53 protein-coding genes and 7 pseudogenes (1 of these 60 running past the window's edge) are annotated in these 57,671 nt (G+C 31.0%); 4 read left to right on the top strand and 56 right to left on the bottom strand.

Annotation, left to right across the window (positions count from 1 at the left end):
• The 22 genes from LJD34_RS02925 to LJD34_RS02825 all read right to left on the bottom strand — a co-directional run.
• Positions 1-783, bottom strand: partial view of an MATE family efflux transporter gene (locus tag LJD34_RS02925; protein ID WP_227359138.1) — the 5' portion only. It extends 564 nt beyond the left edge of the window; 783 of the gene's 1,347 nt are visible here — the first part of the coding sequence; the start codon lies at positions 781-783; its stop codon lies beyond the left edge, outside the window.
• A complete protein-coding gene (locus tag LJD34_RS02920; protein ID WP_107029368.1) occupies positions 783-1,226 on the bottom strand; it encodes a MarR family winged helix-turn-helix transcriptional regulator in 444 nt (147 codons plus the stop codon). The genes LJD34_RS02925 and LJD34_RS02920 overlap by 1 nt, the downstream gene beginning before the upstream one ends.
• Before the next feature lie 558 nt (positions 1,227-1,784).
• Positions 1,785-2,027 carry a DUF3781 domain-containing protein gene (locus LJD34_RS02915; protein WP_107029367.1) on the bottom strand — a complete coding sequence of 81 codons (243 nt, stop codon included), beginning with the start codon at positions 2,025-2,027 and terminating at the stop codon, positions 1,785-1,787.
• Positions 2,028-2,169: 142 nt separating this feature from the next.
• Entirely contained in the window at positions 2,170-3,315 is a 1,146-nt protein-coding gene (locus LJD34_RS02910) for an ABC transporter permease (protein WP_227359137.1), read from the bottom strand.
• Positions 3,302-4,483, bottom strand: coding sequence for an ABC transporter permease (locus LJD34_RS02905; protein WP_117864515.1), 1,182 nt, complete (start codon positions 4,481-4,483; stop codon positions 3,302-3,304). The genes LJD34_RS02910 and LJD34_RS02905 overlap by 14 nt, the downstream gene beginning before the upstream one ends.
• Positions 4,483-5,244: an ABC transporter ATP-binding protein gene (locus LJD34_RS02900; protein WP_227359153.1), complete on the bottom strand. Its 762-nt coding sequence runs from the start codon at positions 5,242-5,244 to the stop codon at positions 4,483-4,485. The genes LJD34_RS02905 and LJD34_RS02900 overlap by 1 nt, the downstream gene beginning before the upstream one ends.
• Positions 5,244-5,864 carry a TetR/AcrR family transcriptional regulator gene (locus LJD34_RS02895; protein WP_117864513.1) on the bottom strand — a complete coding sequence of 207 codons (621 nt, stop codon included), beginning with the start codon at positions 5,862-5,864 and terminating at the stop codon, positions 5,244-5,246. Before LJD34_RS02895 ends, LJD34_RS02900 begins: the two co-directional genes overlap by 1 nt.
• 100 nt (positions 5,865-5,964) lie before the next feature.
• On the bottom strand, positions 5,965-6,696 hold the full coding sequence (locus LJD34_RS02890; RefSeq protein WP_227359136.1) for an ABC transporter ATP-binding protein: 732 nt from the start codon (positions 6,694-6,696) through the stop codon (positions 5,965-5,967).
• A gap of 13 nt (positions 6,697-6,709) precedes the next feature.
• Positions 6,710-7,441: an ABC transporter ATP-binding protein gene (locus LJD34_RS02885; protein ID WP_022001589.1), complete on the bottom strand. Its 732-nt coding sequence runs from the start codon at positions 7,439-7,441 to the stop codon at positions 6,710-6,712.
• Positions 7,438-8,955, bottom strand: coding sequence for an ABC transporter substrate-binding protein (locus LJD34_RS02880; RefSeq protein ID WP_107029362.1), 1,518 nt, complete (start codon positions 8,953-8,955; stop codon positions 7,438-7,440). Before LJD34_RS02880 ends, LJD34_RS02885 begins: the two co-directional genes overlap by 4 nt.
• Positions 8,952-9,764 (bottom strand): ABC transporter permease, encoded by an 813-nt coding sequence (locus LJD34_RS02875; RefSeq protein WP_022001587.1) that lies wholly within the window; start codon positions 9,762-9,764, stop codon positions 8,952-8,954. Before LJD34_RS02875 ends, LJD34_RS02880 begins: the two co-directional genes overlap by 4 nt.
• On the bottom strand, positions 9,742-10,680 hold the full coding sequence (locus LJD34_RS02870) for an ABC transporter permease (protein WP_022001586.1): 939 nt from the start codon (positions 10,678-10,680) through the stop codon (positions 9,742-9,744). Before LJD34_RS02870 ends, LJD34_RS02875 begins: the two co-directional genes overlap by 23 nt.
• Positions 10,680-11,387, bottom strand: a complete 708-nt coding sequence (locus tag LJD34_RS02865) for a class I SAM-dependent methyltransferase (RefSeq protein WP_146137616.1) — start codon at positions 11,385-11,387, stop codon at positions 10,680-10,682. The genes LJD34_RS02870 and LJD34_RS02865 overlap by 1 nt, the downstream gene beginning before the upstream one ends.
• 10 nt (positions 11,388-11,397) lie before the next feature.
• Positions 11,398-11,796 (bottom strand): nickel insertion protein, encoded by a 399-nt coding sequence (larC, locus tag LJD34_RS16720; RefSeq protein WP_022001584.1) that lies wholly within the window; start codon positions 11,794-11,796, stop codon positions 11,398-11,400.
• Between the two features lie 2 nt (positions 11,797-11,798).
• Positions 11,799-12,593, bottom strand: coding sequence for a LarC family nickel insertion protein (locus LJD34_RS16715; protein WP_256186556.1), 795 nt, complete (start codon positions 12,591-12,593; stop codon positions 11,799-11,801).
• Positions 12,593-13,333 carry a nickel pincer cofactor biosynthesis protein LarB gene (gene larB / locus LJD34_RS02855; RefSeq protein WP_107029360.1) on the bottom strand — a complete coding sequence of 247 codons (741 nt, stop codon included), beginning with the start codon at positions 13,331-13,333 and terminating at the stop codon, positions 12,593-12,595. Before larB ends, LJD34_RS16715 begins: the two co-directional genes overlap by 1 nt.
• Positions 13,302-14,105: an ATP-dependent sacrificial sulfur transferase LarE gene (gene larE / locus LJD34_RS02850; RefSeq protein ID WP_200765278.1), complete on the bottom strand. Its 804-nt coding sequence runs from the start codon at positions 14,103-14,105 to the stop codon at positions 13,302-13,304. The genes larB and larE overlap by 32 nt, the downstream gene beginning before the upstream one ends.
• A gap of 152 nt (positions 14,106-14,257) precedes the next feature.
• Positions 14,258-14,665 (bottom strand): DUF3842 family protein, encoded by a 408-nt coding sequence (locus tag LJD34_RS02845; protein ID WP_022001580.1) that lies wholly within the window; start codon positions 14,663-14,665, stop codon positions 14,258-14,260.
• Positions 14,666-14,953: 288 nt separating this feature from the next.
• Positions 14,954-15,109 carry a hypothetical protein gene (locus LJD34_RS02840; protein ID WP_155522446.1) on the bottom strand — a complete coding sequence of 52 codons (156 nt, stop codon included), beginning with the start codon at positions 15,107-15,109 and terminating at the stop codon, positions 14,954-14,956.
• Between the two features lie 48 nt (positions 15,110-15,157).
• Positions 15,158-15,295: a hypothetical protein gene (locus tag LJD34_RS02835; protein ID WP_155522445.1), complete on the bottom strand. Its 138-nt coding sequence runs from the start codon at positions 15,293-15,295 to the stop codon at positions 15,158-15,160.
• 272 nt (positions 15,296-15,567) lie between these two features.
• The gene (locus LJD34_RS02830) at positions 15,568-16,692 is read right to left on the bottom strand and encodes an aldo/keto reductase (RefSeq protein ID WP_107029358.1); all 1,125 of its coding nucleotides are present in this window, start codon (positions 16,690-16,692) and stop codon (positions 15,568-15,570) included.
• A gap of 139 nt (positions 16,693-16,831) precedes the next feature.
• The gene (locus LJD34_RS02825; RefSeq protein ID WP_227359134.1) at positions 16,832-17,701 is read right to left on the bottom strand and encodes a DUF362 domain-containing protein; all 870 of its coding nucleotides are present in this window, start codon (positions 17,699-17,701) and stop codon (positions 16,832-16,834) included.
• 172 nt (positions 17,702-17,873) lie between these two features.
• On the opposite strand from LJD34_RS02825, the gene LJD34_RS02820 reads away from it, so the two are divergent.
• Positions 17,874-18,542, top strand: coding sequence for an aldo/keto reductase (locus tag LJD34_RS02820; RefSeq protein WP_227359133.1), 669 nt, complete (start codon positions 17,874-17,876; stop codon positions 18,540-18,542).
• Positions 18,543-18,747: 205 nt separating this feature from the next.
• On the opposite strand, the gene LJD34_RS02815 is transcribed toward LJD34_RS02820, so the two are convergent.
• The 8 genes and pseudogenes from LJD34_RS02815 to LJD34_RS02780 all read right to left on the bottom strand — a co-directional run bounded on the left by LJD34_RS02815 (position 18,748) and on the right by LJD34_RS02780 (position 22,282).
• On the bottom strand, positions 18,748-18,945 hold the full coding sequence (locus LJD34_RS02815) for a DUF6019 family protein (protein ID WP_004613229.1): 198 nt from the start codon (positions 18,943-18,945) through the stop codon (positions 18,748-18,750).
• Between the two features lie 48 nt (positions 18,946-18,993).
• Positions 18,994-19,215 (bottom strand): annotated as a pseudogene (locus tag LJD34_RS02810) (GNAT family N-acetyltransferase); the annotation flags it as partial.
• 83 nt (positions 19,216-19,298) lie between these two features.
• Positions 19,299-19,793, bottom strand: coding sequence for an HD domain-containing protein (locus tag LJD34_RS02805; protein WP_008981870.1), 495 nt, complete (start codon positions 19,791-19,793; stop codon positions 19,299-19,301).
• Between the two features lie 37 nt (positions 19,794-19,830).
• Positions 19,831-20,136: pseudogene (locus tag LJD34_RS02800) on the bottom strand (class I SAM-dependent methyltransferase); the annotation flags it as partial.
• 37 nt (positions 20,137-20,173) lie between these two features.
• Positions 20,174-20,683 (bottom strand): GNAT family N-acetyltransferase, encoded by a 510-nt coding sequence (locus LJD34_RS02795; protein WP_117825645.1) that lies wholly within the window; start codon positions 20,681-20,683, stop codon positions 20,174-20,176.
• 59 nt (positions 20,684-20,742) lie between these two features.
• Complete coding sequence (locus LJD34_RS02790; protein WP_118347225.1) at positions 20,743-21,438, bottom strand: class I SAM-dependent methyltransferase; 696 nt, start codon at positions 21,436-21,438, stop codon at positions 20,743-20,745.
• 234 nt (positions 21,439-21,672) lie between these two features.
• Positions 21,673-22,092 (bottom strand): annotated as a pseudogene (locus tag LJD34_RS16710) (GNAT family N-acetyltransferase); the annotation flags it as partial.
• A 46-nt stretch (positions 22,093-22,138) separates the two neighbouring features.
• Positions 22,139-22,282, bottom strand: coding sequence for a hypothetical protein (locus tag LJD34_RS02780; RefSeq protein WP_162297484.1), 144 nt, complete (start codon positions 22,280-22,282; stop codon positions 22,139-22,141).
• 192 nt (positions 22,283-22,474) lie between these two features.
• Here LJD34_RS02780 and LJD34_RS02775 point away from each other — a divergent pair, with 192 nt between their 5' ends.
• Positions 22,475-22,939, top strand: a complete 465-nt coding sequence (locus LJD34_RS02775) for an ImmA/IrrE family metallo-endopeptidase (protein ID WP_227359132.1) — start codon at positions 22,475-22,477, stop codon at positions 22,937-22,939.
• Positions 22,940-23,116: 177 nt separating this feature from the next.
• Here the strand turns inward: LJD34_RS02775 and LJD34_RS02770 are convergent, their stop codons facing one another.
• The 8 genes and pseudogenes from LJD34_RS02770 to LJD34_RS02735 all read right to left on the bottom strand — a co-directional run.
• The gene (locus LJD34_RS02770; RefSeq protein ID WP_117825648.1) at positions 23,117-23,689 is read right to left on the bottom strand and encodes a CDP-alcohol phosphatidyltransferase family protein; all 573 of its coding nucleotides are present in this window, start codon (positions 23,687-23,689) and stop codon (positions 23,117-23,119) included.
• Positions 23,679-24,742, bottom strand: a pseudogene (locus tag LJD34_RS02765) (FUSC family protein). The gene LJD34_RS02770 and the pseudogene LJD34_RS02765 overlap by 11 nt, the downstream one beginning before the upstream one ends.
• A gap of 32 nt (positions 24,743-24,774) precedes the next feature.
• Positions 24,775-25,818, bottom strand: coding sequence for a sensor histidine kinase (locus LJD34_RS02760; RefSeq protein ID WP_117867657.1), 1,044 nt, complete (start codon positions 25,816-25,818; stop codon positions 24,775-24,777).
• A complete protein-coding gene (locus tag LJD34_RS02755; RefSeq protein WP_118748638.1) occupies positions 25,818-26,528 on the bottom strand; it encodes a response regulator transcription factor in 711 nt (236 codons plus the stop codon). The genes LJD34_RS02760 and LJD34_RS02755 overlap by 1 nt, the downstream gene beginning before the upstream one ends.
• A pseudogene (locus LJD34_RS02750) lies at positions 26,507-27,940 on the bottom strand (phospholipase D-like domain-containing protein). Before LJD34_RS02750 ends, LJD34_RS02755 begins: the two are co-directional and overlap by 22 nt.
• A 178-nt stretch (positions 27,941-28,118) precedes the next feature.
• Positions 28,119-28,316 (bottom strand): annotated as a pseudogene (locus LJD34_RS02745) (phospholipase D-like domain-containing protein); the annotation flags it as partial.
• Complete coding sequence (locus LJD34_RS16705; protein ID WP_227359152.1) at positions 28,283-28,519, bottom strand: ParB N-terminal domain-containing protein; 237 nt, start codon at positions 28,517-28,519, stop codon at positions 28,283-28,285. The gene LJD34_RS16705 and the pseudogene LJD34_RS02745, both read right to left, overlap by 34 nt.
• A 409-nt stretch (positions 28,520-28,928) precedes the next feature.
• Positions 28,929-29,123: pseudogene (locus tag LJD34_RS02735) on the bottom strand (transposase domain-containing protein); the annotation flags it as partial.
• Between LJD34_RS02735 and LJD34_RS02730 the strand changes: the two are divergent.
• Complete coding sequence (locus LJD34_RS02730) at positions 29,101-29,334, top strand: transposase domain-containing protein (protein WP_318273002.1); 234 nt, start codon at positions 29,101-29,103, stop codon at positions 29,332-29,334. The pseudogene LJD34_RS02735 and the gene LJD34_RS02730 overlap by 23 nt on opposite strands.
• A gap of 86 nt (positions 29,335-29,420) precedes the next feature.
• Here the strand turns inward: LJD34_RS02730 and LJD34_RS02725 are convergent, their stop codons facing one another.
• The 15 genes from LJD34_RS02725 to LJD34_RS02655 all read right to left on the bottom strand — a co-directional run bounded on the left by LJD34_RS02725 (position 29,421) and on the right by LJD34_RS02655 (position 54,277).
• Positions 29,421-30,149 carry a hypothetical protein gene (locus LJD34_RS02725; protein WP_117867658.1) on the bottom strand — a complete coding sequence of 243 codons (729 nt, stop codon included), beginning with the start codon at positions 30,147-30,149 and terminating at the stop codon, positions 29,421-29,423.
• Between the two features lies 1 nt (position 30,150).
• Entirely contained in the window at positions 30,151-30,981 is an 831-nt protein-coding gene (locus LJD34_RS02720) for a class C sortase (RefSeq protein ID WP_227359131.1), read from the bottom strand.
• Positions 30,982-31,020: 39 nt separating this feature from the next.
• Positions 31,021-32,466, bottom strand: a complete 1,446-nt coding sequence (locus tag LJD34_RS02715; RefSeq protein WP_107029349.1) for a SpaH/EbpB family LPXTG-anchored major pilin — start codon at positions 32,464-32,466, stop codon at positions 31,021-31,023.
• Positions 32,467-32,478: 12 nt separating this feature from the next.
• Positions 32,479-40,209, bottom strand: a complete 7,731-nt coding sequence (locus LJD34_RS02710; RefSeq protein WP_227359130.1) for a Cna B-type domain-containing protein — start codon at positions 40,207-40,209, stop codon at positions 32,479-32,481.
• Between the two features lie 303 nt (positions 40,210-40,512).
• Positions 40,513-41,916: an Rrf2 family transcriptional regulator gene (locus LJD34_RS02705; RefSeq protein ID WP_227359129.1), complete on the bottom strand. Its 1,404-nt coding sequence runs from the start codon at positions 41,914-41,916 to the stop codon at positions 40,513-40,515.
• 35 nt (positions 41,917-41,951) lie between these two features.
• Positions 41,952-44,705, bottom strand: coding sequence for a hypothetical protein (locus LJD34_RS02700; RefSeq protein WP_227359128.1), 2,754 nt, complete (start codon positions 44,703-44,705; stop codon positions 41,952-41,954).
• Positions 44,705-45,367 (bottom strand): FctA domain-containing protein, encoded by a 663-nt coding sequence (locus LJD34_RS02695; protein ID WP_107029345.1) that lies wholly within the window; start codon positions 45,365-45,367, stop codon positions 44,705-44,707. The genes LJD34_RS02700 and LJD34_RS02695 overlap by 1 nt, the downstream gene beginning before the upstream one ends.
• A gap of 13 nt (positions 45,368-45,380) precedes the next feature.
• Positions 45,381-46,253 (bottom strand): class B sortase, encoded by an 873-nt coding sequence (gene srtB, locus LJD34_RS02690; protein WP_227359127.1) that lies wholly within the window; start codon positions 46,251-46,253, stop codon positions 45,381-45,383.
• A gap of 76 nt (positions 46,254-46,329) precedes the next feature.
• Positions 46,330-47,493: a DUF5979 domain-containing protein gene (locus LJD34_RS02685; RefSeq protein ID WP_227359126.1), complete on the bottom strand. Its 1,164-nt coding sequence runs from the start codon at positions 47,491-47,493 to the stop codon at positions 46,330-46,332.
• A gap of 46 nt (positions 47,494-47,539) precedes the next feature.
• A complete protein-coding gene (gene lepB / locus LJD34_RS02680) occupies positions 47,540-48,088 on the bottom strand; it encodes a signal peptidase I (protein ID WP_117480898.1) in 549 nt (182 codons plus the stop codon).
• A gap of 175 nt (positions 48,089-48,263) precedes the next feature.
• On the bottom strand, positions 48,264-49,910 hold the full coding sequence (locus tag LJD34_RS02675) for a helix-turn-helix domain-containing protein (protein WP_227359125.1): 1,647 nt from the start codon (positions 49,908-49,910) through the stop codon (positions 48,264-48,266).
• Between the two features lie 440 nt (positions 49,911-50,350).
• Entirely contained in the window at positions 50,351-51,118 is a 768-nt protein-coding gene (locus LJD34_RS02670; RefSeq protein ID WP_227359124.1) for a substrate-binding domain-containing protein, read from the bottom strand.
• A gap of 12 nt (positions 51,119-51,130) precedes the next feature.
• Entirely contained in the window at positions 51,131-51,364 is a 234-nt protein-coding gene (locus LJD34_RS02665; protein ID WP_117574450.1) for a LacI family DNA-binding transcriptional regulator, read from the bottom strand.
• Positions 51,365-51,436: 72 nt separating this feature from the next.
• On the bottom strand, positions 51,437-52,984 hold the full coding sequence (guaA, locus tag LJD34_RS02660; RefSeq protein WP_227359123.1) for a glutamine-hydrolyzing GMP synthase: 1,548 nt from the start codon (positions 52,982-52,984) through the stop codon (positions 51,437-51,439).
• 15 nt (positions 52,985-52,999) lie between these two features.
• A complete protein-coding gene (locus tag LJD34_RS02655; RefSeq protein ID WP_139939252.1) occupies positions 53,000-54,277 on the bottom strand; it encodes an adenylosuccinate synthase in 1,278 nt (425 codons plus the stop codon).
• Between the two features lie 110 nt (positions 54,278-54,387).
• Between LJD34_RS02655 and LJD34_RS02650 the strand changes: the two genes are divergently transcribed.
• Positions 54,388-55,269: a LysR family transcriptional regulator gene (locus LJD34_RS02650; protein ID WP_227359122.1), complete on the top strand. Its 882-nt coding sequence runs from the start codon at positions 54,388-54,390 to the stop codon at positions 55,267-55,269.
• On the opposite strand, the gene LJD34_RS02645 is transcribed toward LJD34_RS02650, so the two are convergent.
• The 3 genes from LJD34_RS02645 to LJD34_RS02635 are packed head-to-tail and all read right to left on the bottom strand — an operon-like array spanning position 55,232 to position 57,547.
• Positions 55,232-56,272: a molybdopterin-binding protein gene (locus LJD34_RS02645; RefSeq protein ID WP_200765268.1), complete on the bottom strand. Its 1,041-nt coding sequence runs from the start codon at positions 56,270-56,272 to the stop codon at positions 55,232-55,234. The two genes, LJD34_RS02650 and LJD34_RS02645, sit on opposite strands and share 38 nt — an antisense overlap.
• A 39-nt stretch (positions 56,273-56,311) precedes the next feature.
• Entirely contained in the window at positions 56,312-56,770 is a 459-nt protein-coding gene (locus tag LJD34_RS02640) for a COG2426 family protein (protein WP_022001761.1), read from the bottom strand.
• Between the two features lie 60 nt (positions 56,771-56,830).
• Positions 56,831-57,547, bottom strand: a complete 717-nt coding sequence (locus LJD34_RS02635) for a GntR family transcriptional regulator (protein ID WP_022001760.1) — start codon at positions 57,545-57,547, stop codon at positions 56,831-56,833.
• Positions 57,548-57,671: the final 124 nt, after the last annotated feature.

Genomic DNA, 57,671 nt, shown 5'->3' with positions numbered 1-57,671 from the left:
AGCACATAAAGCTAAAAATGAAATTTGTGTTAAACATTCTTGAAGCACTAATGGTAATCCAATTTTTAAAGCTTGAACACAATGTGGATTGATTTTAAAATCATGCTTTGTAATTTTAAATGGTAATTTTCTTTTAAATAATAACATTAAAGCAAACACAACACTGATTGCTTGGGCAAAGACAGTGGCCATGGCGGCTCCTGCTGCATCTAAGTGTAATCCTGCAACAAGAACTAAATCACCAATAATATTAATAACACAGGCAACTGCCACAAATAAAAGAGGTGATTTACTATCGCCTAAACCTCTAAAGATTGCTGATAATAGATTATAAGCAACAATAAAGAAAATACCTGCCCCACAAATTCTTACATAAGTAGCAGTTAAACCAAGTGCTTCTTTAGGTGCTTGCATTAAAGTTGAAATTGGTGATGCTAACGTAATCATAACTACAAATATAATTGCAGAAATAATTGCAAAAACTACCGTTGCTCCTCCTATTAAAGCACCAATCGAATTCATTTTCTTTTCACCAATATATCTTGCAATTAAAACTGTAATTCCCATCGCAAATTGTGTTACCACAAATGTTATCAAGTTTAAAACTTGACTTCCTGTAGAAACTGCTGAAAGTCCTGCTGTTGTTCCAAACCTTCCAACAACAAGTAAATCAACCGCTCCATAAGCCGCTTGTAAAATAAGCGCACCTAAAACAGGAATCATAAACAACGTTAATTTTTTTAAAATACTTCCCTGTGTAAAATCCGATTTAGAGTGATCCATTATTTTTCTCTCCCTTCACACATAATTTCATAAAACTTTTCAATAGTTTGAATCATACAATCTGCTTCATCATTAGAAACATGATTCAAACACAAGGCTAATTTTTGAAAATAATCTTTATTGTATTTTTCAAAAATCATTTTTCCTTCTTTTGTAACGGTCACATAAGTGACACGTCCATCATGTTTAGCTGTTTCTTTTTTTAAATATCCTTTTTCTTCCATTGCATTAATTGTACGTGTAACTCCCGGACGAGGAAGATTTAAAACTTCACTCACATCTGAAACCTTCACTTTTTGATTTTTTTCTTCAAGTTCGATAATCGTTTCTAAATAACGTACATAGGATGGTAAAACTCCTTCAGGAAGTTTAGGCAACATATCTAAAATCCTTTTAGCCATGTAACAGCTATCTAACATTTCTTTTACTTTTTCGCTTTTCATTAATTTCTCCTATTAATTACCAATGTTAATTATCATTGGTAATTATATAATTATAAAAAAGATTGTCAAGAAAAAAGATACTAACAAATTGTCAATATCTTTTAATCGTTACGCTCTATAGAAAACCCAAATAACAACACTTTTTAATCTTCATCTAAAATAGAAGTATTAGTAGCTAGACCATCAATAAAATCCATGTGTTCTGCACGAAATTCTTCATATAAAATTTCACAAATTACTTTTAACTTTCCTTCCTTATAAACATCTTCTAAAGCTTTACAAGCAATTTTATTTCCTTCTAGATAACAATCATCGCTTTGATTGACTTTCTCCTAAGGTTAAGCTCTATGAATAATCATCCTATCTAAATAACCCAGTCCCGTTGTTTCAATGGTTTGGACAATACTTTCTTTGGTTACTTGACATGTTTACGGATATCTTTGCCTATACCTTTTTCATTACCATATGATTGTCCTATATCAAAATGATGATAACCTAACTTTATATTTTAATTTCAATGTGAATAAAATGTGCATAATGTGCACAACTTGTGAAAATCTATTTTATTATATGTGCCGTAATAATGGTATAGCTTGTTGCATTAATTGTTATTTTTATAGCACCATTTTCAATATACCAGTTTTTCCCTTTACGATATATCAAACTCTTTTTATCTAAAACTTTATTCTTACAAAATTCTACAACATCTTCTTCAATTCCTAAATTTCTTTTAATTCTTGATATACCTAAATATGTTGTGTGAATTTTGTAAATATTTATTAACAATTCATTCTTTTCCATTTTTATTACTTGTCCTTTTTAAAATAGTATCCTATTGCTTCCCATTAACATTCCTAAACTTAAATAACGATCTTTTGATATTTGTTTCTTTGTATTCATCAAAATAACAATGACAACAATTAATAGAAATTCTTTCATACACTCACCCAATCTTTTGTTTTCTTTTACTAATCATTAAGGTAATCAAAACAAAGCTTAAGGTAAATCCTAAAACAATAATACCATTAATAATTATTGGTTGTAATGTTTCTAATTTAAAATATTCTAATGTTTTAATAAGTTCATTATTTTGTACAAAATAATACGTTGGTAAAATATGAGCAATCTTTAAAACATAACTTGGCATAAATGACATTGGCACAAAGCATCCACAAAGAAACGATGTTCCTAAAGCAACAACATTGACAATACCTCCAATAGCTTGCTTATTATGGGTAATAGTTCCAATTAAGAATCCTACGGCCAAACTACATATTGAAAAAACAAATGAATTTAAAATATAAGCAATCCCATTCCCACTTAACATAATTTCTTTAAATAAGATAAAACTAATAATCATATAGGCTAACCATACAATAAAAGAAGCAAGACCTAAAGAAGCAAAAACAATCCAATTATATTTACGATATGAAAAACTGCTCATAATTGTTCTTTTACGTACACCCTCTTGATTTAAACTTGCAAGAATCATTGTCATACAATAAACTCCCCCAGCAAGTAAGGCATAGTTTAAGAAATTAAAATAAACATTTACTTGATTCAATTTAGAACTATCTAAGGATGTGTTGAGTTTTACTTTTGTTTTTTGGTTAATCACTTGTTTGACTTTTTGATTTAAAGCTTTACCTTGATAATGTTCTTTATAAAGATTGACTGTCTTTATATATTTTTCAATTAACATTTGGGTAAAAGATGCATTTTCATTACCATTTGATTTATATTCAATCGTTGGATTTTTATCATTTACAAGATCATCACCAAAGTTTTCAGGAATATACACAACATAACTTATATCACGATAAAACAATGCATCGTCTACTTTTTCTTGATCATTGATGTCAATATCTTTTAATGACGCTTGTTCTTTTAAATACGAAACAAATCCTTTGGTTATTTCATTGTTTTGATCCTTATTTACAATCAAAATATCTGGTTTTGTTGCCTCATAATGATTCATATTACCAGAAGTTGTATTAAATAATGTAATTGCAAGTAAGATCACTGTATAAAGAATTAAGTTTCCTTTTAATTTATTTAAGATTTTAAAAACGGTACTAAATATAATCATATTGTTCCCTCCTTAAAGCCCTAAAAGAAATAAATAAACATACAATAATAAATACTCCTAAACAACAAATATCTCTGATATATCGATTAAATGTATTGTAATAATATAAAGCATAAAAACCATCGGTAATCAAATTATTAGGATTGATAAGATTAACAATAGGTATATTTTTATCAATAACATATTTTAAAGTAACACCCATCATCCCAGATAGAACCGAGAAAAACATAGAAATCGCAATATTAATTCCTGTTTTTGCTTGTTCAGAAACTCTAAAAACAGAAGCAATAAATATTCCCATCGAAATACCTGCTAAATCACCAACTAAAGAAAGAATGATTATATAAAGCCATTGACTACCAAATTCAACATTTAAACCAAATTTTAAAAAGATTAAAAGAATTGCTAAACCAACAAGGCTTACTAAATAAGAACCAAGTGCTGAAGATAAGACAAGTATTCCTTTTTTATTTGGTGAAACAGAAACTCTTTTCCCTTTAGCGGACATATTCGCCAATTGATTATTAATAGCTGTTAAACCTAACATCCCACCATACATACAAGCCATGGCAATTAAGGTATAATATTCAATTTGCATATAACTTAAATGACTACTTGATGTGTCTTTTAAAGATACTTCTTGGTTATTGAGCTTTTGAAGAATATCATGTACAATTTGTTGAACATTAAAATTATAGTTTCCTTGTTGTATTTCATCTTCAATTTGTTTCTTTGTTAAATCTTCTATCATCCTCTTATTTTGTTTAATTTCATCCATAACAAATTGCAAGATTGTTTGTTCCATACCATTTTCTTTAATCACAATTTGTGGTTCTTGTTTATTAAAGAGAACATATCCTTCTATTTCATTATCTTCTAAAAGCTGATTCGCTTCTTTTTTATTTACATAATGAATATGAAATAACTGATCCTTATTTTTTTTATCAGAAAGCTCTTTAAAGGTTTCTTGATAAATTGTTTGGTTTTGATATTCCTTATTGTCAATAACTGCAATATCAAAAACTTGTAAAGCTTCGTCTTTTTCAATATTTTCAAAAGCCATGTGAAAGAAAATACCTAAAATAATAGGAAAAGCAAACATCCAAAAAATAAGAACTTTATTTTTAAAAAGTATTTTAACTGTATACTTTAGATTATGAATAAACATCAATCCCTCAATTCCTTTCCTGTTAATTTTAGAAAAACGTCATTAAGAGTTGGACCTACACGTTCAATCTTTTCCTCAATATTTGCTTCTTTCTTTAATTCATCATTTGTTCCTTGAGCAATGATCTTTCCTTTATCTAAAATAATAATACGATCACAAAGTATTTCTACTTCTTCCATATAATGTGTTGTATAAACAATTGTAGCCCCTTGATCTCTTAATTTTTTTATACCATCTAAAATATGATTACGACTTTGTGGATCAACTGCAACAGTTGGTTCATCTAAAAAGATCAGTTTAGGCTTATGGGCAATCCCACAGGCAATGTTTAATCTTCGAAGTAAACCTCCGGAAAGTTGTTTAGGTAAGAACTTTTTAAAATCATTTAATCCTACTAAGCTAATTGCATCATCAACATATTGTTTTCTTTGTTTTTTATCTCGAATATATAAACCACAAAAATAATTGATATTATCATAAACATTCAATTCATCAAAAACAGCTACTTCTTGAAAAATAACTCCTATCTTTGCTTTTAAATCATAAGAATCAGGTTTCATCTCTTTACCAAAAACCTTAATAAATCCTTCTTGATATTTAAGTAATGATAAAATAGAGTTAATAGTTGTACTTTTTCCACAACCATTAGGTCCTAATAATCCTAAAATTTCTCCTTGATAAACATTAAAGGATAAATCATCAATTGCTTTTAAATTTTTATACTCTTTTGTAAGATGTGAAACCTCTATTACTTTTTCCATCATTCTTTTCCTTCCTTATTCTTTTTTGCAAGTTGTACCAAAATTTCTTCTTTTACATTTCCTTTTTTTACTTCATAAAGAAGCATTGAAACATATTGATCCTTCAACAAATCTATAATTTCTTCATCATTAAATTCAACGGTCTGATTGGCTGCTAAACTAGCAATCCCATTGACATATAACCACATTCTTAAATGGAATTGTTTGGCATCTTCATTTGACATACCCGTTTGTTTAGAGATTGTTTCAAGGATTGTCTTTGCTGATCCTGTTAAATCAATAAAATCAAATGCTCCTTCATTTATTTTTCGGTTAAACATAATTTTAAATAATTCATGCTCTTCCTTAGCAAAACGAATATAATTGATTCCAATATCCTTGTATTCTAATTGACCTGTTTCACTTTTTAAAACTTCTCGATCAAAAATCTTTACAATTTCATCTATCACATCTTTTTTTAAAACATCCATATTCTCATAAATATAAAAAAGTGGTTGTGTTGAACAGCCCAATTTCTTTGCAATCTTTCTGGCATTTAAAGCATTGAGTCCTTCATGGCTAATAATCGAAATACTTGCTTTTAAAATATCTTCTTTTTGTGTTTTTCTTTTTGCTGGCATAAAAGCCTCCTTTCTATAACTAACGTTATATATAACTCTTGTTATAATTATAACAATATCTTCTTGTCATTGTAAAGAAAAAAGGATATTTCAAAATATCCTAACCACTTAAATAAGCTGCTTTTAATAAGTTTTGTACAACTTCATTTTCACTTTTATATAATTGTTGTATTGTTCCTTTTTCTATGATTTTTCCATCATTTTTTAAAACAAGAACCTGATGGCAAAACTCATGAACCAATGAGAGATCATGACTAACGAAAAGAATAGCCATATGATATTTATAAACACATTGTTTTAATAATTCGATAATATCTCTTTGAATCACTTGATCGAGACTGCTGGTAATTTCATCACAAATAAGTAATTGGGGTTGTATAATCAATGCTCTAGCAATTGATATTCTTTGTAACTGTCCTCCACTTAATTCATGAGGATATTTTCCCAAACAAGTCTCATCCATACCTACTTGTTCTAATATCTTTTTAATAGCAGTCATCGCTTCTTTTTTATTTAAATGATAAAAATAATGATAAGGTTCATAAAGAAACTGTTTGATTTTTATTCGTGGCGAAAAGCTTTCAATTGGATTTTGAAGAATAAGTTGTATATCTTTACGACTCTTTTTAAAATCAACTGTTTTTCCTTGATATAATAAAGAACCTGAAGAAGGTTTTTCAATACCTGAAACAAGTCTTGCAAGGGTACTTTTTCCACATCCACTAACACCAATAATACCAACAACTTCACCTTCATCAATGCTAAAATCAAGATGATTTAAAACAGTCTTATCGTATTTTTTTGTAAGATCTTTAGCTTCAAATAAACGCATTATTCTTTTCCTTTCATAATAGTGACTTTGTATAGGGATGCTTAGGAGCATTAAAAAGAGTCTCTACATTTCCTTTTTCTACAATCATTCCATCTTTAATAACAACTATTTGATCTGCAATATAACGTGCTACTTGAATATTATGTGTTACAAACACAAAAGTTGTTTGTTTTTTTAAATTTAAAAGATAATCTAAAATTTGTTTTTGAATAACGACATCTAAACTGCTTGTCGGTTCATCAGCCAAAACAAGTGAAGGTTGTAAACATAATACTAAAGCAATCATCACTCTTTGAGCCATTCCTCCTGATAATTCAAAAGGATACTTGTTTAAAATAGTTTTTTCTAGCCCCATTTGTTTTAAATAATGAATAGCTATTTCTCTTGACTGTTTTTTAGAATATTTAAAATGAGTATGTAAACTTTCATAGAAATGTTCTTCAATATTTTGATAATCATCAAAATAAGTTAAAGGATTTTGAAAAATCATGCCTATTTTTTTCCCTCTATAACAATCTAAATCCTTTTCTAATAAATTATCTTCTTCAAATAAAATTTTACCCTCTATAATTTTTGCATCATCACTTAACAATCCCATTGTTGCTTTAAGTAATGTTGATTTCCCACTACCACTTTGACCGACAATAACTGTAATTTGATTTTTAGGAATCATTAAATCTATATGATGTAAAATTTCTTGTTCATTATAAGTCAATGTTAAATTTTGATAATTTAATATACTCATTTAAGATCAATATCCTTTGTAATCATATAATAATCAACCGGATGGCAAATAGCTCCTTTGACCTTAGAAGAAGTTACCGTATTTAAAGGAACATAAGAAACATAAATATTGGCAGCATCATCTAAAATCATTTCACTTGCTTGAATAGCAAGTTGTTGTCTTTGTTTTAAATCATAAGTTGTGGAAAATTGTTGAATCAAATTATCAAGATTTGAGTTTTTATAACGTCCTGTATTACTTGAACCCGTTGATAAATAACGTTGTTGAATAAAGATTTCTGGATCACCTGTAGGTGCACTTGAATCATTAGCCGAACATAAATCAAAAGTTCCTGCTGCTTTAATATCATTCACATTTTCAACTTGATTAAGTTTAATTTTAATACCAATCTTTTTTGCTTCACTTTGCATAGATTGCGCAATAATATTTGCATCTGCTGAACCATGATCCGCGCTTTCATAATAATTTAAAATGATTTCTTGTCCATCTTTTTCTCTGATACCATCATTATTCGTATCAACATAGCCCGCTTCATCTAAAAGACGATTGGCTTCTTTTAAATTAAGACTATAGCCATTAGAAACATCTCCATAAGGTAATGCACTTGAATAAAGACCAGTTGCTTCTTTTCCCCCAATCAATTTAACAATACTTTTACGATTTACACTATAAGATAAAGCTTTTCTAATCGTTAAATCACTTAAAAATGTTGTTTCATTATTCATATAAATAACATTTGTACGTGGCCCTAAAACTTCTAAAACCTGATAATCTTTATTATTTCTAAATAATTTTAAACTTGAATAATCAATCGTATTAGCAAGATCAACTTCACCCGATTGTAACGCTAAAACACGTGCATCAGAATCTGCCACTTGACTAAAATGAACATGATCAAGTTTTGCTTTACCATCGTAATATTTTTTATTTTTGCTTGTATCGATTGTTTTTTCTGAAACAAAATCATCCACCACAAAAGGGCCGGTACAAATTGGATGACTCGCAATATCTTCTTCACTTTGACTTGCATCATAAATAGTAAAGAGTGGTTCACAAAGATTATTTAAGATTGCCCCACTTGATTTATTTAAATAAAGATAAATATCTTGCCCCTTTGCTTCAACATGATTTAAATCAAAATAATCAATCGCTCTTGTATTTTTTTCAAAAGCTCTTTCTAAACATGATTTGACATTTTCTCCTGTTACTTTTTTACCATTTGAAAAAGTAATAGAATCTTTTAAAGTCAATTTCCAAGTTGTATCATCAATTTGTTCATAGGATTTTGCAAGATATGGTTCCACTTCATATTTTTCATTAAGTTTTAACAATGTTTCTCCTACCCCAATACGACTTAAAACCCAACCATCATAATTATTTGTAGGATCTAAAGATGTTGAAATCCAAAACATAGCAGCATTAAGTGTTTTACTTGATTCATTTTTGTTTGAATTAGAACATCCACATAAAGTTGTTAACATAAATAAACAAAGTAATAATTTTATTTTCTTCATAACTTCTCCTCATAATGTTTAGGATCTAAATAATCCCTTATATCTTCTGATAATAAATTAAAAATAAGCACACAAATAAATAAAACAAGTCCTGGAAAAAACATCATCCAAGGAGCCACTTGCATAAATTGTTTACTTTCATAAAGCATCGCTCCCCATTCAGGTTGTGGTGGCTGACTAGCAAGTCCTAAAAAGCTTAAACCTGCAAGTGAAATCATCATATTTCCAATATCTAAAAAAGCTGTTACAAGTATTTGTGATAAAATATTAGGTAACAGATAACGAATGATTCTTTGAAGTGGTGGGACACCCGACATTTTAGATATCACTAAATAATTCTTTTTCTTTTCTTGTTTGACAAGAGCAAGAGTCAATCTTGCATATTTTGTCCACCAAATAAGTGCTAAAGCAAATACTGTATTAAAGAGACCTGCCCCGACGATTCCTACTATTGCAATGGCAAAAATCGTATCAGGAAAAGCAAGTAATCCATTAATTATATTATTAAAAAAAGATTCAACTTTATCATTAGACAAGCCTGCAATTAAGCCAACAATCATTCCAATAAAAACAATTAAAAACAACATCAAAAAAGTCAAACCAAAAGAAGTTTTTGCACCACAAAGAATACGACTAAAAACATCTCTTCCTAATTTATCTGTACCAAAAATATGTAAGAAACTTGGTGGTTGTAAAGAGAAATCATAATTAACTTTTAAAGGATCATAAGGCGCTAAAAAAGAACCAAATAGAGCAATAAGTAATAATAAAACAGCAAGACCAATCTCAATTTTTAACTTTCTTTTCATTGAAACGCCTCCTTAATCGTGGATTTAATACTTGTTGAAAAATATCAACAAATAGATTAACAAAAACATAGATCAATGCCATATAAATTGCATAAGCTTGAATAATTGGATAATCACGATAACGAATAGCTTCTACAACCATGTTACCTAAACCTTGATATGAAAAAATCGTTTCAATAATTGCCGTTCCACCAAGTAAATGTCCAATAGAAAGACCTAATAAAGAAGAAAGTGTCGTAAAAACATGAGGTAAAACATGCTTTAATAAAATTTCTGATTGTTTCATTCCTCTTGCTTTGAGTCCAATAATATAATCTTGATTTAATTGTTCTAAAATAGCATTTTGAATCATTCTTGTATAAGAACAAATCAGCGGAAAACTTAAACAACAAACAGGTAAAACAAGACCTTTTAAACTACTTCCACTAATAACAGGAAACAATTGAATCTTTACTGAAAAAAGCAGAATTAAAAGAAGCGCTAACCAAAAATTAGGTAAAGATAAACCTAAAAAAGAGATATTTTTTAAAATAGAATTAATCAAACTATGACGATGAGTAGCACTATAAATTCCTAAAGGAATCGAAAAAGCTAAAACAACAACAAATGAAAACATCGCTAATTTTAAAGTATTTGGTAACTTTGATAACATTTGTTGATTCACATCTTGTCCATAATGATAAGAATAACCTAAATCACCATGAACAAAATCATTCAACCAGTCAACATAGCGAACAACAATATTTTTATCGAGACCCATTTCATGTCGTGTTTCATTTAAAACTTCCTCGCTAGGTGTAATTCCTTTAGATAAATAATACATTTCAGCACTATCACTTGGTGCCAAATTTGTCATAATAAAGGTAACAAGTGTCACCAAGAAAAGAACTGAAAATAATGATAAAATTCTTTTCATTATTTAATCGCATGTATTAAGAATTGACGAATCAATTCTTTTCCTTCCTTTGTTTTTTCTTTTGAAAGTATTTCACTTTCAATTTGTTGAAAACCGATTTCCTTTAGAATTTTTATATCATATTGAGGTCGTAAAACATAAGATAACTTTAATTCTTTAGCAATATTATCAATAATAGAAACATCAATTCCTTCCATATGTTGATGATCACTATGCCCTGACCTATTATAATCTCGATCTTGATAGTGATAATAATGATTACCATCAACATTTAAAAGATGCCCTTTATTTTTCAAGACTCTCAATATTTCCTTATAAGCTTGTACTGGCTTTTCTAAATTCCATGTCACATTACGTGTGATAACCAAATCAAAAGTTTCATCCTGAAAAGCTAAATTTTGAACATCCATTTTTTGAAATTCGACATTCGCTTTAAATTTACCTGCATTATTTCTTGCTTCCTCCAACATTTTGTCACTGTAATCAATACCGATAACTTGACATCCATAATTTGTAAGCATAACAGAAAAAAATCCTGGGCCACACCCTAAATCTAACACTTTCATTCCTTTATTTATTTTTAGATAACGATTTATTAATTCTATCCATTTTTCTTGATCATGTAAAAGTTCTTCTTGGTTATCCAAAGAATAACCAAAAGAACGTTGATTCCAATAATCTGCAATTTTATTTAACTGACTTGTCATAAATTCTCCTTTATTTAACAAGATGATATATTTCCTGTAAAGAACATTGATGTTTTAACGCTAATTTTTTAGCACTTTCATATTCTGGATAACATCTTTTTTCACCATCAATTTCTACTTCTTTTACTTGAAGTTTTCCAAGAGGTGTTTCGATTTCTTTAATTTGTCTTTTTAAAACAGTTCTTTGTTCCTTACGATACCGAATACCAATAGTTGTTGTTTGCGTAAAAATCACTTTTTGTAAGAGACCCATCTTTTCTTCATTACAAACGACCGTCAAGCGATAAGCTGGTCTATTTTTTTTCATAAAGATAGAAGTAAAGAAAACATCTAAAGCTCCCTGATCTAAAAGCTGTTCCATTACAAAACCTAGCATTTCTCCACTACAATCATCAATGTTGGTTTCCATGACTATAATTTCGTTTTTTTTTTAATTTCTCCAAGGGATACTTTTAAAACATTTGGAATTACCAAATCTTTTGTACCCGTTCCCCAACCTACTTTTTGAACATTCATAGCAGGCATTGTAGTAAATTCACTCGCAATTTCTGCGATGATTGCAGCACCTGTTGGTGTAACAAGTTCTGTATCTACATCAATTTGTCGAGTGATAGCATTACTTGCTGCAAAGATTTCAGATGTTGCAGGTACAGGGACAGAAATCATTCCATGAGCACATTCAATAAATCCATAACCATCATTAACGACACTACTATAAATAACATCCGGATTAATTTTACATAATAAAATCGCTGTTCCAATAATATCAACAATAGAGTCAATGGCTCCTACTTCATGAAAATGAACATTTTCTAATGTTTCATTATGAACTTTGCTTTCAGCTTTGGCAACTCTTAAAAAGATACGTTTAGCCAAATCTTTTGCTTTTTCGTCAATTTCACTTTCATCAATAATTTTATTAACATCGAATAAATTACGATGTTCATGATGATGGTGATGAGCGTGTTCATGATGTAAGTGTTCATGCTCATGTTCATGATGATGTTCGTGTTCTAAATGAACATCAACATAAGTTCCTGTAATCCCATTTTTCTTTTCTTTAGAAATATGGATATGATACCCATCTACATTTAATTTTTTTAATTCATTAACTAAATAATGAGGGTCATCAATCAATTCAGATAACGCTCCTAAAGTCATATTTCCACTAATTCCACTACTACAATCAAAATATAATACTTTCACTATTTCTTTCCTCCTAAACAATTAATGGTATGAGCCATAAATCCTGCCCCAAATCCATTATCAATATTAACAACACTAACCCCACTCGCACAGCTATTAAGCATCGCAAGAAGAGCTGATAATCCTTCAAAATTAGCACCATAACCAATGGATGTCGGTACAGCAATAACTGGTTTATCCACAAGTCCTCCAACAACGGAAGCAAGGGCCCCTTCCATTCCTGCACATACAACTAAAACATTTGCACTTTGAATGATATCTAAACGATGAAACAAACGATGAATACCGGCAACACCCACATCACTGACAAGTTCAACTTCGTTACCTAAAAATTGAGCTGTAAGCATAGCTTCACGAGCAACTGGCAAGTCTGATGTTCCCGCACAAACAACAACAATTTTTCCTTTATTGATTTCTTTTTGATCTTCATCGATATAACAAATGTGCGATAAAGAATCATAAATCATTTGTGGAAATTCTTTTAAGATAGCTTCACTTTTTTCTTGGTCGACACGTGTAATTAAAATAGAATGGATATCATGGTCTAACATATTTTTTACAATCCCAATAATTTGTTCTTTGGTTTTACCAGCACCATAGATTACTTCATTATTTCCTGTTCTTTTTTTTCGATTATAATCAATCGTTGCATAATCTAAGGGTTGTTCAATCAGTTTTTGAGCTTGTTCAATTGTTAGTTCATTATTTTTAACCTTTTGTAGAATTTCTAGTGTTTTCAATATCATAACCTCCACTTCTAATTCCTTCTAAATCAAGTGTTACAAATCTAAATCCAAGATTTTTAATATTTTGAATCAATTCTTTATTTTCAATGATTTTCATAAAATCTTGTGGTTCAACTTCAAGACGTGCCACATCTCCATGTACTCTTAAACGTACATGAAGCATTCCTAAATCATGTAAATATTTTTCACCTGTTTCAACAAGTTTTAATTTTTCTAAAGTAAGCTCTGTATTGTAGTCAAAACGAGAAGCCAGACAGGCATTGGATGGTTTATTATAAGTAACAATACCAAGCTGTTTAGAATAATCTCTAATTTCTTGTTTTGCTAAATCATTGTTCACTAAAGGTGAAATAATACCTAATTCTTCACAAGCTTTTAATCCTGGTCGATACACTTTTTCATCATCTTTATTTTTCCCATCTAAAACATAAGCAAAGTCATGTTCTTTAGCAACGGCAATAACTTTTGACATAATGCTTCTTTTACAATGATAACAACGATCTTTATGATTAAAATGAAAAGCTTCTACGTCTAATGGATTGACTGATAAAACCACATGATTTGAATCTTTTAATTGTTCAAGAGCACCTTCAATGTCTTCTTTTGACATCATTGCTCCTCGACATAAAACAGGTAAAACATTTTCTTTTCCTAATGTTTCAAGAGCTACATGGAATAAAAAGTTGGAATCAACACCCCCACTATAAGCAATCGCAACTTTTCCATAATTTCTTAATTCTTCTTGTAATAATTCTAATTTATTCATATAAATCTCCCTAAACTCCTCTATGACTTCTACTTAAAGGCTTCATTTAACATTGAAAAAAGTTATATTTATTATTTTACTCAAAAAAATATCGTATACATAAGTAGTTTATAGTTTCAACTATAATCGATACTTCATGTATACGATATCCTCTATTTTTCTAATTTTTCAATCATAACAACAAGGTCATCAATATATTCAGATATTGATTTTGATGCAACACCTACGACTTGAGCACTGCATTTAGAAACAGGAATAAAATATTTACGCGCTTCACTTTCTCCAATAGCTTTTGCCATAGCTGGTGTAATTTCACCATACATTGAATTTGCAAAAGCAACTCCAATCGGACCAACAACAATAGAGGCATGTTTAACATTATAAACAACAGCATTTTCCCCCGTTGCAATAATATCAGCACCACCCTTTTTTAGCTGTGTTGTTGCCATACTATTGGTTCCAACACCAATGATGGTATATTCTGGATGCTTTTCTTTTAAAACTTGTATAATATTTTTTCCAATTCCGCCACCTTGTCCATCAATAACAACAATTTCCATTTTCCCTCCTGATATATAATAAACTTCTTGTTTATTTTCGATTTCGTATCTCTATATCTTATTTATGAGAATAATCAGTAATTTCTTGCATATGTTTACTCTGTTGAACATGAAATGGACATCGTTTATCACAATGGTGACAAACAATACAATCACTTGCTTTTAAAGCTAAATGATGATAATGATCTGTAGCAAGTTCATCTTTTAAACGAGCAAGATCATAATATTATTAATCAAGGTAGTGTCTAACCCTTTTGAACAAGGATGACAATGTTTATAATAAACAAATTAATTACAATTTTCTAATATTGGAAATATTTTTAAAATTGAATAATCTTTTTCTACATCAGATACTTCTAAATAATGAAGAATACGTGTTAAATCATCATTTCTAATTCCTGGCAAAACTGTTAAAATAGACAGTTTATCTAAAGCATACTGCATATATTGAGTTTCTGTCAAGGCTTAATGAAATGGTGACTCATCTTCTTCTCAAAGTTTTCCTCCACAAAAGGCTTTCATTACAGTAATACCTACGCCTTCTTTTTTAAGACAACGATATAAATCCATACGTTCATCAATGGCGAAGTCTTCAAACTTCAAATCATAAGTTGAATCAATACTAAACATGTCAATATCTAAAACTTGATGAACAAGTTTTAGCGAATGTGATGATAAATCAATATGATAAATAATTGCTTTTTTTAATCTAATATATAATCTAAAGCACCATAATAGGTTTTAAATTCGTTGTCCAACCGTACTCTTCTGATGAATATTCAACACTAAAATGAATTTGTAAGTAAATTTGATTACTTCTTGACTTACTTATTCTAAAGAACCTACCCCTAAACTAATAATATTTATTTCTTCATTTCTATGTAGCAATTTTCTATATTCCGTTATTTTTCAAAATGACCTGCAACATCTTTTAAATATTGAATAATTGATAAATGTTGTGGACATACGCCTTCGCATTGACCACATTCAACACAGTCACTGGCTTTACCAAATGTTTTTGTTAAGTTGTTGTAGTATTCTCCTTGTGGTGTCCATCCTTTTTCTTCTACTTCTTGTAAATCTGCATTATATAATGAGAAGTATTTTGGAATGGCAATATTCATAGGACAACCATCAACACAATAAGCACATCCTGTACATGGGACAGTAATTGTTGAATTAATGGCAGTAACCGCTTTTTTAATTAAAGCATATTCTTCTTCATTTAATGGTTTAAAATTTTCCATATAACCTAAGTTATCTTCTAATTGTTCCATATTAGACATACCACTTAAAACCATCATAACGTTTTCTTGACTTGCTGCAAAACGAATAGCCCAAGAAGGAATTGACATATCCGGATGATATTCTTTAAACATCTTTTCAACTTCTTCTGGTACTTTCGCAAGTGTTCCACCTTTTACAGGTTCCATAACGATAACAGGTTTATGATGTTTTGTAGCTACTTCATAACATTTTCTTGATTGAACGCCAACACTGTCCCAATCAAGATAGTTGATTTGTAGTTGTACAAATTCAAATTCTGGGTGTTCTGTTAAAACTTGATCAAGCAATTCAGGACCATCATGATAAGAAAAACCAATAGTTTTAACTAAACCTTTTGCTTTTTTATCTTGTATCCAGTTAAAGCAATCTAATTCATTATAAACTTCAATACTATGGGTATTGATATCATGTAATAAATAGTAATCAAAATAATCAACACCTGTTTTTGCACATTGTTCATTAAAAATACGATCACGATCTTCTTTTGTTTTAATAAACCCTGAATGTAATTTTGTAGCAAGTGTATAAGCATCTCTTGGATAACGTGAAACTAATGCTTCTTTAGTCGCATTTTCGCTATTAAATCCACAATACATCCATGCTGTATCAAAATATGTAAAACCTCTTTCAATAAATGTATCAACCATCTTTTTGGTTTGTTCAATATCAATTTTTGAAGCATCATTTGGATCTAACGATGGTAAACGCATTAAACCAAAACCTAATTTCTTTTGACTCATTTCCTTTTTCCTCCTATTTATTTTCCTTAAATTAGCCTTCAAGTAAGTATTCTTACCTTTTATTATTTTATCATTCTTGCATAGTTGAGGCAAATACCTCTTTTAAATAGCGCACTATGTCTTTTAAGCATGGAACAGATTAATCATCAATTTCAATAAGTTCATATTCTCTTGAACCATAACCAAGTTTTGCTGCTGCTTCAATGGTATGAACACCATTACGTGATTCAATTCTTTCAATCAAATGATCTCTTCCTTTATCATTTGAAGCATAAACAAGATCAATACATGCTTGATCGATTGCTATTGGATCAGTAGAAATTAAAATACCAATATCATCCATACATGGATCTTCTGCCACTGCACAACAATCACAGTCAACAGACATATTTTTCATCACATTGATATAAAAAATATTATCTTTAAAATATTTATGAACTGATTTAGCCGCATCGGCCATCGATTCTAAAAATAAATCATGCTCTGCTGTCCAAATTTTTTCAGGTTCACCAGCTCCATGGATATACGCTTTTCCATAAGATGATGCACAACCAATTGAAAGTTGTTTTAAAGCACCACCATAACCACCCATAGGATGTCCTTTAAAATGAGATAAAACAATCATTCCATCATATTTAACCATATCTTTTCCCACATAGTTTTTTTGAATCACTTTTCCTTCAGGAATATCTAAAACCATATCAGGACCTTCAGCATCCATTAAATCAACATTAAAATATTTAGACCATCCATGTTTTTCAATAGTCTTTAAATGTTTTTCTGTTGTATTTCTAGACCCTTCATAAGCCGTATTACATTCAACAACTGTTCCATTTAACTTATCAATAATTGGTCTCCAAAAATCAGGTTTTAAAAAGTTTTGATTTCCTTCTTCCCCTGAATGAAGTTTTACTGCAATATTACCTTTTAATTCTTTACCTAAAACTTCATACATTTCTAAAACTTTTTCCGGTGTTATTGTTTTTGTAAAATATACTTTTGATTTCATAAAAATCCTCCTATCTCTATTTCACTATAAACCTAAAGTCCACTTTAGGAGCAAGAATTATTTTCATATTTTTAAATATTCCTTTAATAAGTTTTACTTATTACATCTATTAAGAAAAGATTGTTTCTTCAGTTATCTTTCTTTTTAATAGTCGTTAAAGGAGAAAGGAAAAATGAATACATATTTTAACGAAGTAAAGAAAAATTTTGGTTTTGGCTGCATGCGACTTCCAATGAATAGTGAAGAAGTCGATTATGAATTAACTTCAAAAATGGTTGATTACTTTATCCAACAAGGATTTAATTATTTTGATACAGCCCATGGTTATTTAGGAGGAAAAAGTGAAATTGCCTTAAAAGAATGTTTAACTTCACGTTATCCTAGAAATCAGTATATTCTTACAAACAAACTTTCAACACATCATTTCAATAAACAAGAAGAAATTTTTCCTTTATTTGAAAGTCAATTAGAAGCTTGTGGTGTTGATTATTTTGATTTTTATTTAATGTATGCTCAAAGCGATGAAATCTATGCAAAATATAAAAAATTACACGCTTATGATGAAGCAAGTAAATTAAAAGAAGAAGGAAAAATTAAACACTTTGAAATTTCCTTTCATGATAACGCTGATGTTTTAGACATGATTCTAACTGAAAATCCTGATATTGAAGTAGTTCAAATTCAATTTAATTATGTTGATTATGAAGATCCTGCCATCCAAAGAAAGGCATGTTATGAAGTATGTCGTAAACACAATAAACCTGTTATTGTAATGGAACCTGTTAAAGGTGGTAACCTTGTAAATCTTCCAAAAGAAGAAAAAGTTGTTTATGATAAATGAGGAACAATGTCTTATGCAAGTTATGCTTTACGCTTTGCGGTTGGATTTGATGGTATGATGATGGTTTTATCGGGAATGAGTGATATGAATCAAATGAAAGATAACTTAAGTTTTATGAAAGATTTTCAACCATTATCTTTAAAAGAACAAGAAGCTGTTAAACAAGTAACAGATTTCTCTATACGCTCTACGTTCAGATTTCATATTAAATTTTTGCGTCTTGTGAATCATTTACCAGTCCTTCTAGCTCTTTTTCATTTTTTTCATCTTCAACAGGTTTCTTTCCGGTAATATCCTTATATGCTTCTTTCACACCATTCTTCACAGCCCACTTAATGACAAAATATAGTGCTATCAAAATAACAATTGCGGTTCCTCCGCTTATGCCTAATTCATTCCACATAATTCAATCCTCCAAATTCAAATTCCTCAGTTTCAAAAACTGGAATTTCTATTTGTGTTGCCATGTCATTACATAATCTTTTTCTCCGGTAGCCTCATCTAAGCCACTATGCTGAATCTCAAATTCTTCTCTCTTATAAAAAGATATTGCACGTGCGTTCTTTTGGTATACGTTCAAGTACAACTTATTCCTTTTATCCTTTGCATAATTCAGCAGAATTTTACCTAGACCCTGCGATTGCATTTCACCAGAAACAAAAATGCCCTCAACATATTCATCATTTAACCCTAGGGTTAAACTTAACTACTATTTTTTCTTTGCGATATAAAATACATAACTGTAATAATCTACTACTAATCTAAAATAAAGCGATTATAAGCTATCCTTTTTCCTGTGTTTGTTTTAAAGTTTTCATCTATACACTTTTTTATCTTTTCCTGTTCTTTTTCTTTATCCATAACCGTTAAATTTTCAAGCAAATCAGCTTCCCATTGTATTTGAAAATCAAGTCCATCAATTTTAGATGGAGTATGATGGTTGCCTATTATAAAGCATATTCTATCAATATTTTTGTTATAGCCTACCTTTTTTAATATTTCTTTCGCTACTTCTGGTCCTTCCTTTTCTTGATAGACACCATCAATAGAACCGTATTTTTTTTGTGCTTCAACCGCACCAATATCATGTAGTATAGCAATAATACTGATGAATTCTTTTTCTTCCTCTCCGATATTTTCTCCTTTCATTATATCTTCTGCATTTTTCAAAACTTTGAGAGTATGCTCTATGCCAAAAGGAATTTCTTTGAATACTTCTTTCATCTCTATAATAATTTTTTCTTTAAACATAAATTACCTCCATTTATACCTTATAGGTGTTTTAGTTCTATCTATCCACTTTTTTGTTCGCCGATACAATCAGCATCATGGGACGGCGCATTTCATCCTGCATCCCCGGAATATCCATCATGTATTCCGGCGGCTGCGGCTCCACAATATGATTTATTATAAAACCATTTGAAAGCAGTGTATTTAGATATGTGGTCAGTGTTCTATGATATTTTGTAACCTTTTCTCCCAAAAACACAGCTGTCCGTTTGCCCTCATAATAATAATTATCCACCGGAAAATGCAGTATTTCTCCTTTTTCGTTATAATGCCAGTCTTGTGTTCCATAGGCAGTAAAAACAGGATCTATGTTTTACCTTCCCAACTTCTAATTTTTTACATCATATCCCAAAAGCCTTGTCGTACTCAATAACTCCATTTAATTTGTTTTGACTTCCGTTAAGATTAAGTGCCATAAAACTTTCATCGTCAACTTCAAATGGCGCTTTTATTCCACACACACTTGCCGGAATATATCCTGCCTTTGGATAGTATTTGGAATGTCCCAAAACAACTGAATATTCATATCCCAATTTATGTGCTATACTGTGTCCTTCTTTCATCAAAGATAATCCGATTCCCCTGTTCTGATAATCGGGTAATACAGAAAGAGGGGCAAGCGCAAGAACCTCAACCCCTTGAACAACTGCTTTTGTAAAAAGAATATGTCCTACAATTTTTTCGTCCTCGACAGCAACAAGAGAAAGTTCCGGAATAAACGATTTGCTTTTTCTTAACGCAGCAACTAAGTTCTGTTCATTTCCATCTGTATATTCAGCATTTTCAAATGCTTCTTTTACAACATGATATACCGTATCATAATCTTCTGGTCTTTCTTGTCTTATAATCAAAATAGATACCTACATAGTTTTAAGCTTTTTACAATTACAGGAAATGGCAAATCTACTATCTACCTCTCAATTTTTATGGCTCTGACAATGATAATATCCGGGATTTCTTTATTAAAATAGCATTCTTCGTAAAATCCGTCTATGACAAATCCGGTATCAAAACACAGATTAAAAATATCCTGTAAAGAACGATGATAATAACATTGTTTTTGCGGCTGTCCTTCAATCGCAATATCGTAATAGCTGTGCAGCGTCATATATTTTTCTGTAAGCGTTACAAAACAGGGGTGCTGTGTCGCAAATACAAATACTCCGTTATCCTCAAGCAATTTATAAACAGAGGTAAAAAGCGGCTTAATATTGGTAATATCCATGATCGCCATATTGGAGACTGCTTTTGTAAACGGCTTATTTCTTTTTAATGCCATCAGACTTGTTTCATTCGTGGCGTCTGCTACACAAAACTCAATGTGATCAGCATACCGTTTTTGGCGCTTTTTTGCCAGTTCCACCATTTTCTCACTATAATCAAAAGCCAAAACAGAGACAGCTTTTTCTGCAAGATATGCAGAATAATTTCCATTTCCACAGGCAATATCTAAAATATAGTCTGTTGAATCAGGATTTAGAAGCTCTGTTACTTTGGGGCGGACAACTTCTCTGTGAAAATCATTTGATTCATCCCCCATTGCACAATCCCAAAATTCAGCGTTTTGATTCCAGATTGCTTTACTTTCTTCCTTTGAATACTGCATAATATCCCCTTTCTGCAAAATTACTTTTTCTCCTTCGCCCCATGGCTCCTGAAATGCGTGATAATGATGTTCCAATATTTCATCTGTTATCACAAACGGCGAATTGGCATTTAAGACCTGATTTCTTTTATATAGTCTTTTTTTCAAAAGCTCCTTACTGGCTTTCATATAGACAAGTTCCGTTTCAGCGCCTGCTTTTTGGATCAGCTCTTTATAAAAATTCCGATTTCTATTTTGTTTCCATAGCATGGTGTATTCTTTTTCACCAGTGGCTTCATCCAAACCTTCACCTTCAATAATGAACCCTTCTCTTTGGTAAAAAGAAATTGCTCTGGCATTCTTCTGGTATACATTTAATTGTAATCTTTCTTTTTTATCCTTAATATAATCCAATAAAAGCTTCCCTATGCCACATGACTGCATTTCATCAGAGATAAAAATACCTTCGATATATTCATCATTTAGTCCTACAACTCCTTGTATCATTTTATCCACTTCAAACACATAGACTTCGGATTGTAACATCATTTCTTTCACTAATTCATAATTACTTTTCCAGTATTGATTGGAAATAAAATAATGTGCTTTCAGATTTGTCTTTAACCATATGTCAGCGACTCTATCGATATCTCCGTTCGGCAACTTTCTAATCATAACAAAAATTCTCCACAACTACATCCTTTATGCTTTTCTCTTTTTTCTATTCTATCACAAGCTCACCATTAATCATCATTTTTTTGATATTTTTTCTTTTCCCCCACTGTAAAACAGCCTCTGAGCGTTTCGTTATATAGAGGGGTACACATACAGAGCAAGATCCACCCATGTTTAACGGTATTGCCATTTAGCCTCCCGTCAACCTATGGGTTTTATCTTGATGGGGATCTCCCCATACTCTCTTCATAACAGACGTTTCACTTGTCTGTTGGTTCCACCTAAAGGTGTTCACAGCACTATTTCTAATATCGGAAGGGACAGCCGATACTAAAATACGTGGACTCCCGGTGGGAGGAATAGTCACAGCGAAAGGAGGAATATGAGAACAGAAAACAAAGATAAAGAACTAAATCACAGACATTTTATAGGATTACGTCTTACAGATAAGACACTGAAAGGATACTGTTTTATGAGCTGTAAGACGGTCTATGTCATGATCAGCAGTTTCCCTTCAGAAGAAGAGAAGATGATCGTTGCCGCCCATGAATTAGGGCGCATCATCCTGCATCGTTCCCAGCTGAAAATAGCTCCGATGCAAGATGATACACTCTACAATATGACGGATAATACAGAATACCAGGCCAATCTGTTTGCTGCCGATCTGCTGATTGAAGATGAGGAAATCGAAGATATGGTTCAGAACGAGGACCTGGATTATTTCGGACTCTGCAGTTCATTGAATGCGACTCCGGAACTAATGAGCTTTAAATTATACAGCCTGACAAAACGAGGCCAGGCTTATCATATGCCGATGGAGATTCAGAGCAATTTCCTGGCGAAATAAAGTAAATAAAGATCCTATTCTATATATCATAGTATGAACAGGATCTTTTTATAATGATTTATTTTCTATCTAAAATTTTATTAAACCGACTAAATACTCCATAGTTTGTGTGTTTGACTTACTGTTTATATCTATCTTCTCCTAAATATTTTTCTAGTCATTGCAATATAAAATTGCTTATACAGTCTCTCCCTTAAGAGTCCTGGTATTCTGGATAATATACAGAGCGACCGATATGACCATCATTATAGCGCACAAACCAATCAACAGATCTGATACCATCGGTGTAATGTGGAACCATATAATGTGCACCGCTGCAGTTCCATATAATAAAAAGGTTACTATCTTTCCATGCCAGTCTGCACCATGTACTTTTCCTGTCTTTCGTATCACAAGACATCCACTGACTACCATATACAGCTCCTTACCTGCCATTATTACGATTAAAAGAAGCACATGCGGAAAACGAGTAAACAGACAGATTAACACCGCTGCCTGTGTCAGCTTATCAGCCACCGGATCAAGTATTTTTCCTAAATTACTAATCCTATGGAATCTTCTTGCGATATATCCATCAGCAAGATCCGTAAGACCAGACAGCAATAAGATTTCACCAGCTAACAGAGGATTTTTCTTTACACAATAACTCCATATAATTACCGGAATCAGACAAAGCCGAAAAAAAGAAAGAAGATTAGGAACCGTAATAATTCTATTCAAATTTTCTTCCTGATTCACTTCACTCTGCATGTACGGTCACCTCACTTTCCTTTTTTTAGACATAAACCAATAAAATATAACACAAAATGCTAAAGCAAACACAACACCAAAAACATTTTGAATCACTCTAAGACTAACCGCTCCTTGTAGTCCATAACTCTCTGTAGCAATGGCCAAAGCACCAAATGTGTTAAATACTGCCTGCCAGCCATATTTTGCAGAAAGTCCTACACCAATTCCGCCAAGGATTCCTATATATGCATAGATTGACGAAGGAAGCAGAAAATATAATACTGTAAAACATATAACACCTGCAATATTTCCGACAATCCTTTTACGGACTCTGTAGTGCATATCTTCCATAAACGGCAAAATTACGGACATGGCCGCAATACCAGCCCACATTGCACGTGGCATATTACAAAGTTCTGCAATGCAAAGGACAATCGGTACGCATAAAATCTGACATATCTGCCATTTTGTTCTGGAAGAAGTGATATCAAATTCTTGTATCAGATCTTTCAGATTTCTTTTATAAGTTCTGTTTTTATGATTTCGATAAAATACAAAGCAGGTAAGTGCTGCACCTAAAGCCATTCCGGTTAATCGCATCTGATAGCTTTTTCCCGTAACATCATAACCATATAGCAGCAGATACCCAAGAACCAATGTAGATTGATTAAACATGAATGGATTATGGCATCCGAACAGAATCAACACAGCCAGTGCCGCAATATTTAACAGCATTCCCAATACCGGTGAAAACTGATTTGCTAAATGCGGACATACAGTCATAATTACAAAGAACAAAGCCAAAAGCATCGTAGATTGTCCGGTGTGGATCCCCAGATCCGCATTTCTAAACACCATGAGACATAATAAGACTACTACACCTACAATGCTGTTCTCATTTCCAAATAGGATGCTGAAAATACTAACAAAGAAAAAACAAAATGCCATTGTAACAGCTATCTTCACCAGATATACCCACATATGATATAATTTTTCTTTTAGTGTTTCACTCTTTTTCAACAGGTTTTTAGAACCTGCCTGATTTAACTGCAACTCCTGATAAAATGTCATATAAATCTCCCATCTTCTAATTTATCTTAAAACTATATAATCTCATCTTTCTGCTTTGGCAGCTCTATAACAAATCTGCATCCACCATATTCACGGTTTTCTGCTTTGATTGTTCCTCCGGCACTATCTACAATCCGTTTTACAAGTGCAAGACCTAGGCCATTTCCTTCTGCTTTATGAGATCCATCTACCTGATAGAACTTGTCAAATATTCTGGATTTTACATCATCCTCTATTCCTGGTCCTTCATCTTCCAGAATGAACTTAACAGAATCCTGTTCTTGTTTCAGAAACATCGTAATTGTCCCCTTTGAAGGGCTGAACTTAATCGCATTATCCAAAAGATTTATCCAGATATGCATAAAAAGTCCTTCATTCCCAGTATATTTAACTTCCTCCAATTCTACCTGAAAACCAATTTCTTTTTCTGTCCATTTTGTTTCCAATGAAAGAAATGCCTGGCGGATCTGTTCATCCAGACGATATTCTGTTTTTTTCATTGGTATATTCTGATTCTCTAACTTGGATAACAGCAAAATATTACCAACCAATCCGGAAAGTCTTTGGGTGTTAAATAAGATTTTTTCTACATATTCCTCTTGATCCGGAGACAGTTCTTCTCCCTGAAGCAGCATTGTATATCCTTCAATGGCATTAATCGGGGTCTTAAACTCATGAGAAACATTAGATACAAAATCCATCTGCAGCACCTCTGTTGCACGAAGTTCTTTTGTCATAACGTTAAAACTTTGATAAGATTCTCCAACTTCTGCTATACGGCTGTTCGTTTCCAAATGCTGTTCAAAATCTCCCTGAGAAACTTCCTTCATTGCTTTACTAAGTCTGGCAATTGGTTCCAGTAACTTTGCGTTGATAAAGGAAGTGATCAGCCCTGCAATCAATGTATTGAAAATCAAAAGCCAGCCAAGCACAGGTATGCTGCCCGGCAGATTAAGAAAATGATTCAAAAAAACAAATAATAAAGCAGATATGACTGTTGAAAATACAAGTGCCAGCCAGATTGCACCAGTCAGACAGGATCGGATCCGCAATCCTTTTTTTTTCTTTTGTTCCATTATTTTTTCACCACCTTGTATCCAATTCCACGCATTGTTACGATTTCAAAATCCGGGTTATCTTTAAAACGCTCTCTGAGTCTTCCTATATGCACCTCTATTGTATGTGGGTCTGCCTCCGTCTCGTATCCCCATACTTCATCCATCAACTGTTGTTTTGTAAATGTTCTGCCTGGCGAAGCTGCAAGCTTATATAAAAGCAGGAATTGTTTTTTAGGTAAAACAAGACTTTCCTTATCAGTTGTAACCGTCATTGCATCATAATCAAACTCTGTTGAACCGATCACAATTTTGTGTTCACTCAATATCTGTGCACGGCGAAGCAGTGCTCCGACTCTTAAAACCATTTCATTCACATTTACCGGTTTTACCATATAATCATCACTTCCCGAAAAAAATCCCTGACGCATATCATCAAAGGAACCTTTCGCAGTGATCATAAGCACTGGTATCTGATATCCTGTTGAACGAAGTTCTGACACTAGTTCATAGCCATCCATAACCGGCATCATAATATCAGAAATGATCAGATCAATATATTCCTTATCCAATACTTCTAATGCCTGTACTCCATCCGATGCACTTTTGACTTGATATCCATTCTTCTCAAGCACTTTTTGGAATAGCTGGCTTAATTCTTTATCATCTTCTACAATCAATATTTGAAACACGTTTTCCTTCCTCCTTATTAAAACAGACACCTTGCCCATCCAAGCAGATGCTGTACCAAAAATATTTTTCTCTGACGTTTCTTTGTTAATTCGATCGGCTCTACATGATATGGATCATTATAAGTTCCGCCTTCTAATATCTGGCGGGATACTTTTTCATATTCCATCATGCCCTCTTCCAACTGTTTATTAATATCTTTACTGCGTATTACAAGCATCAGTTCCGTATCCAGATATGCACTTCTCATGTCCATATTAAGGGAACCGATTACAGACAGATCATCGTCAATCAGAATACTTTTTCCGTGGTATGAATAACCGCCTTCATATTCTCAGATATTAATTCCTGTACTTAAGATTCTATTTTTGTTTTTCGCATAATCGGCAGACCCAAATGGATTCCCATTATTCGCAACTGAATTTGTCATGATAGAAAAATCTGAAACGTTCTCTGCAATCTCCTCCCATGTATTATACATCATATCATTACAGATAATATATGGCGTGTGGATCTTCACACGATTTTGTGCATTTTTCATCAATTCTCCCAACTGATACCACACTACTGGTTCTTTGGAACCTGTGTGAATAGGATTTGACACTAATGTAATCTTTTCTGTCTCAAAAGTTTCGTCCGTATAATCGGTCTCGCAGATTCTTTCCTTATTCTCTTCAAAATATTTCTGATAGCTGTTCTGCAGCTCTAAAACTGCGTTCTTTACAGATTTTCTATTTGCCAGTTTTTTATTGTTATGAAAATAACCACTGTCTTCCTGATTCCATATGATTTCAAAATGCTCTGACAACTGGTTAACTGAATTTTCTTTCTCAGGTTCATCGCAAACCACTAACACGTCTCTGTCATAGTTCTTATGTCCCGGAAAATCACCCAAGAAATAATTGTATGTATTTCTTCCCCCAAGAATATATCTCTTTCCATCTGCAATCAAATATTTATCATGCATTCTACCCATCATTTTCCACGATTTCAACGGATTGGCCTTATTATACAGTTTAATTTCAACATTCTCATGGGAAGATAATCCATAGAAATACGGATTTCCTTCCATATCAATCCAGCTCTCCATTCCATCTACTAACAGACGAATATGTACACCTCTGTCTGCCGCATCATGTAGTGCTCCTAAAATCAATTTTCCACTTTCATCGGATTGAAATGCAAAAGTAGAAAGAATAATTTCCTTTTTTGCATTCTTGATCAAACGCACTCTTTGTAAAAGCGCTTCTGGATTCTTTTCTATGATTACTGCCCGTTCTGTATTTTCACTGCATTCGTTCCATGACCCATTTTTTGTTTCTTTTTTGGTTGTATTGGACACTTCCGGCTGCTTTTTATATGCAACGCAGATTCCGAGCAATTCATAAAAAGCCACACATAAAAAAATTGCCAGTATAACAAGAAGGTTTTTACATATTTTATGCTTTTTCATTGTACATTACCTGATTCCTTTTTATTTCATACTTATACAATACAAAGTCAATCTCAATTTAACCTCAACAAGGTTTGTTTTTTCATCCATGCAAAATCTTCTTTGTACAACAGATTGTTAGATATAGCAATCCAGCAAATAATCTCATAAATAATTGTCCCAGTCGCAAATATGCACTTCATCCGATTTGATATTGGTCTGTCACACTCATTTTCGCATGACTGAAACCAGGAGTCCACTCATAAACACGAACACCATGTTTAACTAATCCATGATAAAAAGAACGAGTTATATTATAAATGAATTTTTTATCAGGGATACCAGGTGTGATAATTCTTACGTCTACCCCTCGCTTAGCAGCCAGACATAACGCATGCTTAAAATGGAATCATCTTCACTTAATACCCGGATAATCACCGGTACTTTTCGGTATCCCAGTTTCTCCGCAGCACATTTTCTTCTGTGGCCGGATATGATCTCATAGTATCCATCCAGTACCGGTCTGACAATCAGCGAATTTAAAATACCATACTTCTCAATGCTTTCCTGCAGAAGAAACATTTCCTTATCATCTTTTATCTGAAACGGGGGAGCTCTTTGAACGGCCGAAGACGCTCAATCTCAATTTCTATGATTCTTTCTTCGTTTTCTCCTGATTGTCTGTTTGGCTCAGTCATCTTGACTCCTTTCCTCCAGGATTCAGGATACTAAAAAATGCCTGCCTGGAACTTTTATAAATAGTAAAGTTCCAAACAGACATTGCTGTTTGACCATTAGCTGTAGCTAATAGAATTGAATACTGTTTCAGCTAATTTATGTTTGCAGGTTTGGGAGAGATTGTTTCTTTTCCCGCCTTTTCTCTGATTTACATCCCCGAATAAGGGGTGACAACGGAGCGGAACCCAAATGTTGTAAGTGCAAAATATTGCTACGTTACTCATGAATTACGCTTGCACCAAAATGATAGATGCAAGCGTTTTACTTTATTTTAGTTTTGACAGTTCGCTTTTGCAGTCTCGCTCCATGGAGCAAGTTGTTTCAGCTGTTCATCTGACATTTTATCGTTTGGCCGTTGTGATAAGAGATATGTCAGATATTTATAGATATTCAGATCATTCGCTTTTGCCATCTCAACCATTGTATACACAATAGCACTAGCAGTGGCTCCTTTGGACTGGCTGTTTTCAACTTCTACTAAAGGAGCTGAAGCAAGTGCTGCAGTCTTCAGCTTGATTGAAACAGCTAAATCCAATAAACTTAATCCATATGATTATATTGAATTCATTCTGGATTATTTACCTCAACAAGATCTGGTTGAAGATCCAAAGAAATTGGATTGGTTCTTACCATGGAGTGAAGAAATAAAAGAAGAATTTGAAATAAAAGCCGACTAAATTGATTATTATATCAATTCAATCGACTTCTTTAAATACACTATTTTATTTGGCGCTTACTTTTCCTCTACATAATCTTAAAAATTTTAATGTCTAATATTTTCCCTATTAAACATGATAAATATTATAATAGACATAATCATAAGTAATAACCAATATTCGGGATTATAATAATCTCCTGTTTTTAATTTTTGATTATCCTTGTAATTAGATGTTTGACTGAAATTTTTTTCTTTCTTAAAATTCTCATCATTACTAGGAATTTTATCATCTGGTTCTTCATCAATTCCAGGTCTCATTCTTGAATACTTCGGTTCAACATCTACATCATAATCCTTTTCATATGATCCGTCATCTTCTTTTTCAAGAAGTGGGATTGAAATAATAAAAGGTTCCATCTTATATGCAAACTCACTTTCATTATGTTCATAGATTATATATATTCCATAGTCTAAATCTCTAAAAGTAGCTTCTCCTCTTTGATTGGTTATTAATTCTTCATCATAATCAATATTATTTTTTTTAATATAATCCATCAATTTAGTAGTAACTCCATTTTGCTCAGAAGCTGACATATCTTTATTAATTGTAACAAGTTTAGAATATTTTTCTAACACATGATAATTATTTCCATCATAATCAGCTATTTTTATCAACGCAATATGATCTTGACTAATATTAAAAATATGGTTGTGTACATCTAAATAATGACAGTGAATCGTTAAAGAACCATGATTTTGAGCATAAACATTATTAATTGAAAGAGACAATAAGCATGTAAATACAATAATAAATAATCTTTTTGCATTTATCATGTTATCGCCTCCTCCAAATAAATATAATAATTCCTATAATAATAAAACTTAAAAATGCTAATTTTACCTCATAAGGAATTTGTATACCATTATTGACCTTATTCGGTGTTTTCTTTATTGCTTCTTTGTAATCCGTTCTTTTTCCTCTTACAAGCAATCTATGAGTATTAACGGAATAAGGTGTGCATGTAACAAGAGTAACATAATCTTCTCCATCTACAATTTCTATATCATCCGTTTGAGAAGGCAATACTGTTTTAATTTGATCTACTTCATAAGCTAACGTATCACCTAGAACAGAAATATAGAAAATATCTCCTACCTTTATTTTATCAAGATCTGTATACAGCTTTGAATTTGGCAATCCTCTATGTCCAGATAAAACTGCATGAGTACTAGTTCCACCTATAGGCAAAGAAGAACCTTCCATATGCCCCACACCTTTTTGTAAAACACCATTATTTGTTGAATGATATATAGGCAATTTCACATCTATCTTAGGTATTTGAAGATATGCCATCATGCCATCTTTAGAAACATTGAGCAGATTCATATACTCTTTACTCGGTTTACCTGTTGTAGAAAATGGATCATATAATTTCGTGGTATTGACCAATGACTGATTATATTCCTGTGCTTCTTCCAACATTTGTTTTTTTGTAGCTTCATCTATTCCTTTTACTTCATTATTATAAGAAGAAACTGCTTGTGAGCTGTGAATTCTTCCCAGGTAATCACTTACTGTTGGATAAAGCAATATTCCTAGGAAAAAAACTAATAAAACAGCTCTAATAACATCAAATAATTTAATTTTGTTTAATATATCTTTCATACATTTAATATCTATGAGAGATCTTAATTAATATTTCAATTAAGCTTCTTCTCTTTTTTTACCTTTTTTAAAGTAAGTTGAAAGAATAGCTAACACACCAACAACCCCTACTACTGTAAAGATAACTGTACCCATACCACCAGTTTCTGGTAACCATGATTCTGTTTTATTTGTAACTTTTTCTTCAACATTTACTGTTTGTGGAGCATTTCCATCTACACTAATTGTTTTATTAATTGTATTTTTTAATTTTGCATAACCATCAGGTGCTTTTGTTTCTTCAATAACGTAATCTCCTTCTGATAATCCTTTTACAGTAATAACTCCTTCTTCAGGAGAAACTAATGTATCAGTAGTAGTTTCATCATCTATTGTAGCAATTCTATAAGTTCCATTTCCTTCATCAACAAATTTTAATTTACCACTATCAACATTATTTCTATATAAAGCAAATTCAGCGCCAGATAATGGTTTATTTTGTTCATCAACTTTATTGATTTTTAATGTATGAGTTAACACTTTAACTTCACTTGGGGCTCCTGTTGTTAAATGATCTGGGTCATTACCATAACTAACTTCTGCTTTGTTGGTAGATGTATTTGTATCATTGATTGCTTTTTCATTAACAACTGCTGAATATGTAAATGTTAATGATTCATTTGCGTCTTTAGCATGATTAGTATAGAAATTTTTGAATTCAACTGTAAATATTCTATTTGTTTTATCAACTGTTAAAGTATATTCACTAGTGTCTACTACAGTACCACCAATTTTAACTACTAAATTTAATGTGTCTTTTGATACTGTTAGACCTTCAGTCATAGTATCTTTAAAAATATAATAATATTGATTATATCCTGTCATGTTTGGAACCATTGATTCAACCTTGAAATCTACAGTATCGCCAACTTGTGCAGAATCATATTTTTTATTATTGATTGTTTTTTCTGGATCAGGTGTTTTACCTTTTAAATAAACATCAACTGCATTACTTGATTTTACTGTTGTAAAAGAAGGAGTATATCCTTCACCAGAAGGAATAACTGCATAATAACCATATGCCAATCCAGCAATTGTATATTCTTTTGTATCTGTTGTTCCTGTTGCTGCACCATCAGCACTTATTTGATTTGTTGCAATATATGTTTTTAACTTATTTTGAAAGTTTGTTGTAGAAACATTCGCTTTAATATAATTATAAGCTTTGATATCTATATCATCACCAGTTGTCCCATTAAGTAATTCTTCTGTGAAAAATCCTGTAAAATTAGAACTAATTGAATAACTTACTTTATTTCCTGATACAGTTGCATCCATTAATCTGTAAGCATTGAAATTAACACCATTTACATCATGTTTACCAGTATGAACAGTTATACTGCCTGTACTTGCTGCAGATACTGAACTGATATTCATTGCTGACATAGTAAATAACATCATGAACGAAAGTACATATGCTATTACTTTTTTTAATTTGTTTTTCATTTTCATATTCCTCTATTCTTTAATATTATTCGCTTTTTTACTTTTTTTGTACGATAACAAAACTGCTAATACACCTACTATACCTACTAAAACAAATAACATTGTTCCTTTTCCACCTAAGTTTGGTAAAAGAGGCATATCTTTATTTGTTATCGTAAACGTATATCCATCATCAGATTCTTCAATAGACGTTATATAATTTTCTACTTCGGACTCTGTAACTGAATAAGTATAATAAGCTTTACTTCCATCATCTAATGTTGTATAGGCATCTAATCCTTTAATAATTGTTTGCCAAGTGTTTTTAGAATCAGTTACATCATTAGCTGATAAAGTATAATCCCCTACTTTCTCTAATATTTCCTCACTTCCTTTCATATATGTTCTTGTTAACGTCACTGTAATAGTATCTGGACGTTCTTTTTGTTTATCACTTAAATCTTTCCATAACTTATTGATGGTAATGTTTATCTTTTCATTACAAGGATCTTGTGTATCTGAAGGAATCGGTGTTGTACCATCTTCGTTATCAGATACTTCTGTATCATCCATCAATACAGCTTTTGCTGGAGAGACATAGGCATTTAAATCAACGGTTTCACTTTTTGATTCATCAGATAATTTGGCATCTTTTAAATCATCATATTTTTGTACCTTATCATAATGCCTTATTTTGAAGATGTTCCAATTATCAAAATCTGAATCCTTTTTACTATACAAAGATGAATTTTTTATAATATCAATCAAGGAATCACTTCTTGTTCTATAAATCCTGTACGTATTATCTTTACCTTCAATATTCTTCTTTGTATTAAAGTCATAACTAGAATTTAAAGACGTTGTTCCAGAAAAAGGTCCTATTTGATTGCTTGTTCCTCTAATCGTATCAGCTAAATACATTTCATTGTTTTCAATCAATCCTTCATTGTTATAACCAATAAATCCACCTGCTTGACCATTTTCTTCACTGCCATCATGTGAATCATTTGCTTTTCCACCAAAAACATCATATCCATCATGAATACCTGTTATCGAGCATCCATCTACTTTTGTTCTGTTTGATTTGATAAGTCCTACTTTAATATTTTCTTTCTCACTGTCAGCAATATGATTTCCATCAATATTTGAACATGGGATTTCTATATAAGAATCACCAATTGTTATTTTTGCCAGGTCACTTGTTCCATCTCCTCTATCTTTATCAAGTACTACTGAAATAGTTAATCCTAACAAAGTAACTGATAAAGCATTTCCTTTAGCTAAAACTTGTAATTTTAATAGTGAACCTAAATTGATATCTATAAGGCCAACATTTTCTAAATCTCCCACATATAGAATATCTAGAAGTTTATTGACGATTGAAAGTATCGGATCCAATAAATAGCTAGAACCTAAGTCAATATTAGCTAAATATTCAAAACTTGTTTTACCAACAAAGCCTCCTGCTATTTGATCACTAGCCACTTTCTTTATGTTTTCTACATTGCAATTGCTCATTCTTCCTAAATCAGCATAACCAACAAAACCACCAGAAATAGGTTCCTTACCACTTTCACTTGAAATAGTAAATCCAACTGGAATACCAATAACTGAACAGTTGTCACTATGAGAACCAAAAATATCTAAGACACCAGCTGTGGCATTTAATAATTTTCCTGTACCAACACCAGCTTCATCTAGATCAACCACACCACTCTTTCCCATGTGACCAACAAAACCACCGGCATAGTTTTTAGCTTTGACTTTATTTAATCCAGTAACACTCGAATTTTTTATTGAACCATCTAGCAAGCTTCCACCAAATCCACCTGCATTTCCTGTCTGTACTTTACTGTCCAATGTTCCTTCCTGACTTTCATCATTTGCACATACTGAAAGTCCATTATCATTTGATCCAGTTACTTTTGCTTGATAAACATAAGTTCTAAAGGCATCTAATACATCAATATTTCCTAATTTAATCAGATTTAGAATTTGATCAGAATCATCATTTCCAACTTGAGCAACAGAAGAAACATCCGCCAATCCAAAGAACCCACCAACATCTCTTCCACCAACAACATTTCTAATATTATTTACCTCAACTCTCACTGAAGTTGCATCTTTATCACCAAAAATTGCTCCTCCCGCATTACCTACAAAACCACCTACTTGTTTTGCATACTTTGTAGTTTCATCGTTTTCTAATGTATATGAACCGTTAACACTTAATCCATAATCATTCCATGCATCCACCTTAGCATAGTCAACTATTGAAAGAGTTGCATTCAATACTTTGGCAAGATCTCCTGCATTGCCTAATAAATACTTAAGCAGTTTTGATAATAATCCTGTATTGGATGAAGTATTCAAAGTCACAGCACTTCCTGGTTGAATATTACCAGCAAAGCCACCGACATTTTGACTACCGTTGATTACTTTTAATTGATCAGCCAAACAATATTGATCTTGTGTTCCTTCTATTTTTCCACCAACAACTTTTCCAACAAAACCACCACTGTTGCCTTCATCATTATCAAAATCTGTCCCTGTTGTAGATATCGTTGCTCCAGACTGAAAGCCTGTAACAGATGAAGTTTTTACTACTGGAATGAAACTTTGCAATATTGGAAGTGAGCCTACCACATTTAATTTATTACCTAAGTTTATATCTCCAACATTCGCAACTCCTGCTGAAATCATTTCACCAGCAAAACCTCCACTGCTTTTTAAAGCTGTAACATCTTTTAAATCTCTAGCATTAGCAAAAGTTACTTCTCCTCCATTCATTTGACCAACATAACCACCAGCAATGCCGCCTTGATAATCGTTTGAACCAGCATTTGTTCTTCCAGCTTTTACTTCATAGCCATAGGCATATTGATCAATAATTTTATCTAACTCGTCTTGATTATCAACTTCTCCAAGTTCTTGGAATTTTTTACCATAAGCACCATTGACTCCTACTGCTTTTACCCAAGAATTCCATACTTCAGTTGTTAAACCTCGAAGTGGTCCATAAGTTGCTGTATTCGTTTCAGTTGGATAAACAGCACTCAAAGCTGATAATGGATTATCTAAATTAATGAGTCCATAAAGAACACTGATATTTCCCGTATCAACTGTATTGGCACAATCCGTTCTGCCACTAAATCCTCCAGCATATTCATATCCATAAACAGCTCTTAATCTATAGACTGCACATTCTTTTTGAACTGTAGGTATTTCACCATTCCATTTTCTTGTAGAATTACCTTCAATACGCCCACCAAGGTTATATCCTACATAACCACCTGCACATCCTTTTAATGATTCATTACTTATGGCATCTGCACGAACTGCTCCACCACAAGGAATACAAGTAGTTTGAGAGTTATAAATCATAGGAATAAATGATTGTAGAACACTTGTTAAACTATCTACTGAAATTAATCCTTTTAAGATTTCCGTTTTACCTAATACATCTGCAACACTTCCTGGTTGAATATTTCCTGCATAACCACCAGCAGTTTCTTGACCTATGATGTAAGAGAAATTATTGACATTACTATTTTGAATTTGTGAACCATAATCAGTTCCAACAAAGCCACCTGCATTACCAATTGTTTTATTTTCATCCAAACCATTTGCTTTAACAGAAAAACCACCAACCGCACCAGTTACATCTGAATTTTCAATTTTAGAAGCTGTTACATCTAACGCAGATAAAATATTTGCCAAATTTATATTTGTTCCCAATGCCTTCAATCCACCACCAACAGATGCCGTAGAACCTATATCTAATTTTCCTACATAGCCTCCAGCATTTTTAGGTGCTGAAATGGCATAACTTGAAGATTCTCCAAAATAAGAAGAACTGTCTGTATCATTAATATTTGCATTAGGTGTTTTTACTGTTGTATGTTTTAACTTAGTTACACTACTATTAGAAACTCTTACAGCACTACCATAACCTATATATCCGCCAGCACTACCTGAATTTAAATCCGTTGACTTATATGTATCACAGCTAACGACCAATCCATTAGATTGAACACCAGCATTTTTAATAATAGGAATATAAACCTGTATTAAACTCAATAAATCAGAGATTTGAATATTCAAATCTGCTAAACCGCCTAAAATACTTATTCCTTTTGTTGAATCTGCTAAAGCTCCAGAATAAACCTTTCCACCGAAGCCCCCTGCATAAGTTTTTCCTTTAACATATGAAATATTTTGTATTGCATAAGCATTATTTTCATCATTTTCTACAATACCACTTTGGAAATCTCCAACAAATCCTCCTGCAATATCTCCTCGTACACCACCATTATCTACATAACTTACATAACATTGTTGATATGACGGAATTAAATATCCTACAGCATTTAATAATCCATTAGCCGAAATCAATTTTTTTATTTCTGTTTCATCTCCAACTTCAGCTAAACCGCCTGTTTTTGAAATACCAATAAATCCGCCAGAGTAACCTCCATCATCTGTAGAAGTTACTGTTTTCAAATTATTAACTTTTGCATCATTTATTTTTGTACTATTACTTTTAGCAACAAATCCAGCTGCTACATAATCAGTTGTTGAATTATCTTCTCTTGATCCCGTAGCTTCTACAGTAAATCCAGAATTAATACCACTTACAGACGAAGAATCTATATTGACTTCAACTGCTTGTCCCAAAGAAAGAAGACTGCTTAATTTTAAAATATAATTTAATCCTAAAAGATTTACTGTCAAACCATTATCAGTTCCTGCAAGATCACCTGGACCAGATACGCCTATAAATCCACCTACAATATTTTCTCCTGAAATATTATTTAAATTTGTTACTGTAACCGAACTAATAGAACCACCGATTGCTTCACCAAAAGCACCACCAACTCTTTTTCCTTTACCACCAATAGTTATACCTTCTGTAGAACCAGTAAGTGAAATAGAATTAGCATTAAATCCTAAATATTCTGCAACACCTAAAGTTGTATTTAAAAGTCCTGCTACACTTGCTGTTCCCACTGAGCCAGAAATACCACCAACACAATTTTCACCATCCACGGATTTCAAACCATTAATAATGATATTTTTTTCTTCGATTCCATCCATTGAAAAGATATTATTTTTAAAATATGAAACCTTACTTAAATTATCGGTATTAGATTTTGTAAGATAAACACCATCACCTCTGCCTATCAATCCACCTGTGTAATTTTTTCCTTCAACACTGCATGGAGCATTTATTTGACATCCTAATATATGAGAAGGACTCACACCAGCAAGAGAAAGTAATGATGATGTTGCATTTTGATTACTGCTTAAAAGTTTCACAACTAAGTCAACAACTCCACCTAATAAGTTATCTTTCGTATCACCTTTTCCTAAATCAGCAACCCATCCAATTGTTGCGATTCCAGCAAAGCCACCAGAATTATCTCCACCGGAAGATACCGTTAATTTATCACTAACATTAACATTACAATTTATAGCCGACGTGTTGGCCATTGCTCCAGCAAAACCACCTTGATATCCATTGCCCGAAATTGTCAAATCACTCGCAGATACTGAACAATTTAAAAACAAATTTTCAGGATTCATTTTAGGCAATTGAGTTTCTATATCTAAAGCACCCGATAAGGTACCTTCTATGACATCATCTCTAGCTAATCCTACAAATCCGCCACTATAATTATTAGCTTTGACATTGAAGTTGCTGTTTGTAATTTGGCAATCTTTTACGACAGTTCCTTTTTGTTGACCGATAAATCCACCAGAATTTTCAATCTTATCATTATTTGTTCCTATATTTCCTGTTAAATTATTGATTGAACAATTTTCAACATAGGCATTGATATACTTTGTAGGAATCAATTTATCTACTGGAATAGCGTTTCCTAAAAGAATAGTAATCAAATCACCTAAGCCAAGACCAGGAATCACATTTAAAATTTTTGCCAATAGAGTAGCCGTTCCACCTAATCCTTTTGATAAACCATCATACTCCGTCTTTCCTGAAATATATCCAATAAATCCACCTGTATTACTATTGACATTTGTTACTTTCACATCATCCAGTTCACAGTCAGATATTGCTACATCCCCCACTACACGACCTGCAAAACATCCCGTAGCTAAAGCTGTTGGGTCATTCTTACGAGCATTTAAAATACTGCTGAGTGTTTTTGTTAATCCAGCATCAACACTTCCAAAAGTAAGTAACCATGTTAATCCATCTAATAGTGCTCCTAATGTTGATCCTAAAGTTCTAATTAATCCATTTATTAACGTTTGATCAAATTTTGTTTTTGTTGTTTCATTATCAACAGTTATATTATTGAATTTAAGATTTTTTACAGTTACAGTTCCTTTACTTAATCCCAAATCACTACTACTTGCTTCGTTTGATAATGTAGCAAAGAAACCAACTCCCATTTGCTTTCCAACATCCAACTCAGATGTTTGACTAACATTCACATTAGAAATAACAGGCTTTTCTCCTATATTTAAATCAGTCGCTTTGCTATAATCGATAACGCTAGTATCATTATTCCATAACGTTGATTTACCATCGCCCTTTGAACCAATCATTGTTCCTTGAAACATCAACGGTGTCCAATTATCACTAGATAAATCAATATTTCTAAAGATAATGTAATTAGCATTTGTTGAATATTTTTGATTGGTAGCTTTATCTATATCCAATGTTGGATCAATTTCACCAGTAGATTGATTGACTCCACATCTTCCCCATACATATGGATACAAACTATATTTACTTTGTTTTTTATCCTTATCATGTATATTATTTTTTCCAAATTCAAAATTTGCATTACCATTTTGAGATTTTTTTAAATCAGCATCTCCACCATATAGCATTATCGGATTACCATTTTCATCTTCATCTACATACCAATTGGCAGCATGTAAATAAACTTGATAAACTGCACCATAAACAGTTTCATCAGATCCTATTTTTCGTAACTGTTCTTCATTGCCTATAAGAATATAAGTTTTGTCACCAATCGTTTTAACAACTTGACCATTAAAATCTCGTCCTTCACAATTTTCAGTACTTATATTTGATATTTGATTTGCTTTAGTTTCTGGCATCTCACCTGTAAAGTTTTTCGATAACACATAGTTATGTGATTTGCTATAAGTTAGATAATTAGAACTATTATCTGAATAAACAGGTTGTCCCATCCCAACACACTCTGGTAACATATCTTGAGACATGACAGGTTCATTTTCAGAATTATCCGATTGAATAATTTTTAATTGATAATCATTATAAATATAGATTGTATCTGTTGATGAATCATACAATGTTGAATTTTCATCTACAGTTCCATGATTAAATGTGCCTGTAAAGTCGCTTGGTAAAGTCCATATGTCATTTCCATTTAATGAAATATCTTTCATAAGTTGATACTTGGAAGAAAGAGAATATGTTATATATTCATCATTTACTGAAATTTGTTGACCAGTACCGTAATTACTTTCATCATTATCTGTAGATGTAACAATTGAATTTGAGCCAATTGCTTGAAGCTGTTTTGTATTATAAATTTTTATTAAATTATTTTCATAAATATCACTGATATCTATTGAATCATCTGATTGTGAGCTTGTGTTATTTTCAACAATAGTTTCCTTTGAAATTGAATCATCAGATGAATTTAACGCATAGACAACAACAGTTTGTAAAAACAAAGAGATAACACATACCCAAACCATTATGTCTATACAAATTATTTTTTTAATTTTGTTTAACAAACAAATCACCTTACTTCCTGAAACTAGAAAACTTTTAAAATTTTAGATATCTTCGTTTTTCTACAATAAAGCGATTGATGATTTAGTTATACGCTACCTCTTATATCGGCTTTTTTATAAAATTGCAAAATTTATCTTAAATAATAATTATTTCTGAATATTATTCTAATATATTCACAATCTTTCTATAATGCACAGAATAGGAAAAGAATTCATGCATTTTTTGTAAACTATGTGTAAAAAGCAATGTAATAAAAAAAGCAATCATAATTTACAAAATTAGATTACTCTTTAATATTTAAATTATTTACTTACTTTTTCAATCCACGTTTTATTCATAGAAGCAATAATAAACGAAAGAATAACTTTTGGTGAAAAACTTCCACACTCACCATTAACAATCATTCTCACAGCCTCACCATGATTAATTTTTCTTTTATATGGACGTTCACTGATTAATGCATCATAGGCATCAGCTAGTCCAACTACTTGTGCACAAAGAGGAATTTCATCACCAATAAGTCCTTTAGGATATCCTTGGCCGTCATATCTTTCATGATGATACAAACAAATATTATATGCATATTGGACAAGTTTACTTGCTTTTCCGCATTTAGGAAGTTTTAATGCCATGTTTGCACCGTTTAAAGGATGCTTTTTTATAATATCCATTTCATCTTTTGTTAGTTTACCTTTTTTATTAAGAATTTCATATGGTGTGAAAAGTTTACCAATATCATGAATAGTTGCTAGTTTAGAAACATTTTCTATTTCTTCATCTGATATATTTAATTTGGGATAATTTAATTGCACCTCTTTATAAATCTGTTCAGTGAAATAAGAAATATTATGAATACTTTGAGGTTCTTCCAGTTTATTATGAGCCAACACTAGTTCCAACAATGAAATCATATTCCAAAATTCATTTTCAATCATATCATTTTGTTCTGAAGAAGACCTATTAATTCTAGTATCAATTGTTGTAAAAATATTTACTGTTTTAAACGTAAGAAACATAATATTTTGGTTGATGTGTTTATTGATATTCATACATGAATTATTATTTGTTTTAAATCTGATATCAATATCTTGATAATCAAAATTATCGTTTATTGATTTTAGTAAAAAATCTTTAACTAAAAATTTATCTTCTCTACAAACACATTGCTTAAGAAATTCAGTCACGAACTCTGTATATATTTTAATATCGTCAAGAAAATCATAATCGATGTTATTTCTATTAATAATTTCTATTTTTTCTGTATTTAAATCAATTTTTAACAAAAGATACTGATTTTGTTTACTTTCATCATTTAATATATTTCTAAATGTTATACTTTGAAGTTTATAATTAAATGATGTTTGTAAATTAAATAGTATTTTTCTTATTCGACATGTACCAATACAATTTCTTGAACACACACCATTGGTTTCTAAACATTTATTTATTGCCATTGTCACCTCTGTCGAAGATATGACATCATATAAACTGATTTCATCGGAAGATTTTGCTAATGAATAACCTCCCTTCATGCCTTCTGTTGCATTAATCAAATGATTATTTTTTAAATTTTTTATTATTTTTGGAATATAATTATTTGGTATATTAAGTTCATCCGATAATTCATTAGCTGAAGCACTTCCGTTTTTTTCAGTAAGATAACTTATAATTCGAATAGCATAATCTGTTGTACTTGTTAATTGCATAATTTTTACCTTAAATTAAGAATTTATTTTCTTAATTACATTTTCTTTCTTTTTACATTTTTTAAATAGAACAACATAACAAAACATAAAACTAAACCTACAATCATCATAGCTAAATATTCTTTTTCATTAGATGAAATTCCTGTTTCTGGTGGTGCGATTGTTGAAGTATTAATAAACTCAACCGTCATCTTACCTGTATTATCCATAATGCAATCTACAGTTTTTCCTTCGGATTTTGAACTATCATTAAGCTTATAATAAACTTTAAAATTAGAGCCAGGATCTGATTCAGTAATTGTATAAGTCCACTTTGTTGGTAAACAGTTTAAATTAATTGATTCATCTTTTTTCAAAGCAAATGTTGCTTGATTGTTTGTAAAAGTAATTTTTTTATCTTGACCTATATAAATATCTGCAGAATCTAAGCTTTTTCCTGAATCATTTGAGGGAGGAGTAGCTTTTATAATAAAGTTGTAGGATTTATTTTCATCTAAAATATATCCTTCAACTGATTTTTTTATCGTCAATGTAGTAGGCTTATAATAAAGATTCAATTTAATCGTTTCAGTTGAGTCATCATTAGTAACTTCTTTTTCTAATTCATTTCGAGTATCATCCTTATCAAAGACATAGCCCGGAAAAGTTCCATCATTTTCAGGAATAGAAATTGCCGTTACTGTTTCATTATCTTCAGCAAATGTAATTGACCCCTCTGTTGTCTTTTTGAGTTTTTCATTTCCATCAGGTATCTTCAAATAATGATTAACAATAACATTCCTGCTTCCTATTTTCTTCCATTGTGCAACGAATTGATAACCTTGCCTATTATTGCTTGAACAAAAAGGAAGATTCATATTATCGGCAAATTCAATATTATCCAACGAAACCGTAAATACATCTTTATTTTGATAAGTTTCATTACTTAGCGTTCCATCTTTTTTCTGTAATTTCCATCCTAAAAACTCATATCCACTACAAATCGGTTCCTCATTGCCTTCTCCAACTGTAAAAGATACACCTATTTTTCTTCCTCCTTTGGCTGTTGACGGATTATTACCGTAAGAATGCATTGGTCTATTATTGCATAATTCCTGGTTATCCGGAATATTACTAACCGCTAAATCATCTTCCAGTCCTGATTTATAATGTACATAATAATCTATTCCAGCCGTTGTAAAACTCACTACATACATTTCCCAATCCGTATTGAGTGTCTTTTCTCCTGCAAATGCTACATATTCCGTATATCCTGCAGCCTGTGCAGCATTTTTTGCCTCTTGCCATATCTTATCATAAATTTCAAGAGTACCTGTTTCCCCCATTGTGGTAGCTGATAACTGAGCAACCTTTCCTGTTTCCGCAATTACTTTTCCACCTGTTGAGCCCTCATTCGCAAATGCCTTATAAGCTCCAATAGGAGATGAATATCCGTTTTTACTTTTCGCGAAAAAAATTCTTACTTGTCTTTTATGAAGTGTTTCAGCGCCACTTCCAACAGAATCCATATTTACTGTGTCACTGTCTTGAATCGGATCCAGTTTTTTAGTGTCAGGATTCCACATTGCCACATCTAGTCCATCACCACTTCTATGTCCATCTGTATATAGTTTTGCAGTTAATACTTGTTCCCCTATTGCATACGGAACCAGATTTAAATTTATATCCTGCCAGCTTCCTCTTCTAGGTTTCACTTTAATAGAGTATGCGTAAGAACAATTTTTTTCATCACCAAAATTCGTAGTATAACTATTCTCCATCACCACGGTTACAAGATAAGACGTGTTACCACAATTTGCATCCATTGTTATCCCATGACCAATCCCTTTTTCAGTTGGAATTTCTCTATGGTTGTCTGTTGTTTCTGCTAAAGTTGTACCATTTATCGCCATATTTATTAAACGATATCCTCTTTTTGTATGAATAACTGGTATTCTAATTGCACCGTCAGCATCCAAATCCTTTTCTGTAAAAGTAAAATTCAGTGCATCCTTGCTATGTTCTTCATTTAGATATTTTGTTCCATCATTTGCTGTTTTATTTATCGTTACACGATAGACTCCTTCTCTACTATAAGCAATTGTTATTACATCATCTTTTTGAAATTGAATTGTATATGCTGCTCCATATTCATCTCCAGAACTTCTATTGATTGTTGAATTATTTTGGGATTCAACCGAAGAAATTTTATATCTTATTTTATTTACTACTGCCGGTGTAACCGTAATATTCAAATCATCTCCAGCATTTACACGTACGGTTTTTGAAGTATCCAATGTTCCTTCTTTTGTAGTAATCGTTCCAGCAACTCCACCTTCTGGGATATCTTCTTTAACTGTAATATTATAGTATTCCTGATAGGTCATGATAAGTTTTTGATCATCTTCGAGTTTAATAGCAATATTTCCATCTGTACTGTAATAAATTGTGTTTTCATATTTTCCTATGTAAACGCAATCCTTATCATTTACTTTTGCACTTTTGAATTCATAATTCTTTCCTGTGATTTTTAAATCTTTATGGTCGGAAATCGTTCCAAATGGAATTGTTGTCGGTGCATTTTCAATAGGATTTCCTTTTACATCGACATATTTTACTCGATCTGTATTTGTTTCGTTTGTTGCTGTTTTAAGTTCATTTTCTAAAGTTTGAACACTGACAGTCTCTGGAGCATTCAAAACATCAACATTATCTGCATAAACTGTTTTAAACATAGAAAAAACGAGTGTAAAAGTCAAAAAGAAGATGCAAATCACTTTTAAATGTTTTTGTTGTATCTTATTCAACATTATTTAACATCTCCTTTCTTCTTATTTGAAAACTTTATTATAAATAGAATCAAAATAACACTTGAAACAAGAAACATACACATATAACTTCCTGTCAAATAAGAATCCCCTGTTTTTATTTTATTTTTTAACATATATAATTCTTTATTTTGTGTATCTGTATCAAATGATTTAAATTGATTTTTAAAAGTAACATTTTCCACTTTCTCACCATTTTCATTTGTTACGGTTGTAATCGTAATCAAATCATTGTTATCATTATTTGCTTTAATACATAATGAATAAATATGATGATCAATAACATAACTATTTATGTCTTTTGTTTCTTGATATATTTTATAGTTGAATGATCCCTCTTGATTGACATTTATGGTTAAATTAACATGAGAATCATTTCTCATTATCCATTTATATTCCTTACCCTCACTATTTGCTGGCATAGGACTTCCACTTTTTTCCGCCTTCAGAACATATGTAAACTCCACACTATTATCTTTGTCATTTGTATCAAGTACTTGTTTTATGGGTATTAAAACAGTATGGTCATTTTGCAAAGCATATATAGGATTTTGATTATTTAATATCATAATCATAAATCCAAAAATTGCGAAAAATAGTAAAATTACTTTTTTATAATGAGTTGAACACATTATTTTTTTCATACTATCCTTCCTTTCAATTATTTTTTCTTTTCTTAACAAAAACAGCAATTATCAAAGCAATTAGTATTAATATCAATTCTAAATAAGTATTATTATTTAAAATATCAATTCCAATTCCTTTGTTCTTTTTTATTTTTTCTGGATATGTCTTATTTGTTATCTTTCCTACCAAAACATTTCGTCCATTTGTCATATCAGAAGTACAAGTTGTCAAAATAACAAGATGATCATTTGGACTTATTTGTACATTTCTTTTATAAAGTGAATTACTATCAATCAATTTGATATATTCCTGTTTTGCTTCTTCACTTATACAGACATTAAATGCTCTTTCGTTATATGCATCCAATTGCATAATCGCAATAAATTCAATACCATGATTTATGCCATCATAATAAAGATTTCCGTAATGATGTTTATTGAAAAAATTTTGATTAGTAAATTCTCCAATGTCTCCAAACATCATATGTTTTTCCATATGGTGTCCATAAATAATATTATTGAAATCTGTAAAATGCGGATTATTTTCTGCATGTAAAAAAATAGACCCGCTTAATGAATAATTGCCTTCTACATCCGTATTCATATATTTATCGTCATTTTCACATTGAACGAGCGGATAATTAATATGCGTATTATTTACCTTTAGCCACCCAATGACATCATTATTAATTTGTTGTAGTTCTTTAAAAGATTTACTATGATTTCTTGTTGGCATGTAAGGTTCATAAACTTTTGCATCAGCTTTTTCATATATCTGATTTGAGTCCCATAACATGTACCCAGATAAAGACATCATTGAAAGAATAAGAATCAAAGCGATAAGATCTACGAGATGATCAGTTATTTGGATAAAATTTTTAATCATTTTTTTTAATTTATCCATTGCTTATCTTCCTTTCCTAATTGTATATATTGAAAAGAGGGATGCAGTTAAATAAACTGTCATCCCTTCATTTTATTTAATCGCTATATTTTTTATTTTTTAAATAAATATATCCTAATAATGCAACTCCGCCTAAAGCAATCATCATAACATATGGTAAAGTATTCATGATGATACCTGTAGTTGGTACATTATTATATGTATTTGTTACAGAAATCTTATTATCTTTTTGTCCAATAGTCTTATCTAAAATAGTAAGATTTTCGTTATATTTTGTAGCAGAAGTTGAAGTAGACTCTTCAATGTCATTCATTTCTACTGTAGCACTACCTTTATAGTTAGGTGTAGCTAATTCAGTAACTGTTACTCTGGTACCTACTGGAATTTTAATAAATTTAATATTTTGTCCATGTTTTAATGTAAATGTATAAGTATTATTTTCTGCAAATTCAACATCTTTTGTTGTTGTATCAATTGTTTGTTTAATACCACCTAAAGTATCTTTATCAGTTCCTGTTGGAAAAACAAATGATGCAGTAAATGTAAATTCTTTATTAGGATCTATAGTTGCTCCTTCTTCGCTTGCTACAATAGTTTTAGAAACATCAAAAGAACCATCATTTTCATAAGTTGGATCTGGTGTTTTAGGATTTTCTCCTGTTCCACCTTCTTGTACATATGTATTGGTAAAATTAAATCCATTTGTACCACTATCACCTATATCAACTTTACCAGTAGCATCATTGCCTTTATCGTCTTTTGTTTTGTTTACAATAATTTTTGTAATTTCATATGTCCCATTATTATTAAAAACATATACGTCCATCTTATACTCAGCTTGTGACATGATCATTTTTTCATGTGCATTTGATTCGTCAACAGGATCACTTAATGTTGATGATTCAGTCACTGTATATTCATATTTACCTTCTTGACTAAAAGTAGGAAATGTAATTTGAGCTCTCTTTTTTGTTGTTCCAGTTTCATCAGCAGTAAATGAAATACTTGGCATTGTAGGATTTAGTGAATCACTTACAAGTCCTTCCCCAGTTACTTGTGTTGCTGTAAAACTAAATGTTTCAGCTTTTCCTACTTCAGTATTATAAGTTTTACTGATATACGCTTCTTTAGCATTATTTTTAGTATCATCTGCAAAAGCAGTTGGCATCGTTAAGCATAATGTCATTGCACTTGCCGTTGCACAGGCAAGTATTTTCTTAATCGATTGTTTGATATTCATTTTTTTGTCCTCCCTGTTTTTCTATTAATGATTAAAGAACTTTTATTTATATACCTCTAGTTCTAATAACCGCTATGGCTTTGCCTTTAATATCATTGATGTTAAGGCACCCATAGATTCGACTGTCCGAAGCAACAGTCCTGTTGTCACCTAATACAAAAACCTGTCCTTGTCCTACTGTAAGAGGAAAATCAGTTCCATCTTTAAACTGAGTAGTATCAGAATAAATATCTTGAGATATTTGAACAGCTCCATTAATCAGCAGACCATCTTTAGTGATATCAACCTGATCACCTGCAACTGCAACTACCCTTGACATCATTATTCGATTATTCTTTTTAAAAACGACCACATCTCCAGAAACAAAGTTTTTATCAAGTCGATAGTATAAAACTAAATCACTATCTTTAATTGCTGGTTTCATCGATATATCATTCGTTCTAGCAATGCCATAAACAAATGAAAATATCAAAAACATTACACAAATTATTAATAAAATTTTAAGGAGTAAAAAAATTAAATCTTTTTTGAATGAATATTTATTTACCTTTTTTATTTCTTGAATCTTATTCATTTCTTGTTTTGTTTCATTCATAGCAACCTTTCTTTCTAATAAACTTGGATATGTAAGGTTTTATTTCTTTGACACTATTATTGTATGTCCATACAAGAAAAAAAGTAATGCACTAAATAGGCAAACCTTTTACTGCTATTTTGTCAATTTAGTGTAATAAAAAACAACGAACAATATTTTTGTCCATTGTTTTTTATTACATGTTATGTATTATATCAAAAATGATTAATCCATTCCGTAATGAAAGTAATTCTATGTTGTCATCAAAATTAATATTTGTAATCTCTTTTATCTTTTTAATGCGATAAGAAGCTGATCGATATTGAATCATTAAATCTAGAGATGTCTTTTTGACACTTAAATTATTTCTTATGTATGAATTTAAAGTATGTAATAACTCTGTATTATGTTTTCTATCATAATTATCAAGTTTAGTAATTGTGCATGGTACATATTTTTTTAATTTATTTATGTCATCCAATTCAATAAAGGATTGGAATATTCCTAATTTTGAATAATAAACAATTGATTTATTTATATCTCCAGTAATCCTTCTAGCTATTTTCATAAATTTCATTGCTATTCTTGATTGTTTATATGAGTTTTTTAAAATTCTATATCCTTTAACGATTTCTCCTACACCAACATTAAAATTTGTGTTTTGATCTCTTTTGCTGATACTTTTTTTTACAATATCTATCAGTTCATTTAAACATCTTATACTAGCATCATCCTCTTTATCAGAATCCATTTTTTGTAACATAACAATTTGAGATACATTTTTATAGATGTGCTCTTTAGGATAAAACATTGATATTTCATTAGCAATAATGTCAACTTCATCTAATTGTTCCAAAGAATACTTTTCCTTTTGATCTTCTGGAATAGAATGAAATGATACAATTCGATAATAAGCATCCTCTTTAAGATTTAACATATTGGCTGCTTCAGTAGTATCATCATAATTTAACTGACTATTTACTAAATTAAAGAAAATATCTCGATGATACTTTTTATGGATTTCGTTTTTTGCAAAGTCAAATGTGAATGAATACCTTAATGCATCAATCGCATTTTCAATCGCAACAAAATCAAAATTTGTTAACTTTCTATTTTTTTCATCAATCACAATTTTAATAGGTATATTTCCTATAAAAGTAATAGGTATAATATATTGATTATATTTTCCAGCATCTTGTTTTAAATAATTATACCTCAATCTTATCTCTGGACTATATTCTTTAATGTTATCTAATAAATCAAAACTACTTTTTTCTTCATATGTTGTAGCAAGACAACTCAAATTTTCATAATACATTGAAATTGGATTATCAATTATTGTATAAAGAAGCTCTATAATATTTTTAGGTGTTGCCTCCTTGTGGAAAATATATTCTTTAAGGTTATCATTTGTAACTTTGTGATACTTTAATAATGCCATTTCTTGATCAAAAACATTATCTAATATATATCTAATAATATCCCAATAATAATTTTGTCGAAGTAATTCAAACAGGGCAACCTCATTTTCAATACATAATCTTTTAAGTATATCTAGTTTGATATTAAAATTTTTTATGTTTCCACTATTTTTTATAATAAATCCAGATACACCTTTATCTATCAAATTTTGTATATGTGTTTCATACTGAGAAATTGTACAACTTTCATATATGAAAAAACTTGTAAGAAGTATTTCTCCTCCTTCTATGTACTTTTCCATATTTTCAACTTCTATGATTTTAATACCTTTTATTTCATTATCCAATCCTTTTTGTTCACTTAACAGTTTTAAATGGAATTTTCTTTGTAAATCTTTCATTTCTTGTACCAATAATACCATCTATTCTCTCCCCCCCCCCCACGAATTTTATGATATTCTTTTCATCATTAATATTGCGTTATTTAATAATTGTATTTATAGACCATGCATAATGTAAATAATTTTTTATGATTTATATAAAAAATGCATTTTTTCATTAATAACATGATACTCTATAACAGACAGATTAAATTCACAATATAGTAATATAATAACATATTACTAAAAATAACTATAATTATTTTTAATAACTGAAAAAAATTTCTCATAAACAACTACTGTGTTCAAAAAATAGATTTTTGTTGATATTAAAAAAATAAGCAATCTTTTTCAGATTACTTACTTAATATGATGTTTCTCATTATAATCTTTTAAAATAAAATTACTAATTAATAAAGTCAAAAGTCCAAATAATTCTTAAGAATAAAAATCCAATTTCATCTTTTGTAAAACCTAAAGAATCAGTCTAGATTATATTTATTATAAATATGAATAGGAAGATAGTTTTTTCCTTTTGGAAGTTCTGTTCCATAAATCAAATGTTCGCATACTTTATGTACACATTCATAACTTTGCATATAAGCACTTTGATCAATGATATAAGTAACTTTCCCCTGTTTTAATGCTTCCTTATTTTGTGGCATTAAGTCAAATCCAAAAATATTGATATCATCATAACCTGTTTGTGCTATAACTTCTCCCGCATTTGCAAGCCATGAATCTACCATGACAATTGTCTTATAGTATTTCTTTGAAAGCATTTCTTTTAAAAGTTTATTTGATATTTCAAGTTTATCTTCTGTATAAATTACATTAATTAATAGAATTTCTGGATATTGTTTCATTGTATCAAGAAATCCATTGACTCTTTGTGATTGTGAATGAATTGTTTTTGAACCAGAAAGAATTAAAATATTTTCTCCTGACCTTGTTAGATTATGCGCAAGTCCTGCAAGACAAGTTCCTGCTTTATAATCATCAATTCCAATAAAACCTATTCTATAAGAATCTTCTAAATCAATATTTAAAGTCATAACAGGAATTTTTTTTGCAATTTGATTTACTTTTTCTACAATACGTTTTGTTTGTAATCCCGCTATAATTAAAGCATTTACTTTGCTTTCTAATTCATCAAGTACATTTAAATATTCTTCTTCGTCTACACCATTAATATGTCTAAAATCAACTGAAATTGGATAATCTCTAAATTGAGAGATTGCTTCTTTCATTCCTGAATGAATCTATTGAAAAAATGGATTTCCTTTTTCAATCATAATCATTCCTATTGTAAGTGGTGTTTTAGAAACAGCTAAAGCTCTTCCTAACATATTTGGATGATAATCATTTTCATCCATAATATCACGTATTCTCTTTTCTACTTCGGGAGCAACGCGTCCTCGTTGATGAATAACACGATCAACGGTTCCTCTAGAAACACCTGCAAGTTTTGCGATTTGTGTAATTGTAATACTCATAGAATTTTTTCTTTTTAGTGAATATAAAATAGTGGGATTGTTTCAATAACAACCCCAACTATCTCACTTCAATTATTCAAACTCAATTGTTCCTGGAGGTTTACTTGTAATATCATACATTACTCTGTTTACCCCACGAACTTCGTTTATAATACGTGACATAACTTTATTTAATACTTCATAAGGAATTTCTGCAGCTTCTGCTGTCATGAAATCGATAGTATTAACCGCACGTAAGGCGATTGCATAATCATAAGTTCTCTCATCACCCATAACTCCTACAGAACGCATGTTTGTAAGAGCAGCAAAGTATTGACCGATTGAACGGTCTAATCCTGCATTAGCGATTTCTTCTCTATAGATTGCATCTGCATCTTGCACGATTTTTACTTTTTCAGCATTGACTTCACCAATGATACGAATACCAAGACCTGGTCCTGGGAATGGTTGTCTAAATACTAAGTATTCAGGAATTCCTAATTCTAAACCAACTTTACGTACTTCATCTTTGAATAAATCACGTAATGGTTCGATGATTTCTTTAAAGTCAACATGATCTGGTAATCCACCAACATTATGATGTGATTTGATAACGGCAGATTCTCCACCAAGACCACTTTCAACAACATCTGGATAAATTGTTCCTTGTACTAAGAAATCAACTGCTCCAATTTTCTTTGCTTCTTCTTCAAAAACACGAATAAATTCTTCACCAATGATTTTACGTTTAGCTTCTGGTTCAGTCACACCTTTTAACTTTTCATAATATCTTTCTTGTGCATTTACTCTAATGAAATTTAATTCATAATTTCCATCAGGCCCAAAGACAGCTTCTACTTCATCCCCTTCGTTTTTACGAAGTAAACCATGATCTACAAAGACACAAGTTAATTGATTACCAATGGCTTTAGAAAGTAAAACGGCTGCAACAGTTGAGTCAACACCACCTGATAAAGCACATAAGACTTTACCATTACCAACTTTTTCTTTGATCGCTTTGATTTGTTCTTCAACGAAAGAATCCATGCGCCAATCACCAGCACAGTTACATACATCTAAAACAAAGTTAGAAAGCATTGTTTTACCATATTCACTATGTAAAACTTCTGGATGGAACTGAATCGCATATAAATCTTTTTCTTTATCTTCACAAGATGCTACTGGACAATCTTTTGTATGTGTTGTAATTTCAAAACCAGGTGCAATTTTTGAAATATAATCAAAATGTGACATCCAAACTGTAGATGTTTCAGGAACATCTTTTAAAATTTTAGATTGTGGTTGATCAACTAATAAAATTGATTTACCATATTCTCTTACATTTGCTCTTTCGACTTTTCCACCTAAAACATGTTGCATTAATTGAGCACCATAACATAAACCTAATACAGGAATACCTAATTCAAATAATTCTTTAGAATAAGTTGGTGAATCTTCTAAATAACAACTATTTGGTCCACCTGTTAAAATGATTCCTTTAGGATTCATTTCTTTAATTTTTTCTAAAGGTGTTTTATAAGAATAGATTTCACAATAAACATTACATTCACGAACACGACGAGCAACTAATTGATTATATTGCCCTCCGAAATCCATGACAATGACTAATTCTCTTTTCATGAAAGACCTCCTTTATTAAAATTTAATATCTTTTAAAACAACTGTTTGTTCTCTATCTGGTCCAACACTAAACATTCTTACTGGACAATGAACAAGTTCTTCGATTTTACGAATATAATTTTGACAATTTACAGGTAATTCTTCAAAAGATTTTACATGTGTAATATCTTCTTTCCATCCTGGTAATTCTTCATAAACAGGTTCACATCTTTCAATATCTTTAACAGTTGCAGGTAAACCATAAATTTCTTTACCATCTAATTTATAAGCTTTACAGATTTTAATTGTATCAAATCCACTCATAACATCTAATAACATTAATGAAATACCTGTTAAAGAAGACATTCTTCTTGATTGATTAACAACTACAGCATCAAACCATCCAGTTCTTCTTGGACGTTCAGTTACAGTACCATATTCATGTCCTCTTTCTCTAATTAAATCACCTGTAGCATCATTTAATTCAGTTGGGAATGGTCCTGATCCAACACGAGTTGTATAAGCTTTAATAATTCCAATTGCTTCTTTGATATATAAAGGTCCAATACCAGCCCCTTCAGATACCCCATTAGCTCCTGGATGTGATGATGTAACAAATGGATAAGTACCATAATCAATATCTAACATAGCTCCTTGAGCTCCTTCAAATAAGACTTTTTTATCTTCTCTTAAATATTGATCTAATAACATACCTGTATCACAAACTAAAGGCTTAATAATTTTAGCGTATTCTTTGTATTCTTCAAAAATTTCTTCTACAGTAAACATGTCTTTTAATTCAGGATATTCTGCAACTTTCATTGGGAAAGTTTCTTTTAATCTTTCTAAGAATAATTCTTCATCAACGAATTCTCCCATACGAATACCAATACGACTATATTTATCTACATAAGCAGGTCCAATACCTCTTTTTGTGGTTCCAATACTTTTATCACCTTTTCTCTTTTCTTGTAATTCATCAATTTCAAGATGATAAGGTAAAATCACATGACAACGATCAGAAATTCTGATTTTGCTTGTATCAATACCACCGTCATTTAAATATTTCACTTCTTCTAAAAATGCTTTAGGATTAACAACCATCCCATTTCCCATAATTACTTCATGCCCAGAGAAAATACCTGATGGTATTAATTTCAAAGCAAATTTCTTACCACCATAAACAATGGTATGACCTGCATTGTTACCTCCAGCATAACGACATACAACATCTGCTTTTTGTGCAAGATAATCGGTAACTTTTCCTTTACCTTCATCTCCCCACATACTTCCTACAACAACTACACCAGCCATAATTCATTTCCACCTTTCTATCATTGGCTTTTTCATACATTTTTATTATATGCTATATTTTAATATAAGTAAAATTAATATATAATATATTTGATATAAGGAGTACTAATATGATAAAACTAGAACAATATAAGATATTTAACGAAGCGGCTTCTACCCTATCTTTTTCAAAAGCAGCCAAAAATTTATTCATTTCCCAATCCGCTGTTTCTCAAACAATTCATGCTTTAGAAAAAGAACTCAACACTCAACTCTTCATTCGTTTAAACAAAGGTGTTACTCTTACTAAAGAAGGTATGCTCCTTCATAAAAACATTACTGAAGCCCTTGCTTTAATTACCAGCGTTGAAAATGAACTTTCTCATTATAACGAATTACTTTCAGGACAGTTAAATATTGGTGCTGGTGATTCAATTTGTGAAAATTACTTAATTGATTTATTAAAACAATTTCATCATCTTTATCCAACAATCAAAATCAATGTTGTCAATGGAACTTCTATTGAAACAGTTGAACATTTAAAAAATGGAACGATTGATCTTGCCTTTATCAATCTTCCTTTTGATGATGAAAGTCTAGCGATGAAAGAATGTTTAACAATTCATGATATCTTTATCTCTAAAGAAAAAGATGATCATCTTTACAGCTATCAAGAAATTGCGAAAAAGAATCTTATTCTTTTAGAAAAATCAAGTAATTCTAGAAATTATATTGATAAATATTTTGCGAAACATGGTATTTTATTAAAACCCGAAATGGAACTCGGAGCACATCATCTTTTATTAGAATTTACCCATGCTAATTTAGGAAATGCTTGTGTTGTCAAAGAGTTTTCTCATGATTTTTTAGATAAAAATAAAGTTTATGAGTTAAAACTCAAAAAGCCTCTTCCTTCAAGAAGCATCGGTTATGGCTATCTTAAAAGAAGAAGCTTATCACAAGCTACTTTAAAATTTATCGAATTAATTGATCAATTTGATAAATCAATTTAGATTCAAGTTTAGATAAAGAAAGACTTGCTTTAACAAGTAAAGGAATATCGAAAGATATTTCTTTTTCTTTATATTTTAATAACACATGAACAATTTCTCCAAGAGCATGTTCTTTTAACGTTAAATGAATAAAAACAGGTCCTCCATTATTAATAAAATAATCACTTAAAGAAAAATCACATTCATTTAAAATCGTAAAACCATTAATCTTTTTCATCACTTCTTCAAATAAATTAGGATTTTCAACAAGATAATCCTTTAATCTTTCTTCAATCAATTCTTTTGTTTCTTTCACTAAAACATCTGCTTCATCTTGATGTTTTGCTTTAACTCCTAAACGAATTCTTACATACTCTTCAGAAGCATACAAAGCAATAGAAATATCTTTTTGACTTTGAACAATATCATCAATCAAAGTAGCTGCTGCCGATTCACCAACACCTTGAGTTAAAATATCATACGTATAGATTTTAGCTTGACGATATTTTTCTAAATAAGGTTGAAGTTGATGATCAACAACATATGTCATTTCTTTTGGTGGTCCAGGAAGATTAACAATCATTTTTTTATCTTTAGACATCACACACCCATTAGCAGTTCCTATTGGATTATCTAAAACATAACAATCTTTAGGAAAATAAGCTTGTTTAAAGTTATTATCCGTCACTTGATCTAGTTGTGATACAAAGCAGCATTTATCATTCACTTTTTTGGCTTCTGCTTCATTAAAAATCATTTCTAATCCTAAATATTTTGCAGATAATTCTTTTGTAAGATCATCTTCAGTTGGTCCTAGCCCACCTGTAGTAATAACACAATCACATCCTCTATTAAAAGCAATATTTAAACAATCTAAAAATCTTTGTGAATTATCTCCTACTACCGTTTGAAAGAAAACATTAAAACCTAATTCCTTACACATTTTTTGTAAATAAGTTGCATTTGTATTGACAATTTCTCCAAGTAATAACTCTGTTCCAACGTTAATAATTTCTACATTCATAACCGTCCTCCTTTACAAAAAAAGAAGCGTAAAACACTTCTAAATTAATGAAAATCCTAAAAAACTAACCACCATCATAATTACACCAGCAAGTAAAACTCCTAGCATAACAGCAATCGTTGTTGATTTAAAATCCATATCTAAAATACTAGCTGCAAGTGTTCCTGTCCATGCACCTGTCCCTGGAAGTGGAATTCCTACAAATAATAATAAAGCAACAAAAGTACTTCTTCCTACTTTTTCTTGAAGTTTTTTTCCACCTCTTTCACCTTTGTCTAAACACCAAGTGAAAAATTTACCAATAACTGGTTTATCGCAACCCCATACTAAAACCTTTCTAGCAAATAAGTAAATAAAAGGTACAGGTACCATATTAGCAAGAATACAAACAATATAAGATGGAATAATTGGTAATCCTAACCCTTGAGAAACAGGAATTGCTCCTCTAAGTTCAATTAAAGGTACCATTGATATTAATGCAATATATAAATAATTCATCTAAAATCTCCTTTTTAACATTCTCATTATAACAAACCAAACGGATTTGACAACATCCTTTTATTTTCTACGATATGCAACTTGGTTAAAAGTATACTTGTCTACACGATAATAAGTATACCCATATTCAATACATTTACCATTATGTAAGCATGTAATCGATAAAACTCTAAGCAAAGGTGTCACCGGATCAACTTGTAAATATTTCCCTAGTTCTTCACCCGCTAAAACCGCATCAATTTGTTGATCGGAAAAAGCAATATGTAAATTGAGATCATTTTCAAAATGATTAAATAAAGATGTACTTGATACTTCTAAAGGAATATCTCCTGTTAAATCATAATTACAGTAATCATCTTCAAAACATAAAGGCTCTCCGTTTACAAGTCTTACACGTTTAACGTGCCATACTTTATTATCTTCTAAAGCCATTTCTTTTTTCATTAAATCTGTAGCTTCTTCAAGTTCATTTAAAACAACATGACTTGTACAATCTTCTTTTTTCTTAGCACAGTCTTCTGTAACACTGTTTAATCCATCAAAACTTTTAAATCTGGATTTTTTACAAACAAATGAGCCAACTTTAGGAACAGAATAGATTATGTTTTCATTGATTAAATCTGTTAAAGCTTGGCGCACTGTCATTCGGGTAACACCAAAAAGTTCACATAAAGCATGTTCACTTTCAATTTGTTCATTTTCATTATATTTTTCATCTTCAATATTTTGAATAATATATTCTTTAATTTTGACATATTGTGGTTTTCTTTTCACCATAACATCATCCCCTCGGCTTGTACTATACCATATATAAACATGTTTTGAAAAGAAAAAGAAGCAAATTTCGGTTTTATTTCAAGCCATGATATTTGAAACTGCTTTTCAAAATCTTGTGGTTTTA

Origin of the sequence: Faecalibacillus sp. MSK20_93 (genome assembly GCF_020589945.1) — a bacterium.
GTDB lineage: Bacteria > Bacillota_I > Bacilli_A > Erysipelotrichales > Coprobacillaceae > Faecalibacillus > Faecalibacillus intestinalis.
The sequence above is the reverse complement of the archived record's forward strand: the minus strand, read 5'-3'. Positions and strand labels throughout refer to the sequence as shown.

Excerpts from the sequence above, each read along its gene's own strand:
- LJD34_RS02640 (WP_022001761.1), bottom strand. The coding sequence starts at position 56,770 with ATGAATTATTTATATATTGCATTAATATCAATGGTACCTTTAATTGAA.
- LJD34_RS02875 (WP_022001587.1), bottom strand. The coding sequence starts at position 9,764 with ATGAAAAGAAAGTTAAAAATTGAGATTGGTCTTGCTGTTTTATTATTA.
- LJD34_RS02775 (WP_227359132.1), top strand. The coding sequence starts at position 22,475 with ATGAGAACAGAAAACAAAGATAAAGAACTAAATCACAGACATTTTATA.
- LJD34_RS02685 (WP_227359126.1), bottom strand. The coding sequence starts at position 47,493 with ATGAATATCAAACAATCGATTAAGAAAATACTTGCCTGTGCAACGGCA.
- LJD34_RS02845 (WP_022001580.1), bottom strand. The coding sequence starts at position 14,665 with ATGGAAATTGTTGTTATTGATGGACAAGGTGGCGGAATTGGAAAAAAT.
- LJD34_RS02650 (WP_227359122.1), top strand. The coding sequence starts at position 54,388 with ATGATAAAACTAGAACAATATAAGATATTTAACGAAGCGGCTTCTACC.
- larC (WP_022001584.1), bottom strand. The coding sequence starts at position 11,796 with ATGGAAACCAACATTGATGATTGTAGTGGAGAAATGCTAGGTTTTGTA.
- LJD34_RS02885 (WP_022001589.1), bottom strand. The coding sequence starts at position 7,441 with ATGAGTATATTAAATTATCAAAATTTAACATTGACTTATAATGAACAA.
- LJD34_RS02720 (WP_227359131.1), bottom strand. The coding sequence starts at position 30,981 with ATGAAAGATATATTAAACAAAATTAAATTATTTGATGTTATTAGAGCT.
- LJD34_RS02890 (WP_227359136.1), bottom strand. The coding sequence starts at position 6,696 with ATGCGTTTATTTGAAGCTAAAGATCTTACAAAAAAATACGATAAGACT.
- LJD34_RS02655 (WP_139939252.1), bottom strand. The coding sequence starts at position 54,277 with ATGGCTGGTGTAGTTGTTGTAGGAAGTATGTGGGGAGATGAAGGTAAA.
- LJD34_RS02695 (WP_107029345.1), bottom strand. The coding sequence starts at position 45,367 with ATGAAAAAAATAATGTGTTCAACTCATTATAAAAAAGTAATTTTACTA.
- LJD34_RS02670 (WP_227359124.1), bottom strand. The coding sequence starts at position 51,118 with ATGAAAGAAGCAATCTCTCAATTTAGAGATTATCCAATTTCAGTTGAT.
- LJD34_RS02770 (WP_117825648.1), bottom strand. The coding sequence starts at position 23,689 with ATGCAGAGTGAAGTGAATCAGGAAGAAAATTTGAATAGAATTATTACG.
- LJD34_RS02870 (WP_022001586.1), bottom strand. The coding sequence starts at position 10,680 with ATGAAAAGAATTTTATCATTATTTTCAGTTCTTTTCTTGGTGACACTT.
- LJD34_RS02815 (WP_004613229.1), bottom strand. The coding sequence starts at position 18,945 with ATGTGGAATGAATTAGGCATAAGCGGAGGAACCGCAATTGTTATTTTG.
- LJD34_RS02665 (WP_117574450.1), bottom strand. The coding sequence starts at position 51,364 with ATGAGTATTACAATTACACAAATCGCAAAACTTGCAGGTGTTTCTAGA.
- LJD34_RS02905 (WP_117864515.1), bottom strand. The coding sequence starts at position 4,483 with ATGTTTATTCATAATCTAAAGTATACAGTTAAAATACTTTTTAAAAAT.
- LJD34_RS02715 (WP_107029349.1), bottom strand. The coding sequence starts at position 32,466 with ATGAAAAACAAATTAAAAAAAGTAATAGCATATGTACTTTCGTTCATG.
- lepB (WP_117480898.1), bottom strand. The coding sequence starts at position 48,088 with ATGAATGAAACAAAACAAGAAATGAATAAGATTCAAGAAATAAAAAAG.
- LJD34_RS02840 (WP_155522446.1), bottom strand. The coding sequence starts at position 15,109 with ATGCAGTATGCTTTAGATAAACTGTCTATTTTAACAGTTTTGCCAGGA.
- LJD34_RS02880 (WP_107029362.1), bottom strand. The coding sequence starts at position 8,955 with ATGAAGAAAATAAAATTATTACTTTGTTTATTTATGTTAACAACTTTA.
- larE (WP_200765278.1), bottom strand. The coding sequence starts at position 14,105 with ATGAATAAATTAGAATTATTACAAGAAGAATTAAGAAATTATGGAAAA.
- LJD34_RS02725 (WP_117867658.1), bottom strand. The coding sequence starts at position 30,149 with ATGATAAATGCAAAAAGATTATTTATTATTGTATTTACATGCTTATTG.
- LJD34_RS02645 (WP_200765268.1), bottom strand. The coding sequence starts at position 56,272 with ATGAATGTAGAAATTATTAACGTTGGAACAGAGTTATTACTTGGAGAA.
- LJD34_RS02705 (WP_227359129.1), bottom strand. The coding sequence starts at position 41,916 with ATGCAATTAACAAGTACAACAGATTATGCTATTCGAATTATAAGTTAT.
- LJD34_RS02805 (WP_008981870.1), bottom strand. The coding sequence starts at position 19,793 with ATGTTTAAAGAAAAAATTATTATAGAGATGAAAGAAGTATTCAAAGAA.
- LJD34_RS02920 (WP_107029368.1), bottom strand. The coding sequence starts at position 1,226 with ATGAAAAGCGAAAAAGTAAAAGAAATGTTAGATAGCTGTTACATGGCT.
- guaA (WP_227359123.1), bottom strand. The coding sequence starts at position 52,984 with ATGAAAAGAGAATTAGTCATTGTCATGGATTTCGGAGGGCAATATAAT.
- LJD34_RS02910 (WP_227359137.1), bottom strand. The coding sequence starts at position 3,315 with ATGATTATATTTAGTACCGTTTTTAAAATCTTAAATAAATTAAAAGGA.
- LJD34_RS02865 (WP_146137616.1), bottom strand. The coding sequence starts at position 11,387 with ATGACAAGTCAGTTAAATAAAATTGCAGATTATTGGAATCAACGTTCT.
- LJD34_RS02895 (WP_117864513.1), bottom strand. The coding sequence starts at position 5,864 with ATGCCAGCAAAAAGAAAAACACAAAAAGAAGATATTTTAAAAGCAAGT.
- srtB (WP_227359127.1), bottom strand. The coding sequence starts at position 46,253 with ATGGATAAATTAAAAAAAATGATTAAAAATTTTATCCAAATAACTGAT.
- LJD34_RS02915 (WP_107029367.1), bottom strand. The coding sequence starts at position 2,027 with ATGGAAAAGAATGAATTGTTAATAAATATTTACAAAATTCACACAACA.
- LJD34_RS02820 (WP_227359133.1), top strand. The coding sequence starts at position 17,874 with ATGAATACATATTTTAACGAAGTAAAGAAAAATTTTGGTTTTGGCTGC.
- LJD34_RS02835 (WP_155522445.1), bottom strand. The coding sequence starts at position 15,295 with ATGTTTAGTATTGATTCAACTTATGATTTGAAGTTTGAAGACTTCGCC.
- LJD34_RS02675 (WP_227359125.1), bottom strand. The coding sequence starts at position 49,910 with ATGGTATTATTGGTACAAGAAATGAAAGATTTACAAAGAAAATTCCAT.
- LJD34_RS02700 (WP_227359128.1), bottom strand. The coding sequence starts at position 44,705 with ATGTTGAATAAGATACAACAAAAACATTTAAAAGTGATTTGCATCTTC.
- LJD34_RS02755 (WP_118748638.1), bottom strand. The coding sequence starts at position 26,528 with ATGGGCAAGGTGTCTGTTTTAATAAGGAGGAAGGAAAACGTGTTTCAA.
- LJD34_RS02780 (WP_162297484.1), bottom strand. The coding sequence starts at position 22,282 with ATGGCAATACCGTTAAACATGGGTGGATCTTGCTCTGTATGTGTACCC.
- LJD34_RS02830 (WP_107029358.1), bottom strand. The coding sequence starts at position 16,692 with ATGAGTCAAAAGAAATTAGGTTTTGGTTTAATGCGTTTACCATCGTTA.
- LJD34_RS02900 (WP_227359153.1), bottom strand. The coding sequence starts at position 5,244 with ATGGAAAAAGTAATAGAGGTTTCACATCTTACAAAAGAGTATAAAAAT.
- LJD34_RS02825 (WP_227359134.1), bottom strand. The coding sequence starts at position 17,701 with ATGAAATCAAAAGTATATTTTACAAAAACAATAACACCGGAAAAAGTT.
- LJD34_RS02790 (WP_118347225.1), bottom strand. The coding sequence starts at position 21,438 with ATGCAGTATTCAAAGGAAGAAAGTAAAGCAATCTGGAATCAAAACGCT.
- LJD34_RS02635 (WP_022001760.1), bottom strand. The coding sequence starts at position 57,547 with ATGGTGAAAAGAAAACCACAATATGTCAAAATTAAAGAATATATTATT.
- LJD34_RS02760 (WP_117867657.1), bottom strand. The coding sequence starts at position 25,818 with ATGGAACAAAAGAAAAAAAAAGGATTGCGGATCCGATCCTGTCTGACT.